The 54,739-nt window shown below is 62.5% G+C and carries 59 protein-coding genes (1 of these 59 cut by a window edge); 30 read left to right on the top strand and 29 right to left on the bottom strand.

The window, feature by feature from the left end; all coding sequences use genetic code 11:
• Together groL and ACVOKO_RS10675 are read right to left on the bottom strand one after the other, a co-directional pair.
• Nucleotides 1-1,098, bottom strand: partial view of a chaperonin GroEL gene (gene groL, locus ACVOKO_RS10680; protein WP_346498893.1) — the 5' portion only. The gene continues 549 nt to the left of window position 1, outside the view; 1,098 of the gene's 1,647 nt are visible here — the first part of the coding sequence; it begins with the start codon at nt 1,096-1,098; its stop codon lies off the left edge, out of view.
• Nucleotides 1,099-1,232: 134 nt separating this feature from the next.
• Nucleotides 1,233-1,520, bottom strand: coding sequence for a co-chaperone GroES (locus tag ACVOKO_RS10675; protein ID WP_057631623.1), 288 nt, complete (start codon nt 1,518-1,520; stop codon nt 1,233-1,235).
• Between the two features lie 550 nt (nt 1,521-2,070).
• Between ACVOKO_RS10675 and ACVOKO_RS10670 the strand changes: the two genes are divergently transcribed.
• Nucleotides 2,071-2,610: a hypothetical protein gene (locus ACVOKO_RS10670; RefSeq protein WP_346498892.1), complete on the top strand. Its 540-nt coding sequence runs from the start codon at nt 2,071-2,073 to the stop codon at nt 2,608-2,610.
• Nucleotides 2,611-2,832: 222 nt separating this feature from the next.
• Here the strand turns inward: ACVOKO_RS10670 and ACVOKO_RS10665 are convergent, their stop codons facing one another.
• The 13 genes from ACVOKO_RS10665 to ACVOKO_RS10605 all read right to left on the bottom strand — a co-directional run bounded on the left by ACVOKO_RS10665 (nt 2,833) and on the right by ACVOKO_RS10605 (nt 17,256).
• A complete protein-coding gene (locus ACVOKO_RS10665) occupies nt 2,833-3,036 on the bottom strand; it encodes an Imm5 family immunity protein (protein ID WP_430980760.1) in 204 nt (67 codons plus the stop codon).
• The gene (locus ACVOKO_RS10660) at nt 3,033-3,416 is read right to left on the bottom strand and encodes an Imm5 family immunity protein (RefSeq protein WP_430980759.1); all 384 of its coding nucleotides are present in this window, start codon (nt 3,414-3,416) and stop codon (nt 3,033-3,035) included. Before ACVOKO_RS10660 ends, ACVOKO_RS10665 begins: the two co-directional genes overlap by 4 nt.
• 575 nt (nt 3,417-3,991) lie before the next feature.
• On the bottom strand, nt 3,992-4,207 hold the full coding sequence (locus ACVOKO_RS10655; RefSeq protein ID WP_346498891.1) for a hypothetical protein: 216 nt from the start codon (nt 4,205-4,207) through the stop codon (nt 3,992-3,994).
• Between the two features lie 41 nt (nt 4,208-4,248).
• Entirely contained in the window at nt 4,249-4,560 is a 312-nt protein-coding gene (imm31, locus tag ACVOKO_RS10650; protein WP_346498890.1) for an Imm31 family immunity protein, read from the bottom strand.
• The gene (locus tag ACVOKO_RS10645) at nt 4,561-4,992 is read right to left on the bottom strand and encodes a hypothetical protein (protein ID WP_346498889.1); all 432 of its coding nucleotides are present in this window, start codon (nt 4,990-4,992) and stop codon (nt 4,561-4,563) included.
• Nucleotides 4,993-4,994: 2 nt separating this feature from the next.
• Nucleotides 4,995-9,794 carry a polymorphic toxin type 47 domain-containing protein gene (locus ACVOKO_RS10640; protein WP_346498888.1) on the bottom strand — a complete coding sequence of 1,600 codons (4,800 nt, stop codon included), beginning with the start codon at nt 9,792-9,794 and terminating at the stop codon, nt 4,995-4,997.
• 25 nt (nt 9,795-9,819) lie between these two features.
• On the bottom strand, nt 9,820-10,266 hold the full coding sequence (locus tag ACVOKO_RS10635; protein WP_346498887.1) for a DcrB-related protein: 447 nt from the start codon (nt 10,264-10,266) through the stop codon (nt 9,820-9,822).
• Nucleotides 10,267-10,271: 5 nt separating this feature from the next.
• Nucleotides 10,272-12,713, bottom strand: a complete 2,442-nt coding sequence (locus ACVOKO_RS10630; protein WP_346498886.1) for a type VI secretion system Vgr family protein — start codon at nt 12,711-12,713, stop codon at nt 10,272-10,274.
• A gap of 249 nt (nt 12,714-12,962) precedes the next feature.
• Nucleotides 12,963-15,221 carry a hypothetical protein gene (locus ACVOKO_RS10625; protein ID WP_346498885.1) on the bottom strand — a complete coding sequence of 753 codons (2,259 nt, stop codon included), beginning with the start codon at nt 15,219-15,221 and terminating at the stop codon, nt 12,963-12,965.
• Between the two features lie 20 nt (nt 15,222-15,241).
• The gene (locus ACVOKO_RS10620; RefSeq protein ID WP_346498884.1) at nt 15,242-15,946 is read right to left on the bottom strand and encodes a PilW family protein; all 705 of its coding nucleotides are present in this window, start codon (nt 15,944-15,946) and stop codon (nt 15,242-15,244) included.
• A gap of 2 nt (nt 15,947-15,948) precedes the next feature.
• Nucleotides 15,949-16,368: a type IV pilus modification PilV family protein gene (locus ACVOKO_RS10615; protein ID WP_346498883.1), complete on the bottom strand. Its 420-nt coding sequence runs from the start codon at nt 16,366-16,368 to the stop codon at nt 15,949-15,951.
• Nucleotides 16,352-16,852, bottom strand: a complete 501-nt coding sequence (locus ACVOKO_RS10610) for a pilus assembly FimT family protein (RefSeq protein ID WP_346498882.1) — start codon at nt 16,850-16,852, stop codon at nt 16,352-16,354. Before ACVOKO_RS10610 ends, ACVOKO_RS10615 begins: the two co-directional genes overlap by 17 nt.
• Entirely contained in the window at nt 16,849-17,256 is a 408-nt protein-coding gene (locus ACVOKO_RS10605; RefSeq protein ID WP_346498881.1) for a type IV pilin protein, read from the bottom strand. Before ACVOKO_RS10605 ends, ACVOKO_RS10610 begins: the two co-directional genes overlap by 4 nt.
• Before the next feature lie 179 nt (nt 17,257-17,435).
• Here ACVOKO_RS10605 and cutA point away from each other — a divergent pair, with 179 nt between their 5' ends.
• From cutA to ACVOKO_RS10590, 3 genes are read left to right on the top strand one after another with little or no spacing between them, the layout of a single operon-like run.
• On the top strand, nt 17,436-17,759 hold the full coding sequence (gene cutA / locus ACVOKO_RS10600) for a divalent-cation tolerance protein CutA (RefSeq protein WP_346498880.1): 324 nt from the start codon (nt 17,436-17,438) through the stop codon (nt 17,757-17,759).
• 3 nt (nt 17,760-17,762) lie between these two features.
• On the top strand, nt 17,763-20,123 hold the full coding sequence (locus ACVOKO_RS10595) for a protein-disulfide reductase DsbD family protein (protein ID WP_346498879.1): 2,361 nt from the start codon (nt 17,763-17,765) through the stop codon (nt 20,121-20,123).
• Nucleotides 20,123-20,713, top strand: a complete 591-nt coding sequence (locus tag ACVOKO_RS10590; protein WP_346498878.1) for a TlpA disulfide reductase family protein — start codon at nt 20,123-20,125, stop codon at nt 20,711-20,713. Before ACVOKO_RS10595 ends, ACVOKO_RS10590 begins: the two co-directional genes overlap by 1 nt.
• Nucleotides 20,714-20,857: 144 nt before the next feature.
• On the opposite strand, the gene ACVOKO_RS10585 is transcribed toward ACVOKO_RS10590, so the two are convergent.
• Both ACVOKO_RS10585 and ACVOKO_RS10580 read right to left on the bottom strand, forming a co-directional pair.
• Nucleotides 20,858-21,049, bottom strand: a complete 192-nt coding sequence (locus ACVOKO_RS10585; protein ID WP_057626798.1) for a hypothetical protein — start codon at nt 21,047-21,049, stop codon at nt 20,858-20,860.
• A gap of 2 nt (nt 21,050-21,051) precedes the next feature.
• On the bottom strand, nt 21,052-22,563 hold the full coding sequence (locus ACVOKO_RS10580) for an FAD-dependent oxidoreductase (protein WP_346498877.1): 1,512 nt from the start codon (nt 22,561-22,563) through the stop codon (nt 21,052-21,054).
• Nucleotides 22,564-22,672: 109 nt separating this feature from the next.
• On the opposite strand from ACVOKO_RS10580, the gene ACVOKO_RS10575 reads away from it, so the two are divergent.
• The 4 genes from ACVOKO_RS10575 to ACVOKO_RS10560 all read left to right on the top strand — a co-directional run bounded on the left by ACVOKO_RS10575 (nt 22,673) and on the right by ACVOKO_RS10560 (nt 25,913).
• Nucleotides 22,673-23,596 carry a LysR family transcriptional regulator gene (locus ACVOKO_RS10575; RefSeq protein ID WP_346498876.1) on the top strand — a complete coding sequence of 308 codons (924 nt, stop codon included), beginning with the start codon at nt 22,673-22,675 and terminating at the stop codon, nt 23,594-23,596.
• A gap of 294 nt (nt 23,597-23,890) precedes the next feature.
• Nucleotides 23,891-24,427: a hypothetical protein gene (locus ACVOKO_RS10570; RefSeq protein ID WP_346498875.1), complete on the top strand. Its 537-nt coding sequence runs from the start codon at nt 23,891-23,893 to the stop codon at nt 24,425-24,427.
• Nucleotides 24,428-24,490: 63 nt separating this feature from the next.
• Nucleotides 24,491-24,715: a hypothetical protein gene (locus ACVOKO_RS10565; RefSeq protein ID WP_346498874.1), complete on the top strand. Its 225-nt coding sequence runs from the start codon at nt 24,491-24,493 to the stop codon at nt 24,713-24,715.
• A gap of 853 nt (nt 24,716-25,568) precedes the next feature.
• Nucleotides 25,569-25,913: a GFA family protein gene (locus tag ACVOKO_RS10560; protein ID WP_346498873.1), complete on the top strand. Its 345-nt coding sequence runs from the start codon at nt 25,569-25,571 to the stop codon at nt 25,911-25,913.
• Nucleotides 25,914-27,043: 1,130 nt separating this feature from the next.
• On the opposite strand, the gene ACVOKO_RS10555 is transcribed toward ACVOKO_RS10560, so the two are convergent.
• Nucleotides 27,044-27,295, bottom strand: a complete 252-nt coding sequence (locus ACVOKO_RS10555; protein WP_346498872.1) for a hypothetical protein — start codon at nt 27,293-27,295, stop codon at nt 27,044-27,046.
• A 140-nt stretch (nt 27,296-27,435) separates the two neighbouring features.
• On the opposite strand from ACVOKO_RS10555, the gene ACVOKO_RS10550 reads away from it, so the two are divergent.
• From ACVOKO_RS10550 to ACVOKO_RS10475, 16 genes are all read left to right on the top strand, one after another.
• Nucleotides 27,436-27,798 carry a DUF1801 domain-containing protein gene (locus ACVOKO_RS10550; protein WP_346498871.1) on the top strand — a complete coding sequence of 121 codons (363 nt, stop codon included), beginning with the start codon at nt 27,436-27,438 and terminating at the stop codon, nt 27,796-27,798.
• Between the two features lie 284 nt (nt 27,799-28,082).
• Complete coding sequence (locus tag ACVOKO_RS10545) at nt 28,083-28,436, top strand: hypothetical protein (protein ID WP_346498870.1); 354 nt, start codon at nt 28,083-28,085, stop codon at nt 28,434-28,436.
• A 113-nt stretch (nt 28,437-28,549) separates the two neighbouring features.
• Nucleotides 28,550-28,792, top strand: a complete 243-nt coding sequence (locus tag ACVOKO_RS10540) for a hypothetical protein (RefSeq protein WP_346498869.1) — start codon at nt 28,550-28,552, stop codon at nt 28,790-28,792.
• A 293-nt stretch (nt 28,793-29,085) separates the two neighbouring features.
• Nucleotides 29,086-29,463, top strand: a complete 378-nt coding sequence (locus ACVOKO_RS10535) for a DUF4124 domain-containing protein (protein ID WP_346498868.1) — start codon at nt 29,086-29,088, stop codon at nt 29,461-29,463.
• Nucleotides 29,464-29,563: 100 nt separating this feature from the next.
• The gene (locus tag ACVOKO_RS10530) at nt 29,564-30,067 is read left to right on the top strand and encodes a hypothetical protein (protein ID WP_346498867.1); all 504 of its coding nucleotides are present in this window, start codon (nt 29,564-29,566) and stop codon (nt 30,065-30,067) included.
• A gap of 202 nt (nt 30,068-30,269) precedes the next feature.
• The gene (locus ACVOKO_RS10525; protein ID WP_346498866.1) at nt 30,270-30,776 is read left to right on the top strand and encodes a GNAT family N-acetyltransferase; all 507 of its coding nucleotides are present in this window, start codon (nt 30,270-30,272) and stop codon (nt 30,774-30,776) included.
• A gap of 46 nt (nt 30,777-30,822) precedes the next feature.
• Nucleotides 30,823-30,945, top strand: coding sequence for a hypothetical protein (locus tag ACVOKO_RS10520; RefSeq protein WP_346498865.1), 123 nt, complete (start codon nt 30,823-30,825; stop codon nt 30,943-30,945).
• 37 nt (nt 30,946-30,982) lie between these two features.
• Complete coding sequence (locus ACVOKO_RS10515) at nt 30,983-31,378, top strand: hypothetical protein (protein WP_346498864.1); 396 nt, start codon at nt 30,983-30,985, stop codon at nt 31,376-31,378.
• A gap of 58 nt (nt 31,379-31,436) precedes the next feature.
• Nucleotides 31,437-31,841, top strand: a complete 405-nt coding sequence (locus ACVOKO_RS10510) for a lysozyme inhibitor LprI family protein (RefSeq protein WP_346498863.1) — start codon at nt 31,437-31,439, stop codon at nt 31,839-31,841.
• A 311-nt stretch (nt 31,842-32,152) separates the two neighbouring features.
• Nucleotides 32,153-32,539: a YbjQ family protein gene (locus ACVOKO_RS10505; RefSeq protein ID WP_346498862.1), complete on the top strand. Its 387-nt coding sequence runs from the start codon at nt 32,153-32,155 to the stop codon at nt 32,537-32,539.
• 76 nt (nt 32,540-32,615) lie between these two features.
• Nucleotides 32,616-33,044, top strand: coding sequence for a hypothetical protein (locus tag ACVOKO_RS10500; RefSeq protein ID WP_346498861.1), 429 nt, complete (start codon nt 32,616-32,618; stop codon nt 33,042-33,044).
• A gap of 29 nt (nt 33,045-33,073) precedes the next feature.
• The gene (locus ACVOKO_RS10495) at nt 33,074-33,406 is read left to right on the top strand and encodes a low molecular weight protein tyrosine phosphatase family protein (protein ID WP_346498860.1); all 333 of its coding nucleotides are present in this window, start codon (nt 33,074-33,076) and stop codon (nt 33,404-33,406) included.
• A 398-nt stretch (nt 33,407-33,804) separates the two neighbouring features.
• Nucleotides 33,805-35,997: a TonB-dependent siderophore receptor gene (locus tag ACVOKO_RS10490; RefSeq protein WP_346498859.1), complete on the top strand. Its 2,193-nt coding sequence runs from the start codon at nt 33,805-33,807 to the stop codon at nt 35,995-35,997.
• A gap of 305 nt (nt 35,998-36,302) precedes the next feature.
• Complete coding sequence (locus ACVOKO_RS10485) at nt 36,303-36,620, top strand: iron uptake protein (RefSeq protein ID WP_346498858.1); 318 nt, start codon at nt 36,303-36,305, stop codon at nt 36,618-36,620.
• Nucleotides 36,621-36,632: 12 nt separating this feature from the next.
• On the top strand, nt 36,633-38,300 hold the full coding sequence (locus ACVOKO_RS10480) for a PepSY-associated TM helix domain-containing protein (protein WP_346498857.1): 1,668 nt from the start codon (nt 36,633-36,635) through the stop codon (nt 38,298-38,300).
• On the top strand, nt 38,293-38,616 hold the full coding sequence (locus ACVOKO_RS10475) for a DUF3325 domain-containing protein (protein ID WP_346498856.1): 324 nt from the start codon (nt 38,293-38,295) through the stop codon (nt 38,614-38,616). Before ACVOKO_RS10480 ends, ACVOKO_RS10475 begins: the two co-directional genes overlap by 8 nt.
• 50 nt (nt 38,617-38,666) lie before the next feature.
• On the opposite strand, the gene ACVOKO_RS10470 is transcribed toward ACVOKO_RS10475, so the two are convergent.
• On the bottom strand, nt 38,667-39,569 hold the full coding sequence (locus ACVOKO_RS10470) for a LysR substrate-binding domain-containing protein (RefSeq protein ID WP_346498855.1): 903 nt from the start codon (nt 39,567-39,569) through the stop codon (nt 38,667-38,669).
• A gap of 98 nt (nt 39,570-39,667) precedes the next feature.
• On the opposite strand from ACVOKO_RS10470, the gene ACVOKO_RS10465 reads away from it, so the two are divergent.
• Both ACVOKO_RS10465 and ACVOKO_RS10460 read left to right on the top strand, forming a co-directional pair.
• Complete coding sequence (locus ACVOKO_RS10465) at nt 39,668-39,877, top strand: hypothetical protein (protein ID WP_346498854.1); 210 nt, start codon at nt 39,668-39,670, stop codon at nt 39,875-39,877.
• A 407-nt stretch (nt 39,878-40,284) separates the two neighbouring features.
• The gene (locus ACVOKO_RS10460; RefSeq protein WP_346498853.1) at nt 40,285-40,611 is read left to right on the top strand and encodes a hypothetical protein; all 327 of its coding nucleotides are present in this window, start codon (nt 40,285-40,287) and stop codon (nt 40,609-40,611) included.
• A 224-nt stretch (nt 40,612-40,835) separates the two neighbouring features.
• On the opposite strand, the gene ACVOKO_RS10455 is transcribed toward ACVOKO_RS10460, so the two are convergent.
• Both ACVOKO_RS10455 and ACVOKO_RS10450 read right to left on the bottom strand, forming a co-directional pair.
• Nucleotides 40,836-41,549, bottom strand: coding sequence for a YceI family protein (locus ACVOKO_RS10455; RefSeq protein WP_346498852.1), 714 nt, complete (start codon nt 41,547-41,549; stop codon nt 40,836-40,838).
• Nucleotides 41,550-41,644: 95 nt separating this feature from the next.
• Complete coding sequence (locus ACVOKO_RS10450; protein WP_346498851.1) at nt 41,645-42,235, bottom strand: malonic semialdehyde reductase; 591 nt, start codon at nt 42,233-42,235, stop codon at nt 41,645-41,647.
• A gap of 130 nt (nt 42,236-42,365) precedes the next feature.
• On the opposite strand from ACVOKO_RS10450, the gene ACVOKO_RS10445 reads away from it, so the two are divergent.
• Together ACVOKO_RS10445 and ACVOKO_RS10440 are read left to right on the top strand one after the other, a co-directional pair.
• On the top strand, nt 42,366-43,337 hold the full coding sequence (locus tag ACVOKO_RS10445; protein ID WP_346498850.1) for a mitochondrial fission ELM1 family protein: 972 nt from the start codon (nt 42,366-42,368) through the stop codon (nt 43,335-43,337).
• A gap of 169 nt (nt 43,338-43,506) precedes the next feature.
• Nucleotides 43,507-43,992: a YajQ family cyclic di-GMP-binding protein gene (locus ACVOKO_RS10440; RefSeq protein WP_346498849.1), complete on the top strand. Its 486-nt coding sequence runs from the start codon at nt 43,507-43,509 to the stop codon at nt 43,990-43,992.
• Between the two features lie 24 nt (nt 43,993-44,016).
• On the opposite strand, the gene ACVOKO_RS10435 is transcribed toward ACVOKO_RS10440, so the two are convergent.
• From ACVOKO_RS10435 to ACVOKO_RS10425, 3 genes are all read right to left on the bottom strand, one after another.
• On the bottom strand, nt 44,017-45,117 hold the full coding sequence (locus tag ACVOKO_RS10435) for a helix-turn-helix domain-containing protein (RefSeq protein ID WP_346498848.1): 1,101 nt from the start codon (nt 45,115-45,117) through the stop codon (nt 44,017-44,019).
• Nucleotides 45,118-45,209: 92 nt separating this feature from the next.
• Nucleotides 45,210-46,334 carry an NAD(P)-dependent alcohol dehydrogenase gene (locus ACVOKO_RS10430; RefSeq protein ID WP_346498847.1) on the bottom strand — a complete coding sequence of 375 codons (1,125 nt, stop codon included), beginning with the start codon at nt 46,332-46,334 and terminating at the stop codon, nt 45,210-45,212.
• 13 nt (nt 46,335-46,347) lie between these two features.
• Nucleotides 46,348-47,811, bottom strand: a complete 1,464-nt coding sequence (locus ACVOKO_RS10425; protein WP_346498846.1) for a benzaldehyde dehydrogenase — start codon at nt 47,809-47,811, stop codon at nt 46,348-46,350.
• 221 nt (nt 47,812-48,032) lie between these two features.
• Here ACVOKO_RS10425 and ACVOKO_RS10420 point away from each other — a divergent pair, with 221 nt between their 5' ends.
• Nucleotides 48,033-48,596 carry a DUF1415 domain-containing protein gene (locus ACVOKO_RS10420; protein WP_346498845.1) on the top strand — a complete coding sequence of 188 codons (564 nt, stop codon included), beginning with the start codon at nt 48,033-48,035 and terminating at the stop codon, nt 48,594-48,596.
• 295 nt (nt 48,597-48,891) lie between these two features.
• Here the strand turns inward: ACVOKO_RS10420 and ACVOKO_RS10415 are convergent, their stop codons facing one another.
• From ACVOKO_RS10415 to ACVOKO_RS10395, 5 genes are all read right to left on the bottom strand, one after another.
• Nucleotides 48,892-49,569: an HAD family hydrolase gene (locus ACVOKO_RS10415; RefSeq protein WP_346498844.1), complete on the bottom strand. Its 678-nt coding sequence runs from the start codon at nt 49,567-49,569 to the stop codon at nt 48,892-48,894.
• Nucleotides 49,569-50,276, bottom strand: a complete 708-nt coding sequence (locus ACVOKO_RS10410; protein WP_346498843.1) for a pseudouridine synthase — start codon at nt 50,274-50,276, stop codon at nt 49,569-49,571. Before ACVOKO_RS10410 ends, ACVOKO_RS10415 begins: the two co-directional genes overlap by 1 nt.
• Nucleotides 50,273-51,331 carry a class I SAM-dependent methyltransferase gene (locus tag ACVOKO_RS10405; RefSeq protein WP_346498842.1) on the bottom strand — a complete coding sequence of 353 codons (1,059 nt, stop codon included), beginning with the start codon at nt 51,329-51,331 and terminating at the stop codon, nt 50,273-50,275. The genes ACVOKO_RS10410 and ACVOKO_RS10405 overlap by 4 nt, the downstream gene beginning before the upstream one ends.
• Before the next feature lie 94 nt (nt 51,332-51,425).
• Nucleotides 51,426-51,731 carry a DUF3247 family protein gene (locus ACVOKO_RS10400; RefSeq protein WP_346498841.1) on the bottom strand — a complete coding sequence of 102 codons (306 nt, stop codon included), beginning with the start codon at nt 51,729-51,731 and terminating at the stop codon, nt 51,426-51,428.
• Between the two features lie 52 nt (nt 51,732-51,783).
• Complete coding sequence (locus tag ACVOKO_RS10395; RefSeq protein ID WP_430980758.1) at nt 51,784-53,769, bottom strand: ATP-binding response regulator; 1,986 nt, start codon at nt 53,767-53,769, stop codon at nt 51,784-51,786.
• 217 nt (nt 53,770-53,986) lie between these two features.
• Here ACVOKO_RS10395 and ACVOKO_RS10390 point away from each other — a divergent pair, with 217 nt between their 5' ends.
• Nucleotides 53,987-54,556, top strand: coding sequence for a DUF3016 domain-containing protein (locus ACVOKO_RS10390; RefSeq protein WP_346498839.1), 570 nt, complete (start codon nt 53,987-53,989; stop codon nt 54,554-54,556).
• Nucleotides 54,557-54,739 lie beyond the last annotated feature (183 nt).

The following is a 54,739-nucleotide window of genomic DNA, read 5'->3' as shown; positions in this document are numbered from 1 at the left end:
CTGCAGCTTCTCGCGGTCGTAGTCCGAAGAGGTTTCTTCGATCTGGGCCTTGATCTGCTTGACGCGGGACTCGATGGCAGCGGTATCGCCGGCGCCGTCGATGACGGTGGTGTTTTCCTTGGAAACCTGCACCTTCTTGGCGCGGCCCAGGTCCTTGATGGTGGCCTTTTCCAGCGACAGGCCAACTTCTTCGGAGATCACGGTGCCGCCGGTCAGCACGGCCATGTCTTCCAGCATCGCCTTGCGACGGTCGCCGAAGCCCGGTGCCTTGACGGCCACGACCTTGACGATGCCACGGATGGTGTTGACCACCAGCGTAGCCAGCGCTTCGCCTTCGATGTCTTCAGCGATGATCAGCAACGGCTTGCCGGCCTTGGCGACGCCTTCCAGCACCGGCAGCAGCTCACGCACGTTGGAGATCTTCTTGTCGTGCAGCAGGATGTACGGGTCTTCCAGGTCAGCGGTCTGCGACTGCTGGTTGTTGATGAAGTACGGCGACAGGTAGCCGCGGTCGAACTGCATGCCCTCGACGACGTCCAGCTCGTTTTCCAGACCCGAACCTTCTTCAACCGTGATCACGCCTTCCTTGCCGACCTTCTGCATCGCTTCGGCAATGATGTTGCCGATCGACTCGTCCGAGTTGGCCGAGATGGTGCCGACCTGGGCAATTGCCTTGTCGTCGGTGGTGGGCTTGGAGATGTTCTTCAGCTCGGCGACGGCGGCGATGACAGCCTTGTCGATACCGCGCTTGAGGTCCATCGGGTTCATGCCGGCAGCAACGGCCTTGGCGCCTTCGCGGATCAGGGCCTGGGCCAGCACGGTGGCGGTGGTGGTGCCGTCGCCAGCGTCGTCATTGGTGCGCGAAGCAACTTCCTTCACCATCTGCGCGCCCATGTTCTCGAACTTGTCAGCCAGTTCGATTTCCTTGGCGACGGACACGCCGTCCTTGGTGATGGTCGGGGCGCCGAAGCTCTTCTCGAGCACGACATTGCGGCCCTTCGGGCCCAGGGTTGCCTTGACGGCATTGGCGAGAACATTGACGCCGCGCACCATGCGCGAACGAGCGTCTTCACCGAAACGAATATCCTTGGCAGCCATTGTCTTGAAACCTCGGGAATGGGGATTGGAAAATAGAAAAGGGGTAAATCAGCAGCGGTGCTTCGAGGACGGGGGGAAGGTCGGCGCAACGCGCCTTTGCCACTCCCAATCGCGAATCACCGCTGCAAAGGCAATCAGCCGATGATGGCCAGCACGTCGTCTTCGCGCAGCACCTTGTACTCGACGCCTTCGGCCTTGTAGGACGAACCGGCGTACTGGCCGTAGATGACCTTGTCGCCGACCTTCAGCGAGGGGGCACGCACCGAACCGTTGTCCAGCGGCTTGCCCGGGCCCACGGCCACGACTTCACCCTTGGTGGACTTTTCCTTGGCCGAATCCGGGATCAGGATGCCGCCGGCGGAGATTTCGTCGGCTTCGATCGGCTTGACCACAACGCGGTCGTGAAGCGGCTTGATGCTCATGAAAGACCTCTTAAGTAATTGATTGGCCTGAAATTCCGGCGACACCGGCGGTAAAACCAAGGGGATGCCGGCATCACGCGTAAAAAGACCCGTCGAACGGGCTTGTCTGGGAGATGGGGCTGGCTGGGGGCCTTTCAAGGGCCGGCCGGCAAATTGATTGGCACCGCTGGCCGGGCAGCCGCCAGCGGGCACCTCGCTCCCTGCCAGCCATCACCAGCCGCCAATCGCGTGATCCGGCACCGGCGGGTGATGCTGCTGCGCCCGCTGCAATCGACCGCCGTCCCACCGGCCACCGCCGCAGGGCGGATACCGGCGCCTTGCACGTCTCCGCCTGCTGATAGCGTTACTTCAAAGGCGTAGGTACGCAGATAGCGCTGATCAAGACGCCGCCCCGGTCTGTTTCGGCTTCTTCTGCCCGCCGCTCTCGGGCATAGACGACTTTCTCGCTCCCGCTCAAGCCCCAGGGCGATCTACAGCGACTGTAGCCATCATGACGCTATGATCCATGGCTTGTGTACGGATGCCACTATCAATGTCAAAGGAGAAATCAATGAAAGTGCTGTATCGATTTGCCCCGCTGTTGCTTGTTCTGCTCGCCGCCTGCAGCCAGTTGACCGGCCCGTCCGCCAGCGAATACATGGACAGCAACATCAGTACCTGGAACGGCCTGATTGAAAAGGTCAACCAATGGAGCGGCGGCAACGATGCCGAACGCCTGACCCAGGCCATGGCGGACCGCAAAGGCCTGTCCAACTTCAAGTCCCGCCTGGGCAATGCGCGCCAGGAAGCGGTGGACATGCGCGAGCGGATGAAGGCGCTGAAGACCCCGGACGATGCCACCGAGCTGCACGCCAAGTTGGTGACCTCGCTGGACGAGGCGGTGGTCTGGTACGACGCCATGCTCAAGCTGACCGACCTGCCGGATGGTTTCAGCGACGAACAGGCAGCACCGTTGCTTGAAGCAATGGATGCGACCGGCACCAAGTTCGACAAGCTCACCGATGAGCTGGACCAGATGCAGGATGCCTACGCCAGGAAGCACCGCATCAACCTGTCCCACGTCGAAGACCCGGCAGCAAGCGAGAGCTGATCGTCGCAGCATCTGCCAATGGCGCGCAGGACGCTGCTCTTTTTTTAGCAGCGCCTGCGCGTTACCCGCTTGGCCTGAGGCGAAGCGATAGTAAGACCTTCAATCTCCTCGTCATTGAGGATTGGACTCCAAGCAACTGTGTTACTCAATCTTGGGTGGACGTCGTTATCCCAGCGGACCGCGTGCACCAACCAGATTTCCGCGCTCGACCATGATGCGACGTCAGATCTCACTGGACATCACAGCGGGTACCGCTTCATCGAGGTACCACATCCAGAAGGAGCGCCGATCTTCCACTCTCGCCGCATGATCACCGTTGAGGCCGCCGGCGCAAGCCGATGCGCAAAGGTAGCTGGGCAAATAACTTTCAGGATCGAGGTCCTCATCCTCACTTTCCTCTGGCAGAGAGTCTTCGATGCTCCTCACCCAGCATGTGCGACGAACATCGCGGGAGCCTGATCAACCGAGTAGTCCCTGCCATCGATTGCATCGACATAAAAACTGTCCCGTAACCTCTGCGCCCGATCTAGAGACATGGCCTCATTAGCCACACTAAAGGCCGTCGAAAGCATCACCTCAGGACCATCATGTCCGGGAAAGTGTTCACTCCACACGCGCATAACATGTCGCACGCATAGAGCGTCCAGCAGTACGCGTCGCCTAAACCCAGTCTGCTCCAAATCAGGCGACCCGCCACTAGTACCAAGAGCCACTAAAACTTTCTTTCGAGTCGACAGAGAAAGTCTTCCGTCGACGCTGTGACTAACCTCGTGTTTAGAAGCGAGCAGAACGTCTTCGAGATTCATAGTTCAGTCAATTACCTACGGGCCAGAAGGGTGACTTTCCCAATGGGAGAGAATATCCACGTTCGGGTTGTCTGCATGGGCTGAGTGGTGGCGGATAGCCTGCAAGCCACCATTGGCCAAGTCATAGTCATATTCATAGCCCAACGTGGAGCTATCCGGACAATGGGATGTGTGCAGCCAGCCTGCGGCGTTGTGCTCGTAGCGGGTACGTACCCGCTGTAGTCGGTCTCAGCAACCAGCTGGCCAGCAGGGTCGTAGTGATAGTGCTAGCTTTAGCCGCTGCCGTGACGGAGACCAACCGGGTCAGCTTGTCGTAGCCCAACTGCAGGCCACCGCTTGGCGGATAGTACACGTGCTCCAGCAGATCAAGGGCACCGTACTGATAGTGCGAGATGCCGTTTCACCGCCGAAATAGAAATTGAGATCCAATCAACGGGGTCAGGTTCACTTGCCCATTGAGCCTGGCCGTTAAGATTAGCGCCCTTCTTAAACATACTCACCGCGCCGGCGATATCCAGCGGTCGAGGAGCAGCGTAACTTCAACATCGTTGTGAATCGAGTCCTCATCAGCCTTCTCACAAGCCAGCGATAAACGGATCTTCAGCTTCGACCGACCCATGACTGAGTGCACGGCCTTCAGGACTAAACCACTGATACCCAGCGGCGCGTGTAAAAATAAGAGTGCACTCTTGCTCACGCCAATCGCTATAGGTGACGCGCAGCTCATTTCCCGCTGCAATCACTTTTGAAATTCCAGCATAGTCAAAGCGATACTTCTCAAAAATGAACATCTGATGCACTTTCCCTGATGACTGAACTTACTGGCCTTTACCTACTCATCAGGCGAACGCTCCCCTCTCCATTTTCTATCAACTTCGACAGAGAGCACTTCGCCTCCGTAGAAGTCTTTTCGTTTCATAGTGCGGCCGGTCGCAACAAGCTCCGACTCCCCAATACTCCACGATTCGTCCAGATCAATAATATGAACCGCATAGGTCCATGACCCGTCTTCGGCTTGAGCCATGCCTAAGACTGCGCCGACTCGCCCATCAATGGCCTGCAGAACAGGGCGATCCGCCCCAACCTTGACTCTGACAACCGCATAAAAATCAAATCCAGAATTTCCCATGAGCTTGACGTGCATTCACCCCGTCGTCATATCACGAATTTCGATATCGCCAGCAAACTCAATTCCGTAGAAATTCACTGCAATCAGATAGCTCGCGCCTTCGTTAGAGATAAAATACTCCATACCGAAGCTGTGCTCTATTGCCAATGAAATCTCCGTGGCATTTTTAAAGACAACCAAATTGTTTCTATCCAAAATTCCCTGCTCAAAGAAGACACAACCCATTTCCTCTTTGAGTTGTTTCGAAAGCGCGTACTCGTTTCCTTCCGTAGGGACGGACATCGCGCCGCCACCGATCTGCAGGTGGCCACTGACTCTAAATGGCTTGAATTTTCCAAGCACCTTTCGAATATATTCGCCTGCGTAACCCGGCTCGGCCAATTCCGCATCCAAGCCAAGCTGTCTCGCGGAGTTGATCAACTCTCTTGCTTTACTGAATTTATGCATTGCTACCTCGTCGACGGAACGTCGTCTACGAAAATGTGCCCGACCAGCTTTGGCTTTCCCGGAGTCTGGTAGCCGATATGAGGCGCATGCGGCCCCATACCAAGCTCACCGTTCGTCTTCACATTATTCCATACTGGAATGTCCATGTTTACGCTAGCGCCGCCTGGACCACTCCATTCAACGGGAATAGTTTTCCCGTATTGATCCTTCCCCCAAGCAACTATCTCAAAGTCTTCCTTCGGCACCCCAGTGCGTTGAAATGCCTCATTTAGAGCATCTCTATACGTTTTCCCCGTCCCTCTCAGGTCTACATCCTTTGCGCTATCAAACTTCCAGCCGTTGCCGGTAAGCTCGCAACTATTCAACCCCAACGGATCAACATGCGTATTCGGGTTATCAACATACCCTTGCGGCCTGAATCCACCTTCTAAACCCAGCGGATCAGGCGACAAGTACTGCGCACTGTCCGGATCATAGTAGCGATGCCGGTTGTAGTGCAGTCCGCTCTCGGCGTCGTAATACTGGCCGGGGAAGCGGATCGGGCAGTCCACTGCATCGTCGTTGGCGGCTGCTCGGCTCCATACACGCTGCTGGCCCCAGGCCTTGGGGTTGTTGCTCCATGCCAACTCGCCGGTTTCGTCCAGAAGTTCGCGTGGCGTACCGACGTGGTCGGAGACGACATACCAGAGCTTGTCTGCCCGCTTCTGTGCGAGCGGGGTCAGGCCGCCGGGTGCGTAGGCCCATTGCGTGGCTTGGTCATAGGCGACGGTGCCGTCGGCGTAGATCGGCGCCGCTTCAATCAACTGGTCACGGCTCCACAAGTATTCCTCGCCCACTACAACGCGGCGCGTATGCGCGGATCGAACTGCTGCTGATCCACCGCCTCCGCCTGTTGCTTCGCCGCCGGCATGCGCCGAATCCCGCAGCCCGCCCGCAATCACTTTGAGCTTGCGGATACGCCGCCCAAGCCCATCGTAGGCATAGCGCCAGCGCTCGCCCTTGGGCGTGGTCAACTCGATCAACCGGTTGTCGGCATCCCAGCGGTAGCTCCAGTGTTGCGGTCGGAAGCCATTGGGTTGCTCGGCCTTCTCCTGCAGGCGGCCCTGCGCGTCGTAGCGATACGTAGTGCCACCTTGGCGGACCGTGCGGCCGGCACGCTGCTGCACGCTGTGGCGCTCTACCCCTGGCAGATTCGACAACGTGCGGCTGACCAGATTCAGGGCACCGTCGTAGTCGAAGCTTTCGTCCAGCGATGGCTGCTGCCCGCTGCCGTCCAGATGCTGGCCGATGATCTGGTTGTTGCCGTTGTAGCGGAAACGACTGCTACCCCAGCGCTGGTCGTCAATCTGCACGGGATTGAAGGCACGGTCGTACTGGTAGCCACGCTGCACCACTGTTGCCTGCGCGTGCAGCCCATAGGTTTGCGATGGGTACGACAAAGCATCCGCACTTGGCGTACTGCCGGCAGTTTGCTTGGTAAGCAGGCTCAGCGGATTGAACTGCTGCGCCAACTGAAAGCCTGCTGCGCTTTGCCACTGCACATCGCGGCCCAAGGCATCGCGCTGAATCTGCAGCGGTGCGTGGCCTTCGATGCCCAGCGTGCTCAGGGCGCCGTTGACGTCGTACGCCCACTGCACCTGATGGCCCGCGCTCAGTTCATTGGGAGCACCGGTGAGTTCGTCGTAGCTCCAGCGCACCTCGCGGCCGTTGCTGCGTTCGGCCAGTAGGCGGCCTACGGCATCGCGTTCGTATTCGAGCACGCTATCGCCATGGGTAACGCGGATCAGGCGGCCGTCATCGTCGTAGTCGAGTTCGGTATCGACGCTCGGGTTGTCTGCATTGGCCGAGCAACGGCGGATGGCAAGCAAGCGACCACTGGCCAGGTCGTAGTCGTAGCCCAGCGTGGAGCCATCCGGACGGTGGGTTGTATGCAACCAACCTGCGGCGTTGTGTTCGTAGCGGGTACGCGCGCCGCCGTAATCGGTCTCGGCAACCAGCCGCCCGGCAGCGTCGTACTGATAGCGATAGCTTTCGCCGGCGCCATTGGTCACGCAGACCAGCCGGGTGAGCTTGTCGTAGCCCAGCTGCAACCCGCCGCCCGCCGGATAGTGGACGCTCTCCAGCAGATCGAAGGCGCCGTACTGGTACTTGGTAGTGCGGCCTTCGCCGTCGCTATGACGGATGGGCAGGCGTTCGCTGTCGTAGCTGATCTGCTGCGTACTGCCGTCAGCCAGAGTCACCTTGCTTACCGAGCCACGCGGATTGGCATGACCGGCATGTTCATAGCGGGTCTGCTGGCCGAGTGCGTCCTGGCTCTCCACTACTCTGCCGAACAGATCCTTGTGCAGGGTGTGGTGGCTGCCGTCGGCACGGGTCAGCTTGTTGATCCGCTGGTAGCGGTCGTAGTCCAGGCGCAGCTGCGTGCCATCTGGATTCTCCTGCCGCAGCAGCTGTCCGTTCCCGCTTAGGCGATAGCTTATACGTCGACCGAGCGGATTGATCGCAGCAATCAGGTTTCCGCGCGCATCATGGCGGAACGTCCACTTAGTTCCTTCCGAACTGGCCGCTGACGTAATGGCACCAAGGCTGCTGTAGCCATAACGCTCCCATGACTCATCCGGATGGGTGACCTCGATCAGTTCGTCGAAATCGTTGTACTGGAAGCGGGTCACACGACCCAGCGGATCGGTTTGCGACAGTTTTCGGTTGTTCTCGTCCCATTCCGTCAGCCAGTGATGGCCCAGCGGATCGATCAGGCAGCTGATCAGGCCTTCTGCATTATGGAAGTACTGGCTGCAGCCGCCTTCGGCGTCGTAGTAGAGGGCACAGTTCTGCGCGTCGTCGTAGACGAAGCGGTCTTCATAGTGACCACTGTCGGTGCGCGTGCTGAGCACCCTTCCCTTGGCGTCGTACGTGACGTGTGCGCCGGTGAGTGCGGTATCGTGCCAGCGCAGCATGCGGCCGTCGCGATCATAGCCGTGGAACAGGGTTCCAAACTGATGGCTACGGCATTGCGCGAGGCGTCCATCAGCATCATAGGTGCAGCGCACCAGCTCCATGCCATCTTCTGCCCCGCCCTGCACCTGCACCGATGTGATTCGGCGACCCTGACACTGCACCAGCAAAGCGTAGCCGTCGCTGTGCTCAATGCGGGCGAGTGCGCCATTTTCGTATTGAAAACGGATGCGGTTGCCGTTGAGATCTTCGATGTCGCTCAGGTATCGCTGCCGGCCAGCTTCCTGACCAAAGCTGAGCACGGTACGGGTCCGGCGATCGAACAGCCGCAGCACCTTCGAGCGCTTGCCGAACAGGCAGTAACGGCGTTCGCGCAGATTGACTGCTTGGACCTCGTCATCCGGCGTATGGAATACGAGCGTCGCGCCGTGCGGCGTATGCAAGGTTGCGGTATCGGCGTCCAGCTCCAGCCGCTGGGACCATTCGTCCATCCATTTGTCGCCGAATGCACCACTGAAAGACGCCGTCGAGCGATAGCTGCGGGTGAGCTGTAGCGGTAGGGTTCCCGGCAGCGCCAGCGCCGGCCATTGCTGCAGAAAGTCGCCGGTGCCGATGTCTACAGGCTCACCTACCTTAGTACATTCCCCTGTATCGCAGCCTTTGCCTTTGGACGAGGTGGTAGCGGGTTTTGAATTATTGGGCGCAGGTGCGGGATCTTGCTTTGAAGCCGTTGTTTGACTCGGCTTCGACTCCTGCTGCGGCTTATGTTGCGGAGCAGGGTCTGGCTTCGGCTTTGTTTGCGACGCCGCGTCAGGCTTCGGTTTTTGTTGTGGCGGCGTGTCGGGTTTCGGCTTCGGCTTCGGCTGCTGTGGTGCTGCATCGGCGCCAGGCTTTGGCTTTCTTCCGCGTGGCAATGGCAGCAGATTCGCAATGATGTTAGCCCAGCGCAGCTCAGGTGAGCGGCTGTCTTTGACCTCATGGACCACGGCCGTTTCGATGGCTTCAACGATGGTCTTGCAGCCATCATTGACGTTGCCATCGCAGGTGCTGCGATGACCAACACGCACGATATTGCGGCCGTTGGCGTATACGGTTTTGGCGCCTTCGGCCAGCATGCTTGGCCCTGGATGTTCGGAGCAAACCACCAGATCGCCAACCCGTGCGACTGGTCTGCCCTCGAAGAACACATTTCCTGAGCCCTCAGCGATGACGCCCTTGTTGTCGCCGTACTGCCCAGCGGTTGATGCAAAGGTAGCGATACCGGCGCCGACAAAACCTGCAGTAGCAGCGGCCGCCGCGAGCACAAGCAGTCCGGCACCGCAGGTTGCCACGGTCACTGCGACGATGGCGATCGCAGCTGCCGCGCCAATGATCGCCCCCCACAGGGCTGCGTTTTTGTCGATGTGGGCGATGGGGTCGCCCATGCGCGCGGGGGTATCCCCTTCTGTGGCGACTTTTTTCTCGCCGCACAGCGTGCCGTAGTAGAAATCAGCCAGCCCGGTGCCAGCCATGCTGCCCAGGTAGCCGCCGGCCATGCCCGCACCTGCGGCGATGGCGAACGTTCCCAGCGAGGCTGCCGCAGCAACGCCCGCAGCGGTAACGCCAGCACTTGCTGCACCGGCCGCGGCCACGCCAGCAGAACCCAGCGCGGATGCCCCCATCAACCCGTAGTTGAATTCCTCGCTTTCGAGAACATCCAGAACGGTATTGTTACCCCGGTCAAAGTCGCTGACATCAGGGTTGGGGATGCTGTAACTCTCCTGCGCTGGCTGGCGCACCACATCCATGATCTCATTGCGCCGGGCACTGTTGGCCGCACCAACCGCAGCGCTTGTTTGCACCGTCATGGCTTGGTCTCTCCCTGAGAAAAACTTACTGCACTACGGCCGCATTCATGTCTTCGCTGGTGCGAAAGCGAAAGGTCTCCACCAAGGCAAGAATCTGCTGCTTCTGCTCCTGTGAAATAAGCCCCGGCATGCTGGCGGTGAAGATCAGTGCCCGCTGCTGTTCGGCAGTCAGCACCATGCATTGATGGATTGGCCCTTGCGCCGATGACCAGCTGAACTCGGACAACATCGCCTCACGGCCGTCTACCTGCATTGGCAGCAGTTCCAGCTGTTTGTGATCTTTCAGACTGCTGGCGATTGCCGCAATCTCCTTCTTCGCGAAGCTCTCAAACGCCATGCCCCATGGCAACGTGTCTCGGGAAATGGTGAAACTCAACCCGGTGCCATTGCCTTGCGCGGTGGTAAGCACGTTGATGCTTTCATCCTTCCACGCGGAGGGAATTCTGATCGTGCCTTCATTGATTGCGAACATACTTATCAGACCTTGTCTTTATTCAAATGAACTACCGGGCCATCGATGAAGATGCCTTTTTTGCTGATCACGATGCTGGATGGACCAAACGACAGCTTGATCATCTCCGTGGTCATGGTGATCCTGCCCTTGCCTACGACGTGCTCAATCTGATCGCTCGCCTCGTACAGCTGCGTACCTGGGCTATCGGTCTTGCCCTTGGTCTTGACCTGAACCGAATTAGCATCGGTAGACCGCTTCTTGGCGATGGTTTCGCTCAGCCCACCTTGGGCCAGCGTTTTCGACTCATCGCCAGTCTTCAACGTGACCGAGCGATTGCCCTTGTCCACCACGTGCGTTTCCGCATCCAGCACCGTGATGTTCATATCCTTCTGCGAATACAGATCAATCAGTTCCTTGCCGGCGGTATCGCGGATGGTCATGCGGCATTGGCCGCCACCACCGGGCGTGGAATTGCTGATGAAGCCCATCACGTTGCCGCCATCCGGGCCGTCGAACGGCATGGTCTGTTGGGCGTTGAACAGTCGTCCCGTGCAGACCGGGCGGTCCGGGTCGCCTTCGATGTAGTCGATCAGCACTTCCTGGCCGATGCGAGGAATCGATACCGTGCCCCAGCCGCGCCCGGCCCACGGCTGTGAAACACGTATCCAGCATGAGCTCGATTGATCGTGCTTGCCTTCCAGGTCCCACGGGAACTGCACCTTGATGCGGCCCAGCTTGTCGGTGTGGATCTCCTGCCCGGCCGGTCCAACCACCGTTGCGGTCTGCGGGCCTTTCATCGCGGGCTTGGCGTGATGACGCACCGGCCGGTAAGGAACCTTGCGGCGGATCAAGGTCAGGCTGTTTTCATATACATCCGCCTCATCTGCACTGTTGCCGTCCAGATTGAAGTTGTTGCGTGCGTCGATCTGCGCACCCACCACCAGGAAGTCGGCATCGGCCTCGCTTTCAAACCAATGGTGGCCACTCAACTGGAAGGTGTGGCCGGCCTCCATGCCACGGCATTGCGATTGCGCCATGAACAGCTTGGCCTGCCACTCGTAAGCCTCCATCAGGTGCTGGGCGTCGCGGCTGCCGGCTTTCTTGTCGGGGAAGGCGTAGGCCGGATTGCCGTGATAGACGGTCAACTTCGGCACCTCGCCCTGCTGGGCGACGGTGGGCTGCTCCACGTACTGCACCGCATACGGATCGGCGTACTTGAAGGTATTCAAGGCCACCGCGCTGGGCTGGAAGTTGCGGTAGGCCGCCAATGCGGTGAGCGTGTCCTGCGCATCCACATGATCGCCGGCGTTGTAGCGGACCACGGCGTGATTGCCCTGCGGTGGGCAGAACGTGCTGTCGGCCGAGTCATCACTGATGACCAGGCGATGGCCATCGGCGCGGTGTTCGAAGTAGTAGAACAGGCCGTGCCGCTCAAGCAGCCGGCTGACGAAATTCAGGTCGCTCTCGTCGTACTGGACGATATAGGTTTCCGCGCTTGGCCTGCGGTTGACCCGCACCTGATAGTCCGGCAGGCCGCCGTAGTCCTTGAACACAACGTCCAGCACATCCAATGCCGACATGTCCTGGAAGATGCGGCTGTTGATACGCGTGCCCAGGTACCACAGCCACGGCCGCAGCTCGGCGCTGTACACCGCAAGCCCACCATCGGTGCTGGCAAAGCCGAAGGAGGTGACGTAGCCATTGACCGGGTGCTCACTGCCATCGGCCAGCTTGATGCCGACGGTGAAGTTGTTGCCCATCACTTCCTGCAGATCGATGCCCGCGTTGCGCGACAGCAACTGCAGGCGATAGCAGTACAGGTCCGACAGCGCACTGCTGCCTGCCATCGACGATGCATAGAGCCGCTTGTCCCCGCTTAGCGGAGCATGCAGGCGCAGCAGGCGATCCTTGTCCTCGAGTACGCCACGCTCCTCGTCGAACGCGTCGCGCAGGCGTGTCATCGGCGGCGCGTAGAACTCGGGCTTGCGGATGAAATCCTGCACGGCCTGCCCGCCGAGCGGGTGCTCGTCGGGAATCAAGGTGGCGGGTACGAACGGCGGTGTCGCGAGTGCTGGCAGTTGCGTGGCAGCGACAAACGGCGGCGTGCCAAACGTTGGCAGACGTGGGGCGGCCACAAACGACTGTGCCAGGGCGGTCACGGCAGGCGCTGCGCCAGTCAGCGCTGAAAGCTCGGGAACAGCGATACCTGCCAGCGGCGCGCCGGCGGCAATCATCGCTGCGACGTTGTCACCTTGCAGCGCCTGTACCACGCCCACCGCAGAGGAAACCACCGCGACTGCCTTATGCGCCTTGGCGGCGATTTCACCATCAATGGATTGCAGCGCGGCGTCGGCGGCCTTCAAGGCGTTGGCTGGTGTCAGCACGTCGGCTGCGGTTTTCGTCGCCACAAACGTCGAAGTTCCGACGCCGTGTTTGGGCGGTGAACTCTTGAATTTTTCTGGCATGCAGCTTCCTGCCGCGCACGGCACAAGGCGAAGGGTTATTCCTTCGACTTTAGGCAGATTGCCGCCAGGATGATCCGGGATTCATCTGAAAGCGCAGCGCAAACAGTGGTTTCTTTCGTGCGCGCTCGAATTTTGGTTTCACGCTTTAAACCAACGCATAAAAAAATGGCGCGCCCCGGGGGATTACGGGACACGCCATGCCAAGAGAGAGTCGCCCAGACCGCAGGCTGAACTACTTTTTTTGGAATATCACAGGTACCGCGACCACTGCACCGACGCACTGGCAGGGCTGGCCGGCAGGCCGCCGCTACCACCACTGCATACGGGGATCAGATTCAAACCACCGCCACTGGGAACATCGACCGAGATGCCACCGGCGGAAATGGTGGTATCGGCGGTCTGGTTACTGCCTACGGTCAAGCTGCCGTGGATGGTGACGGTGGCACCGCTGGTGGCCAGCTGCTTGCCCAGCATCACGCTGCCACGCAGTTCCCAGCCGGCAATATCGGCGCCGCCTTCGGCGATGACGGCGGTGTTGGCAATCGGCAGGCCCTGGTAGGTCTGCGGCTTGCCATCGGCGCCCGGCCCTTCCCATTCAACGAACTGCGAACGGCTGGCGCACAGATTGCTCGGGTAGAACTCAGCTCCACAGACGCGCGCGGCGCCGGCAAAATTCGGCGCGATGAAATCGCGGTGACCGGACGAGGTGAAGGTGACATTGCCCCCGCAGGTCGTCTGGCTGGGATCATCACAACCGCGCACCACCACACTGTTGAGCATGTCGGTGCTGGTACCGTCGATTTTCACCGACTGATCGAACCACAACACCCCGGCCGGCATCTTGCCAACACCGTGCAGCAGCCAGCTGCCGTCGCGCTGCAGCACGTTCCGACAACCCTTGTCATTGCTGTTGTTGCAGGTCATCAGCTCCTGCAGGATCGCCAGCTGTGCGGCATTGGGATTCTGCAACGGGTAGACACCGTCGATGGACTCACCGTTGGCGCGTTTGACGTTGCGGATGGTCAGCTGCGCCACACCGCCAGCACTGCTGAAGGCATAGTTGGCCATGCCCAGGAAATTGTCGGCATCCACCGGCTTGACCCGCGCTTCGCAGTACGGGATGCCCGGCAGGCCCGGGCTGGTGCCAGCCTGGTTGGCCTGCACGTTGCTCAGGTTCTTGTTGAGGCTGCCGGCGATACGGCCCGAGCCACTGACCGCAACATCGTTGACGGTCATGTTGCCGCCGCCCAATAGATTCTTGACCGTACCCGACGTCATTGCGATGGCGCCGCTGGCCCATAGCGTCTCGTACTTGCCACTCCAACCGGTCACGTTGACGTTGTAGCCCCACAGCTGGCCGACGGTCAGCGTTGCCAGCCCTACCGTGCCGCCGGCGATGCGGGTGGAACGCAAGCTCAGTCCCTCCGGCAAGGCCACATCTTCCGCACCTTTGAGCCGCTCGGCGCTTGCCGTGCCGGTCACCAGGCCGGTGGCCGGATCAACCTTGAACATCGCCGCGCCGGCAGTGTCCTGTCTGCTGAAATCCAGCAGGAACTGGCTCTGGTCGGTCAGCGTGATCAGCACGTGGCCAGTGGCCAACGGCGCAACGGTGCCGGTCACCCACGGCGTTCCGCCGGTCACGGTGGAGGGAATCAAGCGGCCACCGACTTCTGCAGTGCCGATCATCTGGGTACCCGCGTAAACGGCAACCGCATAGGCACCGGCCTTGATCGCGTTGTAGTTGCCGCCGCTGACGCCATTGCCGATTTCGATATTGCGCGCCCACAGCGTGGTGCCGCTGGGGTTGCCCATGCCATGGATGCGGATATTGCCTTCCGAATACAGATGACCATTGTCGGTGATGCCACCGCCGGTCAAGGAAACATCTCCCTTTACGCAGCCGGAGATGCGCGCGGTGGAGCCGCCGCCGATGGTCAGGTTGCCTGCCACCACGATGTTCTCGTAGTTGACCGCATTGGTGACGTCGAGCTTGCCGCCGCTGTAATCCAGGTTGCCATTGAAGACCATCGGCGCCTTGGGCATGGACGCGCATACCGGCGGCAGACCCGGCGTGCCGCTGCCCGGCACCACGTCATAGACCACTTCCACCGTTGCCGTGGTCAATGCATTGCCAACGCCGGCGGTGCCGGTGACCTGTGCGCTCACCCGGTAGTGATCGCTGCCAGTTGCCTCCACCGAGGTCACCGTTGCGGCGCGAATTCCCAGCGCCTCCAGACCGGTGACCGGCTTGGCGTCGTTGCCTACCCAACCCGGCCAGACGCTGGTTTCCACCTGCAGCAGGTACAGGCGCAGGGCTTCCACGCCACGCCAGGCCGCTGCCTGCGCCGCCGTTGCCGAATGCGTGGTGAGCTGCTGCGATTGGGTGCCGCGCAGTGAATAGATGGTTGCAGCCACCGTGACCGATACCGCCAGGCCCACCATCAACACGATCAGCAGCGTGGCGACGCCGCGTTGTCGCTTCCAAGCCGAATAACGATTCCTGTCCATGCGCGCGTGCTCCTTGGTCATCAGCTGGTGGTTACCGCCAGGTTGGGCAGGCAGGCCATGAACAGATGGCTACTGCCGTCAGCGCGCTCCAATGCCAGTTGCTGCCCCACGGCGGCCGTGGGCGTGGCACTGAAGTCCTGCTGCATGTACGGCAGGCATTGGCGTTGGCCTTTGAGCAGGAACACATAGCCGGGCGCAAGCGTCATCGCGGCCAACTCCTGCTCGTCCGCGGCAAACGCGCTGCCGTCCTTCTGCAGCGGCGTGAAGAACGCAGCACTGCCGGCCAGCAGTTGCTGCTCGTTGCTGTTCCATGTCGCTACCGCAGCATCGCTGCAGGCCTTGGGGCTGAAGCGGTACAGGCCTTCACCATCAACCAGGCGCAATCCCGAGCAGAGGTGGCCGCTGTCAGCAAGCGTGGCCTTGTACCGCCACACCAGCTGCTTGCCTGCTTCGCTCACGAACAGCTTGCTGTTCAAGCTGTCGGCCGCGGGCACACCGAATCCCGCACTCTGCAGTTCCAGCTGTGCCGACAGCAATGCCGCCGATACCTGGCCATCGCGCAATGCCGAGCGCGAAGCGTTGCTGGAAACCTCTACCATGGTTTTGTACAGCGTCATCATCGCGGCGATGGTGATCAGGGAAATCACCAACCCCACCATCATGCTGATCAGGCTCTGCCCACGCTGTCGCGCGCGGCCAATTCCGGATGCGGAATGCAGGTGCATGCTCATTGCCTCGTGGACACCAGCAGATCGGGATCGTCTTCGCCAGCGCCCTTGTTGCCCAGGTCGGTGGCCGCTACTTTCAGATCCACTCGCTGCGGGGCTTCCACCGTGCGCGTCACGCCCGCCATTGCCAGGGTTGCCGTTGCCGGCTCGCAGCTGATGACCGCGTTCCGGGCCTCGCCATTGGGCAGGCTGATTTCCAGTGTGTCACTGCCGCACAGGCTCACGCCGTGGCCGTGCAGGCTGTCGCGCAGGCGCTCGACCATCAGGTTTTCCACCTTGGCGTCGCGCTGGCTGTTCATCACCTGGGCCATCACGTGAGCCAGGCCGGCGCCGATGATGCTGGTGATCAATACTCCGACCAGGGCCTCAAGCATCATGTCGCCGCGTTGCCGGCGGCGGGAATCAAAGCAGATCGACATAGAGCGGATCCTGGCTGTTCATGCCGATGGCAATACGCGAATGGGTGGCGCCGCTGCTGCAGCTGGCAGCGGCGGGCAGGCGTTGGCCGCGGTTGTCGAAGGCCACGCAGGAAAGCAGGTTGGCCGAGGCCTGCAGCGCATCGGCATCGGCGTAGTCATCCGCGCCGGCCAAGCGGTAGTCGCCACCGCGCGGCAGTTCGCCCTGCCACAGCACTTCATTACCGGCGCCGCGCAACACCCGCAAGCTGCGGTCCTGTTGCTGCAGCCGCGCCGCGATGGCGCTGCCGGTGACATGCTCGGGGTTGCGCAATGCCAGCGCGCGGGTCTGCGAAACCGCTTCCCACAGCAGGTTGCGGGCCTGCATCTGGCGGTTGCTGTCGACCCACTGCAGCGCGAACGGCATGCTCGCCAGCGCCAATATCGCCATCACTGCCAGGGTCACCATCAATTCGATCAGTGAAAAACCCATGGCACGCCGGCTCATGGCCAGTCACTCACGCCAGCACAGTTGCCGGAGACCGTGCGGCCATTGCCCTGATCCAGCATCAGCGTGCAGCCGCTGGCCTTGCCCAGCGCATCGCCGGCAATCGCCTTGAGTTCGTAGCCAGCACTGGTGGCGGTATAGGTGTAGCTGAACTGGCCGGCCTTGGTGGCCGCGCTCCAACCCTTCTTGGCCGCCGCATCGCTGCCCGGATAACCCAGCGTGCGTTGGCGGAAATTCTCGACCGTGCTCGACAGCGCCATCAAATCGCTTTGCGCCGTGCGGATCTTGCTACGCAGCACGTAGTCCGCGTACAGCGGCATGGCGATGGCCGCCAGGATGGCAATGATGGCCACGACGATCATCAGCTCGATAAGCGTGAAACCCTGACTGTTGCGTTGTGGCATGCGCCCCCCTGTTGAGCTTTGCGAACACGTCGTCGAACGGCACCTTGCAAGATTTGGCCGTCCCCTCTGATCGGGTGACGAACAGGTGAAACTGTGACCGGGCGCAATATACAATCGATGACAACGATGTCAATACTTCCAACTGAAAGTGCTACAAGCGCTTCTGCGACAATGACCGGATGGACGTAAGACTGGTCTTTTGCACTTGCCCCGACGCTCAAACCGCGCAGGCGTTGGCGCTTCACCTGGTGGAGCAGCGGTTGGCTGCCTGTGTGAACTTGTTGCCTGCCATGCGGTCTGTGTACCGCTGGCAGGGACAGATTGAACAAGCTGAAGAGATTCAGCTTGTTATCAAAACCTGCGCTGATCGGCTGGATGCCTTGAGCGCCGCGATCAAGCTGCACCACCCCTATGAATTGCCGGAGATCGTGGCGATCTCCCCCAGCGCCGGCCTGCCGGCGTATCTGGACTGGATCCGGGCGCAGACCCGGGAGGAAACGTAATTAATGATGCTGTTGCGACAAATTGCCGCCTTCTGCCTGCTTTCGCTCAGCGCCCTGCCGGCGCTGGCCATCAGTGAAAAAGACCTGCTTCCGGTTGACCAGGCCTTCGCCCTGCGCGTTGAGGCCCCGAGCCGCGATCGCATCGAGCTGCGCTGGGACATCGCCCCGGGTTATTACCTTTACCACCACCGCACCAGCGTCAAGACTGGCCCGGGCTTCACCGCCGGCGCCCTGCAGATGCCGCCGGGCGAGAAAAAACACGACGAATTTTTCGGCGACGTGGAGACCTACCACCGCCAACTGCGTTCGGTATTGCCGGGCACCGCCGATGCCGGCGCCACCAGCGTCACCCTCGAAGTCCGCTACCAGGGCTGTGCCGATGCCGGCGTGTGCTATCCGCCGCAGAAACGCACCGTTGAAGTAAGACTGCCCGCCGCCGGTGCCAACGCGGCCCCGGCTGCAGCGGCCGCTCCGGCGGCAGCGCCGATGTTCAACCCCTTGGCCGGCAACGCCGGTGGCGGCCTCAACCTGCCTGGTACGGCCGCCGTGCAAGGCCTGCCGCTGCCGTCGGAAAAGGCATTCGGCTTCGAGGCCATTGTCGACAATGGCAACCGCCTGCTGCTGCGGTTCTCGCCGGCGCCGGGTTATTACCTGTACCGCGACCGCACCTCGCTGGCGCTGGAAGGCGCCGACGGCGTGCGTGCTGGCCGCCCGCAATGGCCGGCCGGCAAGCCCTACCGCGACGAACACTTCGGCAACGTGGTGGTCTACTTCGACCAGGTCGACGTGCCGCTGCCGCTGCGCCGCGACAAGCCCGAGGCCACGCCGGCCACCCTGGTGGTCACCTTCCAGGGCTGCCAGACCGACGGCATCTGCTATCCGCCAATGACCCGCCGGGTACGCTTGTCGTTGCCCGCCGGCAAGGTTTCGCAGAAGGAAAAGGAAGAACTGGCGGTCGCCCCGTTGGTGATTCCGCCGCTGCCAGCTGGCAAGAAGGGCGAAGTCACGCCGATGCCGCTGATCGACCCGGCCAACCCACCGGCACCGCAGCCGTTGGTTGTTCGCCCGGCTGCCGAGGCTGCCAGCCTGGCTGAAGCCGCGCCGGATGCATCGGCCGACAACACCCGCCGCAGCCAGCCGCCGGCAGACACCGCGGGCAGTGGCTCGCTGCTGTGGATCCTGCTGCTGGCCCTGGCCGGCGGCCTGATCCTGAACCTGATGCCCTGCGTCCTGCCGGTGCTGTCACTGAAGGTGCTGGGCGTGGCACAGAGCGGCGAAAGCCGCCAGCACGCGCGCAGCCATGCGCTCTGGTACACGGCCGGGGTGCTGGTCGCATTCACCATGATCGGTGGCCTGGTGCTGGCGCTGCGCGCCGCCGGCCACGCGGCCGGTTGGGGATTCCAGCTGCAGCACCCGTGGTTCATCGCCGCGCTGGTGTATCTGATGTTCGTGGTGGGCCTGAGCCTGTCCGGGCTGTTCACCCTGGGGGGCAACGCCGGCCAGCTCGGCCAGAAACTCGCCAGCCGCAGCGGCCCCAGCGGTGATTTCTTCACCGGCGTGCTTGCCTGCGTAGTGGCCAGCCCCTGCATCGCACCGTTCATGGGCCCGGCCCTGGCCTATGCCTTCACCGCGCCGCCGGCGCTGGCGATGCTGGTGTTCCTGGCACTGGGCCTGGGCCTGGCCTTGCCGTTCCTGCTCATCGGCTTTGTGCCGGCGCTGGCCAAGCGCCTGCCCAAGCCGGGTGCATGGATGGAAACCTTCAAGCACGTAATGGCCTTCCCGATGTACCTCACCGCCATCTGGCTGTTGTGGGTGCTGGGCAAGCAGCGTGGCATCGATGCGATGGGTTTGATGCTGGTCGGCATGACGATGCTGGCGCTGGGCCTGTGGTGGTTCGAGCGCAGCCGCTGGCACAGCCGCACGCTCGGCATGGTGCTGGGCGCGGTGATCGCGCTGCTGGCGCTGGTGCCGGTGTGGGGCGTGACCCGCCTGGCGCCGCCGGGTGCCGCCGTTGCCAGCGAAGGCAGCGTGGCCTACTCGCCGCAGATGCTGGACCGCCTGCGCGCCGACAACCGCGTGGTATTCGTCAACATGACCGCCGACTGGTGCGTCACCTGCAAGGCCAACGAGCGCAACGTGCTGGACCGCGACAAGTTCCGCGACACGCTCAAGCGGGTCAACGCGGTGTACATGCGCGGTGACTGGACCAATGTCGATCCGCAGATCAGCGCCTTCCTGGACCAGCACAAAGCCGTGGGCGTGCCGTTGTACGTGGTCTACGGCCCAGGTGCACCGCCACGCGTGCTGCCGACCGTGCTGACCCAGTCCGTCGCTGAAGACGCGCTGTTGCGCGCGGCACGCTGATGCGTCGCGCCGTGTGGTGGGTGGCGGGTATTGCCGCAGCGGCCGGATTGTCGGCTGGCGCTTGGCTGACCCGCCCCACCTCACCGCCGCTTCCTTCAATGAACGCACCTGCCGCGCCACTTGAATCGGCAACGCCGGTGCAGGGCGTACGGGTCGGCGAGTTGCTGCCGTCCTTCACTCTGCCCGACCTGGATGGGATGCCGGTGCAGTTCCCGGATCGCTTCAAGGGCAAGCCGCTGCTGATCAATGTGTGGGCGAGCTGGTGCGCGCCCTGCATCGAGGAAATGCCGGAGCTGGCGCGCTTTGCCGCGCGTCATGCCGATGATGGCCCGCAGGTGGTTGGCATTGCTCTGGATACGCCAGGGGCGGTGCTGGATTTTCTCGGCAACGTGCCGGTGTATTACCCGATCGTGATCGAGACACCGGGGCCGAATGACGCCAGCGTCAAGCTCGGCAATTCGCAGGGTTTGCTGCCTTACAGCGTGCTGCTTGATGCGCACGGACGCGTGCTCAAGCAGAAGCTGGGGCCGTTCAAAGCAGGCGAGATTGATGCCTGGGTGGCGGATGTGGGGCCAGCCGCAGCGGAGTGAATTCCTGCACTCTGGATGGGCCGTCAAGGTACGGCGCTTCTTGCTTCTTGCTTCTCGCTTCGCGCCTTACCCTCTCCCCAACCCCTCTCCCGGTGGGAGAGGGGCTTCGAGCCGCGGCCGGCGCGCTGCACGGCCCCGCTTGGCTTATTTCTTGAACAACAGCGCCAACACGCTCGGGCGCAGCGCCAGCTTCATCATCTGCCGGAACTCGGCCGGCGTCAGGCTGGTCTTGCACGGCAACATGCCGGCCACGCCGTCCATCACCAGCAAGCCATCCTCGGCCTTCACGTCATTGATGCGCACGTCCAGCTTCATGGCGGGGGTTGCAACCTTCATGCTCAGCCCTCCCAGTTGCCAAGGCCAACGATTTCACGGCCTGCAGCGCGACCGGAAATCATCGCCTCGGTCAGGTACGAACCGTTCTGGTACAGATCGGAGAACATCGAGCCCATCTCACCGGCTTCATACAAGCGCGGAATGTGCTTGCCATCGTGGTCCAGTACTTCGGACTTGATGTTGCGGCGCGCACCACCGCCGGTGCAGACGATCACCGGGTCCACGCGCATGCCATAGAACGGCGCCTGCGCGATCGGGAACAAGGTGTCCGGGTTGCGGCCGAAGTCCGCATCGTTCTTTGCTGCACACGCCGCGTTGTAACGTTCCACTTCAGCGCGCAGCTTGGCCGGGTCGCGGTTGATCTTCACTGCCAGCTCTTCCAGCGTGTCGGCCTTCTGGATCCAGCCCTTCTCCACTTCCACCGAGTTGTCCTCGGACCACTTGTAGCCGCGCACCACCGGGTTCCAGCTCATTACCTCCACCACCAGCTTGTTGTACTGGCAGGTGATGGCGTCAAAGATCATGTGCACCGGCTGCGCACGGTAATGCGGGGTGTCCACCCAATGGCCGTGCTTCTTTTCCTTGTAATGGGTGAGCTGCAACTCGGCGGTTTCGTTGTAGAAACGCTCGGTGTTTGCATCCACTTCAATCCAGCTGAAGCTCTGCCAGAAGAAGTTGCGCAGGAAGCCGTTGACGAAACCTTCCGGTTTGAAGCCCGGCCAGATGCCGCCCGACTGGCCCTGGTTGCGCATATGCCACAAATCGGCGCCGGCTTTCTGCAGGATCTTGATGCCGTCGCCGGTGTTGTGCGGCGTACCCAGCGGTGCCGGGTTGGCAAGACCGAAATAGTTGCGCTGCATGTCCAGGTTGGCTTCAAAGCCACCGGTGGCCATCACCACGCCCTTGTTGGCACGGATGGCCACGCGCTGGCCGTTCTGCTCGGCGATGACGCCGAACACTTCCAGCGTGTCCGGGTCCTGCACCAGATCCTTGAGCGGCGATTCATAGGCAATCTGGATGCGCGGGCGCAGGCGGATGTTCTCGCGGAACGCCAGGTACACACCGGACGGAATCGGCAGGATGGTGGCGGTGCAATGCACGGCTTCGCGCGCGCCGAACTCCGGGAACTCCAGCACCGCATCGCGCTCGGAGAAACCGGTGCCATGAATGAACTGGGCGCCGGCCTGGGCCGCACGTTCCTGGATCCACGGTTCCAGCGCTTCCATCGCCTCGGACCACGGCACCAGCATGTCTTCCGGGATCGGGTTGGCCACGCTCATCTTGCGCTGGTATTCGGCCAGCACCTTGGCGTTCTTGGTGATCAGCAGCGACTGGCCAGCCACGCGGCTGTTGCCGCCGGTCTCGGCCTCATTGGCCTTTTCCAGGATGAGGATGGACAGGTTCGGGTCCAGATCGTGCGCCTCGATGGCGGCACACATCGACGCCAGGCCAAAGCCGGCGATGACGAGGTCGTACTGCTGGTCCCACTGTTTGACGGCGTTGCGACTGGCCATGGTTCCCCTCCCGGGAGATTGCGATCAGCCGACTATCAGCGCCCGGCCCCGGCAACCGCCAACCAATTCGCGTACGATCCACAACCATTGGTTGTTACCGCGTGCCGCCATGGATCTCCGCCAGCTCCGCTATTTCCTGTCCGTGGTTGAACACGGCAGTTTCACCCGCGCTGCTGGGGCGACCGGCCGCACCCAGCAGGCGCTGAGCAAGGGCATCCAGGCGCTGGAACAGCAGCTGGGCGCGCGCCTGTTCGAGCGCGGCAGCCGCGAAGCCCGGCTTACCGATGTCGGCCGCCTGCTGATGGAACACGCCCAGCCCGCCCATGACGCCGTGCGCCGCTTCGAGGACCGCCTGCAGGAGCTGCAGACCGGCGCCGAGGGCCAGGTCCGCATCGGCACCGGCCCGAGCACGGCCGGCTCGCTGGTCGCCCCGGCGGTGCTGGCGCTGCGCCGGCACTGGCCGAAAATCGGCATCCACGTCAGTGGCGGCATCCTGCCCGAGCTGTTACCCAACCTGCTGGCGCGCGAACTGGATGCGGTGGTCACCCTGCACACCTTTGGCGACGGCGACCCGGACCCGCGCATCAAGAGCGAAGTGCTGATGCACGACGAGTACCGCGTACTGGCCAGCGTGCGCCACCCGCTGGCGCGGCAACGCGATATCAGCCCGGCACAACTACTGGAACAGGCCTGGATCTTCGGCCGGCGCTTGGGCGCGGTGGAAGCCGCGTTCCGCCAACGCTTCCATGAGGCCGGCCTGGAACCACCGCTCAACACCATGGAAAGCGGCTCGCCGGAATTCATGCGCGCGATGATCCGCGACGGCGGCTACCTCACCTTGTTGCCCAGCCGTTTGGCACAGGCCGAGTTGCTTGCCGGGCATTGGGTAAAACTGGACGCGCCGGGGTTTGCCTGGCAGCGACCAGTGATGGTTTACACCCGTGATGGCGAACCGCAGAGCGCGCCGCTCGCACGTTTTCTGCAGGCATTGAGGAATGCGGCGGAGTTGGCGCGGACGCGGGAAGTGGAATAGGCGTCAGCGTCAAACCTGACGGAAAGTCCCAGTAGCTCAGGTGGGCTATTCAAACTTGGGCACTGGGCGAATGGCTCCGATCAAAGCGCCGAAGATGCCATTACCCCGTTAGCGCATGAGTGTATTCACTATCACCGATTGGAACTGCTGTTTGCTAGCCACTCTCTGACTCGGCTTATGCAATGCCACAGAACATTGATCGCGCAGGTACATCTCCTTGTTCAAAACAACAGAAAGATGCGCAATACTCAGCATTACACCGCTCCCGCGCGGTCTACATAAGAGTTAGCGTCTATGCCAGACATAACGTGGACGTCGATACTGACAAGCAGCGTCATTGCGGCTGTGATTGGCGGCCTGCTAGGCGGCTTGGTCACGCTGCGCGTCGCGCGCAACCAGTACATCAACGACTACTACAAGCTTGTCGTCAAAAAGCGAATCGACGCATATGAGCACGTTGAAGATCTGATCACGCAGTTAAAGACCAGCCTAGCTGACGATCAGGACCGCAAGGTCTATCACTTTCTCTTTGCGGAGGGGGATGTCAGCCGGGCGCATAAAGCCCTCTTCCTTATCTCTGCCCAGTCAATGTGGCTCACTGACGAACTTGTAGACGAAACCGTGAAGCTCAATCGGCTTCTCTATCAATGCCCATCCCACCCGGCGGCAGCCATTGCGTTCGCCAAGGAACACTACCAGACTATCGCGGAAGCTCGCACACGCTTGGAAAGGCTGCACGCAAGAGATTTTGTCGTGCTTCACGAGGTCCGGCGGTTTCTCAAAACGAAACGACCAAGCGACTCATATGGCGCTCTTCCGGATAGGCGCTAATTACTCGTCCAAGCCGACGTCGCTCCGCGGCGCGGCTTAATTCAGGTGTTAGGTGCAACACGGATGCTTAGCCAAATTTCTGATACCTGGCAGTTCAATTTCTGGCTAGGTCTCGCCAGTCTTTGCGCTGGTTTAGTGGTCATTTCGCCCTGCCTGTTGTTCCCCACTTTGCGTCGCCGGATACTGCAGGCCGAGCTGGATATCGAGGGCGTGGGATTGATCGCACTGGCAGTCGCTATCGTTGCCATTGGATGCTACAACTACTTCAGTGGCACTGGTGGCGCCTAACAGTTCATTCCGCCTAGTCCGCTTCGCGGCGCGGCTTAAATATCCAGAACTAGGTGCCATGTCAAAATTAATCCTGATAATTGGACTAGTTATTTTGACGGCATGTAGTGAATCACCAAGTTCGGAGAGTCACAAAAATTCGCGCGGCGAGGCGCTTCCGGCGGCTCCTCCAGGCCCAGACTTCCGGGACTTGCTGGACGGAAAATGCCTTGCCAATAACATCAATCCTGTCGCGCTCAATGACTATGAGAGCTGCTTTGTCACCGAGCTATCCAAACAATGCAGCCCAGCGAACGATTGTCTCATAAGCTGCCTGGTTTCGGGTCAAGCGCGTCAGATCGGCGGCGGCTGTTGGCATGCGTGTTTCCAGGGAATCGTCAGCTACAACGCATATCATGAGCCGGCTCAGGCTGCCCGGTGCAGATTGCTGGATCCATATCAAACACCGCACAATTCATTCAAACCGAGACCGTTGCTCGGCTCGCCCTAATGCGGGCGTCAGGCATCAGAGGACAAATCTATGCGGGTTGACCTAGCCCTCTTTGACGGTGACGAAATGCTGACCCGAGGCACGTTCCGCATCGGCGCCGCCGAACTCGTAGATTCGCTCCCTGTGTTCAACATCACTCACAGGCTCGGGCCCGAGGTAGCGGACATTGTTCTTTCGGAGTTTCCTCCACATGTTGACCTCAAAACAATCACCCTTAAGATGCCAATCCATGAGTCCTCTGATTGGGAGTCAATCGACATGGGCAGGTACTCACTGGCGTTTTGGTGTCGACTGATGCCTGATGATTCCTTCAAGCCAACGCCGCCTCGCGGCAAGGCTCAACTCACGCCTTAGGAGACACACATGCAATCGGGAAGCTGTCATTGCGGAGCAGTGAAGTTCACCGCTCAAGGTGAGATTGACCAAGCCATTGAATGCAACTGCTCACATTGCAGCATCAAGGGACTCTTGTTCTGGTTCGTGCCGCGCGAAGCGTTTGCGGTCACATCAGGAGCAGACAAACTCACGACCTACACATTCAATACGCACAACATCCTCCACCAGTTCTGCTCGGTTTGTGGCTGCCAGGCCTTCGGCCTTGGGACCAAGCCTGACGGAACCAAGATGGCTGCAATCAATGTTCGCTGCGTGGATGGAATCGACCTGACGGAGCTCAAGCGCGTCCCGGTAAATGGCAAGGAGTTCTAGTGCGCAACAGCTGACATTTCGCTCATGTCGAACCCGCCGCAAGCTGCGGCTTGATTCCAGAGCTGGAACCAACACACACCTCATCGTTCAAGGAAGATAGATACGTGCGGATTTTTCCCTTTGCGCTCTTTTTCGCCATCGCTGGTATTGCTGGCTGCAACCGTCCCGTGAGTCCTGCTGAATTGAACGAGACCTGTGTTAGACGCCTCGGCGACCGGGCCAGCGTGACACCGGAGCGCGCAAGCAGATTTTGCTCGTGCTTTCTTGAGGCATCCCTAAAGAAAGTATCCGCAAAAACCCTTGCGCATGAATTCGAAACGGGAAGTAGCGAAATCTTCAAGAAGACCTTGCGTCCAGAGTTTGAGCAGTGCAAATCAGCCATGAGCGGTGGGTCCTGACAATACGTTCAGGCCGACGCCACGCCCCGAAGCCACACAGTGCCATTCCCTAGCACTTTCCGCCGCACCAGCACCCAATCGCCCCGCTACGAATTTGGCTCAGCTTGGGCATCAGGTGGTTCAATCAAATTTTTACAAAGGACGTAATTCCCATGATTGAAAAGCGCATTTACAAGTTATTGTCATTGGCATTTCTTCTGCTATGCATGGGCGCCTGGTCTTACAGAACATCACTATTTGAGATATATGACGCCGCTGCGGAAAGGAACGTGCAGCTCGACGCAGCGCATTCGGCCAAGACGTAAGTTATTGAAGATTTTGGCACCGCTCGACAGGTCGATCCAACCGAACATGCCGTGCGGTTCGGCTGGATCTAGACACCAACAAGCACAGCAAGCTGCCTGCGATATGGTAATGCGAGAGCAGCGACTCGGCAGCGGCGCGTACGCTCCACCCTTCGAGCATTCTGCAACCCACTGATGGCGATCATTTCAACAGATGCAAGCACGAGAAAGGCCACAGGCGTGAGCCTCGGCGATCGGCTATGTTACGAACCCTTTCCCTACTTGCTTTCAAGCGCCGACGCATGCAAGCGACTTCGATGATTGTTCGGAACCGGCGGTGGTTCAACTGCATCGCGTTGTCCGTCGCGCTATTGAGCGCGGGATGCATGGGTAAGAACGTCCCGGCGAAAGATCTGGCCCATAGTGACGGAATCGCATCGTCCTCTGGTCAAATTGGGATTCCGAGCTCAGCATCGGCTACTTCTGGAACATCGTCAGCGGCAACCGCCTGAAGAGCCTCTACTACGCGCATCATGGCGGTGTTCCCCGCTCGCAGTGCTACATCTACATCATGCCGAAATATGATCTTGGCATCTTCGTCATCACCAACCAGAGTGGCGACCAGACCGCACATGCCATGGAAGCAGCTATCGATGCGCTGGTAGAGAGAATCGCCACGCGGGAGAAGCTTTCTGCTCATGGGCTGCCCCGATAGCGTCTACCAGCGTTGGCCTGCTCGCCGTTCGGCGCTGTCCTTCATGCGTAAGCGCGCCACCCAACAATCACTTAAGCCGGGCTGCTTCATCGGCGGGCTCAGTTCCTGCATTGGATACCAACGTCATGGCTAAAAAATCCATTCAAGACCTTCTGGATGACGTCCGCCTGCTTGGCGAGGAGCAATTCTCTTTGCTCGAATCTGTCCGCGCGCTTGTAAAGAAAGCCATCCCGGCAGTGACCGAGGAGGTCAAGTACGGCGGCATTATCTTCAGCTCAGGGCAGTCGTTCTGTGGGGTCTTTGCCTATAAGCACCACGTCTCGGTCGAGTTCGGCAGCGGCGCCAGGATCCCGGACACGCTAGGCCACCTTGAAGGTGCAGGCAAAGGCCGGCGGCACATCAAGCTGCATTCGGCAAAGGACATCAACACCAAACAGCTGGCTCACTACCTTCCGCTGGCCCTGGAGGCAGCAAGAGGTGCGGCCTGACCATGCTAAAGCAATCCGCAGATTGCGATCTGGCCCAGCGCCAACCCTGGAGGGCGCATGGCAAGCACTCGTCATCTGAAAGGCATCTCCCGCTCACTCGGCGAAACCTTCATCAGCCGCAACAATGACCTTGCCGGCTATTGCGCACCGCATGACCCAAACATCGAGAGCCGAAGCACTCGGGCCAACGCTCTCCCACGCCGCGGTGTCTTGGCAGATGAGATCAACACAGCGGGACAGTAAACTTGCTACACCCACATCAAACCCCAATAGAAGAGTCATCCATGAAAGGAATCATCACCACCACCCTCGTCGCAGCGTCCCTGCTTGCGCTGCCCGGCATGGCTGCGCAGAGCAATCTGATTGAACGCAGCTGGGTGAAGGTCGACGAGAACCATGCGGAACTGGAGCACGCCGGTCGCGGCTATGCGCTGGATACCTACATCGTGATGTTTCAGCAGCCGTACTACATCCATGTCCGCAGCAAGGACAAGCAACCGCTTGAGGCCGCCGAGTTGGTGGAGATGGCCAGCGAGTACATCAAGCCGCGCGGTTGCACGCAGCCGTTGGAGCGGCGCAGCGATCTGGATCGAAGCAGCGCCGACAACTCCGAGCTTGTGCTCGGCTTCCAGTGCTGAGCAGGTCCTGCAGCCCGCCACTCAATCATCAGATACAAGCCTGCCGCTGACCTCGGTCAGCGGCACTCCGTTGGCGGTATACATCGCCCAACCTCGACGCTTCGGTGCCTTGCATGTTTGAACTCTTCGCCGTCCCCATCCTGATGACGCTGCTGGTGCTGCTCGCAGCCATTGCGCTGTTCAAGTTTCGGGCGCGCTTTGCGAATTGGCCGATCCTGTATCGCGTGGTGCTTTCGGCACTGATCGCGTCGTTTGCCCCCACCTTTTTGGTGGCCGGCCACGGCGGGGTTCCGCTTCCCACCATCACCGGGCTCGTTCTCACGCTCATGCAGATGGAGTGGCTGGGTGACGTTTGACTATCGATCATGGGGGTTGGGTCGAACAACATGGGAATCTACCTTCCTCCTTTCCTCGTCTGCTTCGCGTTTAGCCTGCTCCTGGCCTGCAGCACATTCCGCAATCGCGTGCCCGCCATAAAGCCTTCGCAGCCCTGGTGAGCTGCCCTGGGCTTCCCTGAGCCCATCACCGAAACCACGATCTGGCCGGGCGCAGCCTTTGCCCTGAAACGCTGTGCCCGTTCCGGATTCGCGCTTCCGAAGCCGCCATAATCAGCCCCCTCTTTCGCCTATTCATATTTATGGGAGCTTCGATGACAAAGGCCTGTCTGCTCGCGCTGGCAACCACGCTTGCCTGTTTTGCTCTGCCCTCGGCGCAGGCCCAGGCTGTGTACAAGTGCACCGGCCCCAAGGGTGAGACCAGCTACCAGTCCATCCCCTGCAGCGAAGGCGAAACCTCGTTGCGCCGTTACGCGACACCCTCGGCCTCCAACCCGACCCAGGCTATCTCCGCCGCCCCGGCCGGCCCGGGCCAGCAGCGTGTGCAGGTGCGTTACACCACCACTGCGGCCAACGAGAAGTGCGATAGCGCCAAGGCCCTGCGCACTGCAGCGCTGGGAGCGGCCGGCGCGCAGGCAAGCGCCGAAATGCGCGGCAACCTGGACCAGCAGGTCGACGCCGCCTGCCGTTGATGTACGCTGGCGCCGCGTGGTTCGCGGCCTGACCGAAGCCGTTGAGCCAGCAACCGCTCCCGATGTCGCCGCTGCCTTGCCTACCCGTGCAGGAGAGTCCGTGAGCCACTCCTTCAAGAGAACACTGATCCTCGCGCTGCTCCTGCCCTTCTGCGCCGTCGCCCAGGGCGAGCCCGCGCTGAAGGTCGACAGCGCTCAGGTCGTCGGCCTGACCGCCTTGCTGGAAGCACAGCCAAGGCATCCGGAGGCAACCAGCATCCGCGCCTTGCTGCTTGAGTGGGAGGACAGCACCAACGACGCAGTGGATTACGTCTGCCCGGATGTGTTGGCACCGGTACCTGGCAAGGGCATAGCAAATGGCCCCGAGCTGTTGGCGCAGTTCATTTTTGGCAGTGCGGCCTTCCAGGTGGCCAATCCATCGCAGAAGGGCGCGCTGCAGCCCTCCCAGCTCGCCGGCATGCGCAGCATGCTCAAGGCCTACAAGGTCTTGCTCGCCGCCGACGCCAATGCCCGCATTCCCCGCTTTGATGCGCTGGCGGCGATGGATGCGCAAGGCACGCTGCCGGCATACCTTGAGCCGATAGTGACGTTGAGTTGCAGATGATGCTTTCGCTGCGTTCAAACGCGCAGCGTACGTTCGTGACCAAACCCGCTGACACAACGTCAATCCTATCCGCACGCTCTTCCTTCATCGCCGTGCACGCTTTCAAGCTTCGTTCGCGCATCGATCTTGATCTCACAACTAATTTCGAGCCGTGACCGCACTGCGTGCATCATTCGCTCACAACCACCCAAGCCAGACAAGCATGAACCTGCAGATCCGCCATGAAACAGCCAATGACAGCGCCGCCATTGAAGCGGTGACCATCGCCGCGTTCGCACACGCCGCGTACAGCAGCCATACCGAGCAGTTCATCGTGGCCGCGCTGCGCCGCGAAGGGCAACTCAGCGTTTCCCTGGTTGCCGAAAGCGCCGGTGTCGTTGTTGGCCATGTCGCTGCATCGCCGGTCACCATCAACGATGCCCACGTTGGCTGGTATGGCTTGGGCCCGGTTTCGGTAATTCCGTCACTGCAGGGCCAAGGCATTGGCACGCAGCTGGTGGATTCCGCGCTTGATCTGCTTCGTCGGCACGGCGCGTCAGGCTGCGTGGTGTTGGGGGAGCCCGCTTATTACCGACGGTTTGGTTTCGAAGCGACGCCTTCGCTGGTGCTGCCGGACGTACCCGCCGAGTATTTCCAGGCCCTTTCGTTTGACGGCACGCTGCCACAGGGAATGGTTGCCTATCACGCCGCGTTCTCCGCGCAGGAATAAGCTGCGTATTGCGCCGGCCAGCGGTTGCGAATAAAGGAAAACGCTCGTGACCGAAGGCTCTCACCTGACCCGCAACTCGGCCGGCACTTCCGGACTGCGCCTGCTTGCCGGCGGTCGTATTCGTTGGCAGAGTGATGCCGCTTCACTCATCCGATCAGCGCAGATCTGACGGACTTGCTCCCCACGCTCACAGGAAGGATCCCAGGATGCGCAGCACTCGCTCACACATCACCGCCAGCAGCAACGTGCCGCAACCCTCGCAGTTGCGGCGCGGCGTACCTGCGCTGCTCGGCATACTGCTCGCCTGCCTGCTGGTGGCCTGCGGCAAGCCGGTGCCTGCAGACAAACAGGCCTATATCGGCAGCTGGGAATCTGAAACCACCTCGCTGCTTATCGACGCCAGCGGCCGTGTGGTCTACGAACACCAGCCCAGCCCGTCGACAAGCAAGTCTCTGGATGCGCCCATCAAGGCCTATGAAGGCAACGATTTCATCGCCGGGGTTGGCCCATTGACCACGCGCTTCGTGGTGTCGGTGCCGCCGCACCAGGTTGACGGCAGCTGGAAAATGACCGTCGATGGTCAGGAACTCACGCGTCGTTGAGCCCGCAGGCTGACGATCATCACGGCAGCGTCGCTGCCCTCCTGACATCAAGGTTCACATGATCCGCTCGTTGACTATCGCCCTGCTGCTTTCACCCGCCATCGTCTGGGCAGCGCCGCAAGCGCGGCCGGATCATCAGCAGGTCTACAACGACTGCCTTGCAGAAGCCGGCGGCATCAACAACGGCACAGTTGATGCGTGCTCCAGCGCTGCCTCCGACAGCGCCAAGGCGGAGATGACCCGCTTGTACCGCACGCTTTACAGCCGGCTGCTGGCCGAGAACGCGGAGGATGCCGCACAACTGGAGCGGGCACAGAAGGCCTGGCTGGTATACCGCGACCTGCACTGCCAGCTTGCCGGTTCCTACGTGGGTTCACCGATGTATTCGTTCTGCCCGATGCAGTTGAACATCAGCCGGGTAAGCGAACTGCGTGAACTGGTTGGGGAGTCTCCGTCTCCATAGTCGCGCGGTAGAGACGTTTGATAGCCCTGCCGAGCATGGCTCGGCACTACATGTTGGTTCTTTGGGCTTGGCAGATCGCATCACCGTAGCCCGGGTAAGCGCAGCGCACCCGGGAAGCAGCTGGCCGATGATGTTACCGAATGCGTGCCAACAACCCCGGGTGCGCTGCGCTTACCCGGGCTACCTTTTGTTCGGCTTTTCACTCAGCCCTTTCAGGGCAGGTCTGGACGCAGGACGCTACCGAGGCACCTGCGTAAAAGCATTGCGCCATACTCCGCTTTCATCACTCCACCATCCGCCAAGGCCAGCCCATGTCCGACCCGTACAACTCGTCCTCACCACGCTCGGCGGCAGCCGCTGTTCTCAACGATTCGATGATCACCACTGCGCTGGAACTGCCGGGTTATCGCGCCGTGCGCAACCTCGGCCTGGTGCGCGGCATCACCGTGCGTTCGCGTTCCATCGTGGGCAACTTCCTGGGTGGGCTGCAGACCATTTTTGGCGGCAACATCACCATCTATACGGAGCTGTGCGAGCAGGCCCGTGATGAGACCTACCGCGACATGGTGACCCACGCCCGCCAGCTGGGCGCCAACGCGATCATCGGCGTGCGCTACGACGCCACCGAGTTGATGACCGGGCTCACCGAGGTGCTTTGCTATGGCACCGCCGTGGTTGTCGAGCCGCAGCCGCGCTGAGCACAGCGATGGAGCGCGCTGTCCCCCTGCCGATGATGCCCACAGAAACGTCGCTGGCAGCAGCGCCTGCTCGCGCATGAGCAATCAGATGCGAGCCTGCGTGCTGGCGCAGCTTGTTGGCATCGGCGTAATTGTGCCCACCATGCTGGTGGCGCTGTTCTACAGCGTGCCCGGTGTGATGTTTGCACTGGAGTCACTCCAGGCTGGTGAGCATGTGGCTGACGCCGTCCAGCTTTTGCTGTGCATTGCCGGCGGCTGGCTGGGCATCGTCGCGTTATGGCGCGCATATGCAGTGCTGAGCAGCGATCAATTGGTCTTCAACAAGACCTTGGTCTGGATCGGCTTCAGCTGTGGCTGCCTGGTGTCGCTGCTGCTGATCGGGAATACAAACGGATCGCTGCTTTTCCGGATTCTGTTTTTCGGCTGGCCACTGCTTGGCGTCGCCGTGTTCACTCCGCTGCTGACGCGTTGCCGCCAAGGCGAGCGCTCAGCGCCGCATGCCTGATCAATCGCCCAACCCGAGCCAGCGTCACCATGCCACGCAACGTGCTTTTCATCTGCAGCCAGAATCGCCTGCGCAGCCCAACCGGCGAGCAGGTGTTCGCCGACTGGCCCGGCATCGAGACGCAATCGGCCGGGCTGGGCAACGATGCCAACACGCCGGTATCGCCCGAACTGCTGCACTGGGCAGACCTGATCTTCGTGATGGGAAAAGCGCATCGCAACAAGCTGTCGAAGAAGTTCCGGGCGCACCTGGATGGCAAGCGCGTGATCTGCCTGGATATCCCGGATGACTACGACTATATGGACCCGGTCTTGGTGCGGCTGCTCAAGCACAAGGTGACCCGCTTCCTGCCTGTGGCTTGAGCAGGGCATATCGCGCGGGGTACTCGGGCCAGGCGGAATACCTGCGGCAGCCAGCAACGCTGATCTCGCCGCCCTCTCCCCAACCCCTCTCCCGTGAAGGGAGAGGGGCTTTGGTTCCACGGGCGCTGACAATGCGCTGCAGACGCCTGGATCGCCCCAGCGAAGGGTCCGGGACGGTCCTTCGCTGAGAAAATCGCGCCAGTCACAGCCTGCCGGAACCGTGCGAAACGCACCCTGCAGCGCTAGCTGACTCAGGGAACAGTTGCAAAATGCAAATCATTCGCATTTAATTTCGCACTAACATTGCCGCCCGCCTGAGCGCAGTCATGCCCCGCACCGGAAGCGGGCAACGCCCCGCACGTGGCTAATCCCCTGCTTTCTTCCGTTCAGGCCCACTCATGCACCGCAACCGCACCTCCCTCCGCCCGGCCATTGCCGCAGGCGTTTCGTTCCCGTCCCGGCTCACCCGCCGCCGCCTGCAAGCGGCCATCTGCCTGGCTCTGTTCAGCAGCTGCGGTGCCGTGCTGGCGGCGCCACAGGCCGCCACTGGCAGCGCTTCCGGCGTGGAAAATGACACCGCTACCCAACTGGATACGGTGCGGGTGGTGTCCCAGCGTGCCAACCGGGTCAGCAATGGCGCCACCAACCTGGACCTGGACATCAAGGAAACCCCGCAGTCGATCAGCGTGGTCAGCGGCGAGCAGATGCAGCAGTTCGGCATCGACAACCTCAACGATGCGCTGCGCCTGGCCACCGGCATCCAGGTGGAGGAGTGGGAAACCAACCGCACCAACTACGTGGCGCGCGGCTTCGACATCAAGAACACCCAGATTGACGGCGTCGGCCTGCCCAACGACTGGGGCATCGTCACCGGTGCGATGGACGCCTACGGCTACGAGAAGCTGGAAGTCATCCGCGGCGCCAATGGCCTGCTCACCGGCGTGGGCAACGCCTCGGGCACCATCAACTATGTGCGCAAGCGCCCCACCAACGAGGCCAAGGGCCAGCTGGGCGTTAGCGTGGGTTCCTGGGGCAAGCGCCGCATTGAGGTGGATTACGCCACCCCGTTCACCGACGACGGCCGCTGGGCCGGGCGGGTGGTGGCCGCGCACGAAGACGGCGACTCCTATCTGCGCGGCTTCAACACCGACCGCAACTTCCTGTACGGCGTGGTCGATGGCCAGATAGGTGACAACGGCACCTTGACCCTTGGCTATTCGTGGCAGAAGGCCAACAGCGACCAGAACATGTGGGGCGCGCTGACCTTCGTCAACGCCGACGGCAGCCAGGCCTCCTGGCGACGCAGCGCGTCCACCACCCAGGATTGGACGTATTGGGATACCAAGACCGAAACCGCGTTCGCCGAATACACCCATCAGCTCGGTGCGGATTGGCAGGTCAAGGCCTCGTACAACTACCGCAAGATCGGCAGCGATGACCAGCTGTTCTTCGCCTACACCACCACCGGCCTGGATCCGCTTACCGGCGAAGGACTGGTGGGTTGGTCGTACAAGGGCATCGACGAAGGCAGCTCGCATCTGGGCGACATCACCGTAAATGGCCGCTTCCAGTTGTTCGGGCGCGAGCAGGAAGCCATGTTCGGTTTCAGCATCGCCAAGAGCGCGGAGACCACCTGGGATCACCCGGTGGATGGCAGCGATCCCTCGTTCGGTGCGTTGCCGGCATTCCCGTATGCAGGCAACGTCATCGCCGAACCGCAATGGGGCGCGCGCACCAAGGCCAGCTGGACCAACCAGCGCCTGAAGCGCGGCTACGGCGCCACCCGCTTGAGCTTTACCGATCGGCTCAAGGCCGTGGTCGGCGTCAACTGGGCCGAGTATCACCGCGACGGCAACAACGGTGTGACCTTCAGCCAGACAGAGGACAACGTCAGCCCGTACGCCGGCCTGACCTGGGACTTCAACGACAGCGTGCTGGGTTATGTCAGTTACTCCGACATCTACCAGCCGCAGGATCAGTACGACATCAAGCACGTCTACCTGGATCCGACCAAGGGCGTGAACTACGAAGTCGGCGTCAAGGCCGAATGGCTGGACCGGCGCCTGCTGACCACGCTGGCCTTGTTCAAGGCAAAGCAGGAAAACCTGTCCACCTATGGCGGCTATGACTTCGCTACAGCCAACTACTGGTATTACGGCGTGGACGTGGAGTCCAAGGGTGTCGAGTTCGAAGCCACCGGCAAGCTCAGCGACAACACCAACCTTGTACTTGGTTACACGCAGTTGAAGATGAGCAACCAGGACGGCGGCAGCACCTATACCTGGGTACCGCGCCGCACTGCCAACCTGATGCTGACCTCACGCCTGCCAGGTTATGAGGCGCTGTCATTCGGTCTGGGCGGGCGCTGGCAGAGCGATACCTCCACCAAGGAGAGCTACACCAACATGGTGGTCCGCCAGGGCAGCTACGCGGTGCTCAACGCCTTCGTAGCATGGGACGTAATGCCCAATGCCACGGTGCGCGCCAACATCAACAACCTTGCCGATCAGAAGTACATCAACAGCCTGTATCAGATTGGTTATTACGGCGCGCCGCGCAACTACCAGTTGAGTTTTGACTGGCGGTTCTGAGTGCGGCTGATGGCAATACGGCCGTAGGTTGGCTTTTGCTTTTTGGCTTTTGCTTTTTGGCTTTTGCTTTTTGGCTTTTGCTTTTTGGCTTTTGCTTTTTGGCTTTTGCTTTTGAGCTTTTGGCTTTTGCTCCATCCCCTCTCCCCTTGCGGGAGAGGGTGCCCAACGGGCGGGAGAGGGGTAGCACTTCACGGCCAACCTTGCCCACTCCCTGAGCCTCCCCCTCTCACCAACCCCTCTCCCGCAGGGAGAGGGGCTGCAAACACCGCTTCACCCTTCATCGATACCTGAGACCACCCCACGCCATGTCCCAACCCTCCACCCTCGCTGCTCCATCCCGCTCACGCCGCCGGCAGATCGTGCTGCGCGTGCTGATGGCCATGCTCGGCGGCTACGTCTTTGCCTGGGGCACGGTGGCGCTGGCAACCTGCCTGTTGTTCGCGGCCAAGCTGGACTTCCACGATGCCGAGTTCCTCGGCGCCTTCATCGGCCTGCTCGCCTATGTGCTGGTGTTCCTGTGGAGCATCGCAAGCAGACAACTGCTGCGGGTGGGCATCGTATTGCTTGGTGGCGGCCTGCTGATGGCGGGGCTGGCCTCGCTCGTGCAAACCCTGTTGGTGTGAACGGAGAACCCCATGTTCAATAGTTTCCGGCAAGCCATGGCGTGGCTGCATACCTGGTTCGGCCTGGTGCTCGGCTTCGTGCTGATGGCAGCGTTCTTCTTCGGCGCGCTGTCCGTGTTCGATCGGGAAATCGATCGCTGGGCCATTCCCGCCACGCGCATCCAGCCGCAGGCCATGCCCTCTTTCGAAAAAGTGCTGCAACCGGCCTTCGAGCGCATGCAGCCGAACAAGGAAGCCATCGAGGCGATGCGCCCACGCGTCAACGGGCCAATGCCGACACACTTCGACAAGGTCGCCAGCTGGAGTGCCTACACCACCCACCGCGATCCTGTCCTGGCCTTGTATGCCGGCTACCAGGTGCCCAACGCCAAGGACCCGGAAGAACTCATCTGGGCCTACGCCACCATCGATCCACGCGATGGCAGCGTGCTGCCCGATGACCGTCTGAAGATCGGCAGCGGCTTTTTCTTCCCGCTGCACTATGGACTGACCCTGGACTGGAAAAACCTGGGCATCTGGATCGTCGGCTTCTCCGCGTTGGTCATGCTGGCCGCGCTGATCAGCGGCGTGGTGATGCACCGCAAGCTGTTCCGCGAGTTTTTCACCTTCCGCCCTGGCAAGGCGCGGCTGCGCAGCGTGCTGGACCTGCACAACCTCACCGGCGTGGTGGCATTGCCGTTCCACTTCTTCTTCGCGCTCACCGGCCTGCTGATCTTTGCCGGCACCTATTATTTCCCGGTCGGCCACACCCAGCTGCACGATCTGCATGACCTGCACGAACGCACCGAGGCGCAGGAAACCGGCCTGCCACACCAGCGCGCCGGGGTTGCCGCAGGGCTGGCATCGGTCGATGCGATGGTCGCGCAGGCACAACAGCGCTGGCAGGCCAACGACAAGGCCGGTGATGTCGGCTTCCTGGTGCTGCAACACGTGGGCGATGCCAACGGTTACGTCAGTGTCTATCGTGCCGGCACCGACCGCATCGCACTGGTCGGCGACGGCATCCACTTCAATGCGGCCAACGGCAAGTTGATCCGTGAGGACCCGGCCGCAACGCCGGTGGCACGCATGAGCGAGTTCCTCACCGGCCTGCACCTGCAGCACTTCCGCCATTGGCTGCTGCGCTGGCTGTACGTGCTCGGCGGCCTGGCCGGGGCGGTGTGCATTGCTACCGGCTTTGTCTTCTTCGTCGAGAAGCGCAAGCGCCAGCACGCGCTGCAAGGCAGCCAGGGCGCGCGCATCGTGGATGCGTTGGCGGTGACCACGGTAACCGGCATGGTGCTGGCCACGCTCGGCATCCTGATTGCCAACCGCCTGCTACCCGACGCCCTGCCCGGCCGGGGTGATTGGGAACGTTATGCGTTCTGGGCAGTGTGGGCGCTGGCGCTGGTGCATGCCGGCATACGCGGCGCACCTGTGGCGCGTGGGCTGACCAACCCGGCATGGCGCGAGCAGACCTGGGCCATCGCGGTATTGGCCGTGGTGGCGGTTGCACTGAACTGGATCACCACCGGCGACCACCTGCTGCGCACCTTGTCGCAAGGCTACTGGCCTGTAGCCGGCATCGACCTGTTCCTGCTCGGCACTGCAGCCGTGGCGATGATTACCGCGCGCAAGCTCGGCCAGCGCGCGCATGCCAAGCAGCTGAGCCACAGCCAGAATGAGAACGCCCATGCATGACTCACTCTCCGCCAACCTGATGCTCACAGGCGCGCTGTTGCTCGGCTTCTGCGGCATGGCCTGGCTGGCGTTGTCGATGCAGGCACATGCCCAGCAGGTGTGGCAACGCCAACCCTCGCCCGCGGTCCTGCGCCTGCTGCGTATCCTGGGCGGCTGCAGCATCGGCGCCGCGCTGGTGCTGTGCCTGAGCGTGGACCACGCAACCATGGCGGTGCTGGTATGGGTCATGGCCTTGAGCGGTGGCGCGTTGTTGGTGGCGTTCACCTTGTCGTCGCGGCCACAGCGCCTGCGTGTTCTGGCACCGTGGATCAGCTAGGCGTGCGAGTCGCTCACGGCATGCTGCGATTGCAGGCTCCGACGCGCGGCTCACTGTTGGTGTTGTTCACCCATCAGGACTCGATACTCGGCGGCTTCCGCATGCAGCCATTGCCGGAATGCCTGAAAGCCACCATGGCTCTTCGATCGTTCGGGATAGACAAGCCAGTGCGACCACGCCGTCTTCAGACGGTGATCGGACAGCAACCGCAACTGGCCTGACTGCAGCAGCAGTTGTGCACGCGTCACCCGCCCGAGTGCCACGCCCACGCCTTCCAAGGCCGCACGATGGTGCGATTCGGAATCATCGAAGATCGCGACATAGCGCTTGGGCGCGTTTGCCCCGGTCAATGCGAACCAGCGGTCCCATTCGCCATCCGGGTCACCCAGCAGCGGCCAGTCCGCCAGCGGCTTCGCACCGATGCCGCCCATGCGCTCCACCAGTGCCGGGCTGGCCATCGGTACCAGCCACTCATCGATCAAGGGTTCTGCGATCACTCCCGGCCAGCGACCATCGCCGATACGCATCGCCCCATCAAACTGCAGCTGCCGTTCGAAATCGATCAACAACTGGTTGGATTGCAGATTGATCTCAATCTGTGGATGCGCCGCCACGAAGCGACCCAGTCGCGGCACCAGCCATGCCGAGGCCATGGTCGGCACCGCACTGATCGACAACACGCAATCGCGCCGCGCCTGGAAGGGGCGGAAGGCCTCGTTGATGGCATCCAGGTGCGGCCCGACCTGATCGAGCAGGCGCCGCCCTTCCGGCGTGACTTCGACGCCACGCGCCTGCCGCAGCAGCAGCGGGTAGCCAAGCCGCTGTTCCAGCTGCCGCATCTGATGGCTGAGCGCGCTGACGGTGACATTCATCGCCTCGGCGGCACGCGACATGTTGCCCATGCGCGCGGCAAGCACGAAGCCGCGCAGGAACTGGAGTGGTGGCCCGCTCATATGCCTTTAGTAATTCTCAACCCTTGCTTGAGGAATGCTCGCTTTTACGGACTATAGCGCGGAACTAACCTCAACCTCTCTCAAGACGGAGCAGGAAAATGAACATCTATACCGATCTGTTGTTCATGCATGGCCACATCACCAATGTGGCGCTGGCCAGGGAGTTGGCCGGAGACGCTGCCGCGCCCCCCGCCCGCGAGGACACCGCTACTGCGGGCAAGCCACTGCGTGATGGGCGTGAGCGCAGGCAAGCTGACGAACCGACGCGGAAGTTGCCCCGAGCAATCGATGCCTGCTCGAATCGGTGAACCGGCAATGGCCCCGCTTTGGTAGCCCGGGTAAGCACAGCGCACCCGGGGCATTTCTCGCAGAGCCACACTACTCACCGATCAGAGTTCCCCGGGTGCGCTGCACTTACCCGGGCTACTGCCCTTGTGGGAGCGGTGTAAACCGCGAAGCTAATGTTGCGGGAGCCATTGGAACCCGTGCCAGCTGACGATGTATCTGCTTCGCGGCTTACGCCGCTCCCACAAGAACCATCAGGCCATTTCACCAGAACGCTGGATGTCGTAAGCCTGGGAGGCGCAGCTCATTGGGGGCTTTTTCAGCACAGCCGCAATCCTGCCGAGCATCGTTCCCCGAGTGCGCTGCGCTTACCCGGGCTACCGCTCTGCATTGAAACGCACTGTGTTCAAACGGCGCTTATGATGCCCGCATGAAAACCCGCAACTGGCGCGGCCGCGCGGCGGCCTTGCTTACCACCGTCGTGATTCTGTGCATTGTCTCCAACCCCGAGCTGGCTACGCTGGTTCCTGTGCTGGATGCCTTGGGGCTGGAAGTGCTGCTCGCGCTTTTTTCCGCGCAACTGATGGTGATCTTTTCGGATGTGCTGCTGCCATACGCGCGGCATGGCCATCAGCGTTGGGGCAGGCACGTGCTGAAGCCGGTTGGTGCTGCGCTGCTGTGCTTTGCCGGCGGCTATCTGCGGCAGCTGAGCGGGCATGTGCGGCTTGCCGGGATGCCTGCGCGCTCGTTTTTGTAGGAGCGGCGTAAGCCGCGAAGCTGAGGTTGCTGTAGGAGCGGCGTAAGCCGCGAAGCTGAGGCAGCTGAAAGCATTGGCATCTGTGCGAGTTGATGATGTGCCAGCTTCGCGGCTTACGCCGCTCCCACAAAGAGCCACAAAGAGCCGGAACACCGGAACGACAAAGGCCCGCCAATGGCGGGCCTTTGTGCTTGTTGCCTGCTACGAAGAAACCGCGGCTGCGATTACTTGGCGGCAGCTTCCTCGGCCTTCGGGATCGAGGCTTCGGTGGTGATGCGGATCTTGACGTCGTCGCTCACGGCCGGGGCATAGGCGCCGATGCCGAAGTCGCTGCGCTTGATGGTGGTGGTGGCATCAAAGCCCACCGACGGCACCTTCATCATCGGGTGCTCGCCGGCGCCGTTGACGGTCACGTCCAGCACCACCGGCTTGGTCACGCCCTTGACGGTCAGGTCACCGGTCACGCTCAGCTTGTTGGTACCGGCGGCTTCCACCTTGGTGCTCTTGAAGGTGGCGGTGGGGAACTTGGCGGCGTCGAAGAAATCGGCGCTGCGCAGGTGCTCGTCGAACTTGGCGGTGAAGCTGTTCAGGCCCGACAGCGGCAGGGTCACTTCCACGCTGGACTTGCCGACATCGGCCGCGTCGTACACCAGGGTGCCGTCAGCATTGCCGAAGTGCGCGGTCGGGTTGGAGAAACCCATGTGGTTCCACTGCACCAGCACGTCGGTGTGGCTCGGGTCGAGCTTGTAGGTACCGGCCGCGATCTGGATTGCAGCGGCTTCCGGGGCAGCCGGCGCGGCAGCAGCAGCGGCATCGGCCGGAGCAGCGGCGGTTTCGGCCGGGGCGGCAGCCGGGGCAGCGGTGTCGGCCGGCTTGGAGCAGGCGGTGATGGCAGCGGCAAGGGCCAGCGGGAGCAGCAGCTTGGACAGGGTGGACATGGGTCTCTCCTTGGAGGTGATAGACGGAATGCAATCAGTTTCAACAAGCACGGCGTCAGCCGATGTGACGGACGCCGCGTGGAACGCTTTGGTACTCAGGCAATACGCGCGGCTTCATCGAAGGACAGCCGCGGCAGCCGCGGGAAGATGCCGGACGAGTCGCCATAGCCCAGATTGACGAGGAAATTGGACTTGATGGCGGTGCCGGCAAAAAACGCTTCATCCACCTTGGCCGGGTCGAAGCCCGACATCGGGCCGGCATCCAGTCCCAGCGCACGTGCGGCCAGGATCAGATAGGCGCCCTGCAGGCTGCTGTTGCGGAACGCGGCCTCGTGGCGGCCTTCGCGCGGGCCGTCAAACCAGGCCTTGGCGTCGGCGTGCGGGAACAGGTAAGGCAGCTTTTCGTGGAAATCCAGATCAAACCCAATGATCGCGGTGACCGGTGCCGCCATGGTCTTGGCCAGGTTGCCCTCGGACAGCGCCGGCGCCAGCTTCTGCTTGGCCTCTGCCGATTTGACGAACACGAAGCGCGCCGGACTGGTGTTGGCGGACGTGGGCGCCCACTTCAACAGGTCGTACAGGGCACGCAGCTGGCTGTCCTCGACCGGACGGTCCTGGAACGCATTCTGGGTACGGGCAGTGCGGAACAGCTGGTCAAGCGCGGCATCGTTGAAGATGTCGGACATGGAAACTCCGTGATGAATTGGCTACGGTCGTGACATTGCCCCGGAAAGCCCCGGACAATGACCCCCGATCAGAGGGCTCAGTGTAGAGCCCTCTGGCTGTTGCAACACCCAGCCTTATTGAAACGAATTAATGCCATACGCGAAACGATCGACGCTCCCCTGGACGATCACCGACGGCCGCGCCGGCAACGTGCGCCAGGCCGTGGCGCTGGCGTCTGCGCTGGGCCTGGGCGGCCAGCAGCGCCTGCAGCTGCGGCCGCAGGCGCCGTGGCGCTGGCTGGCGCCGCGCTTGTTGCCGGGCGCAGCGCGGGGCTTTGGCCCACAGTTCGCCCAGTTGGCCGGCAACCCGCCGGAACTGGCGATCGGCTGTGGCCGGCAGGCCGCAGGCGCACTGCGGGTGCTGGGCCAACGCGCCACCCGCACCGTGCAGATCCTCGACCCGCGCATCGCACCGCGCCACTGGGACCTGCTGGTCGTCCCCGAACACGATCGCCTGCGCGCAGGCAATGTGCTCACCCTGCTGGGCAGCCTCAACCCGGTCAGCGATGACTGGCTGGCCTGGGGCCGCGCCGCGTTCTCCAGCTTCGAACAGCTGCCCGGGCCACGCACCGCGCTGCTGGTCGGCGGCCCCACCGATCACGCGCCGTGGCAGGACAGCGAGATCCAACCCCTGTTCCAGCAGCTGGCCGCGCGCATCCGTGCCGAAGGCGGCAGCGTGCTGGCCACCACCTCGCGGCGCACTCCGCGCGCGGCGACGGCCGCCCTGCTGCGTGCCTTCGACGACGTGCCCGGGGTGATCTGGGCCGACGGCGGCGACGGCTCCAATCCCTATGCAGGGCTGCTGGGCTGGGCCGATCGTATTGTCTGCACGCCGGACTCGGTCAACCTGTTGTCGGAGGCCTGCGCCACCCGCGTGCCGGTCAGCGTGCTGCTGGGCGAGCGTGCGCAGGAGCGCATGGCGCACTTCCAGCGCGCCCTGCGTGAGCGCGGGAGGTTGCTGGATGGGCTGGCGGCATTTGATGCTGATCTGAGTCTGGCGGTTGCGCCCCTGCGCGAAACCACCCGGATCGCCGCCGAAGTGAAACTGCGCCTGGGCATGTGAGCGGGCGCGCGGATCGCAGCGGCGCCTGCCCCTTCCAGCCGCGTCTCCCATCTGGAATCCGCGACGCAAAGACAACAGCGGCCCCTGGCTTCAGCACCGTAGCCGCCTGCAGCATGCCCTTGCCGCCAATCGCCTAGAATGGCCGCTGTTTTCTGATTGGAGCAGGCCCATGCCTTCCTTTGACGTCGTATCCGAAGTTGACAAGCACGAGCTGACCAACGCCATCGACCAGGCCAACCGCGAGCTGTCCACGCGCTTCGATTTCAAGGGTGTGGCTGCCAGTTTCGAGCAGGACGGCGAGAAGCTGATCAAGCTCATCGCGCCCACCGATTTCCAGCTCAAGCAGATGGCCGACATCCTCAAGCAGCGCCTGGCTGCACGCAGCATCGATTTCCGCTGCATGGAATTTGGCGACATCGAAACCAACCTGGGTGGCGCGCGCCAGCAGGTGACGGTCAAGCAAGGCATCGAGCAGAAGCTGGCCAAGCAGATCGCCGCCAAGATCAAGGAATCCAAGATCAAGGTCGACACCCAGATCAACGGCGACAAGCTGCGCGTCAACGGCAAGAAGCGTGATGACCTGCAGGAAGTGATGGCGCTGCTGAAGAAGGATGACTTCGAACAGCCGCTGCAGTTCGACAACTTCCGCGATTGATGCAGCCCCGCTGCTGCAGCAGGCTCAACCGGCCTGCTGCAGTTTGCGGTACAGCGTGGTGCGCGAGATGCCCAGTTGCCGCGCCGCCGCGCTGAGGTTGCCAGCATGCGCCGCAACCGCCTGGCGTACCACCTGCGTGCCCTGCGCCCGCAATGAACCCGTCTCCTTGATCACCGCCGGCTTGGCGGTACTGGCACGTGCGCGCACCGGCCCGCGCAGGTATTGCAGCTGCAAGGCACTATCGGCGTGCAGCTGCACCCGATGCACCGGACCGGCCTGCAGCAGGCGGCGGCGCTGGTGCACGCTGGCATCGGCAAACAGGCTGTCCAGGCTGGTCAACGGCAACGCGCCACTGCGCGGCAGGCCGAGGATGCGCCGCGCCACGCTGTTGGCTGCATGCAGCTGGCCGTCTTCGCGCACCGCCAGCACACCCTGCAATGGCGTCCCCAACCAGCGCGCGTCATGTTGCAGCGCCAGCAAGTGGCAGTTGCGCTGCTGCTGGATCAACTGATTTTCGATGGACAGCGCCGCCTGCCGGAAATACCCGCGCAGCAACTCGCTGTCACGTTCGCCGATGCCGGTGATGTCCAGCGCGCCCAGCACTTCACCGTCCACCCCGCGCAACGGCACGCTCAGGCAATAGACGCGGGAAAACTCATCCAGGTAGTGCTCGTTGCCACGCACCAGTACCGCGGCGTCCTCGGCCAGCGCACAGGACGGCGCGGTGGTGCCGATCTCGATCTCGCGTACCCGCCGCCCGATCTGGATAGGCCGCAGGATCGCTTCATCGGCAAGACCATGTTCGCGCTGGGCGATGATCAGGCCCTCGCGGTTGACGCACAGCAAGGTCCAGCGGCGGCCGCCAAAGGCCGCCCATAGATCGTCCATGTCCTGCCGCACGCAACGCGCCAACAGGCGGTCGGATGGATCGTCCAGGCGCAGCCGCCGTTGCCCCAGCGGTGCGTATTGCGGCGCATGCTGCGGGCGGACGCCAGCCTGCCGCGACCGTTCCCAGGAGCGCAGCAGCGCCGGTGCCAGCAACTGCGCGGGCAGGCGCCCGCCTTCGGCAAAACGGTGCCGCGCGGCAGCCAGACGTTGCTGCTGTTGCACGAGCGTGGTGGCCATGGGAATCCTCCAGACAACTGGCCCCAGCCTACACCGCGCCCGCTGACTGGTTCACCATCGCGGGCCGGCATGACCCGCGATGGTTTGTTCCATCAGCCGATCTTGAGAATCGGCTTCAAGGTGATGCCCTTGGTGCTGTCTTCGGCGGCCTGGTTGATCTGCTCCAATGGATAGAACTTGACCAGTTTGTCGAACGGAAAGCGGCCTTGCTGGTACAGCTGTACCAGCTGCGGGATGAACACCTTCGGCACGCTGTCACCTTCGACGATGCCGCGGATGCTGCGCCCGCCCAGCAGCAGGTCGTTGATGTCGAACTCGGCCTTGGTGCCGAGCTTGGGCGCGCCTACCACGCCGATCACACCCAGCCCGGCCAGCGCGGCGATGCCCTGTTCCAGCACTTCCGGACGCCCGGTGGACTCCAACGCGTACTCGACGCCGCCACCGGTGATCCCGCGCACCGCTTCGATCACATCCACCTCGCGGCTGTTGATCACATGGGTGGCGCCCAGTTCGGTGGCCAGCGCCAGGCGCGACGGCACCACGTCGATGGCGATGATGGTGGTGGCACCGGCCACGCGCGCGGCCATCACCGCGCTCAGGCCCACCGCACCTGCGCCATAGGACGCAAAGCTGCTGCCAACGCCGACCTTGAGCGAATTGATCACCGCACCGGCGCCGGTCTGGATGCCGCAGCCCAGCGGCCCGAGCAGTTCGATCGGCGCATCCTTGGGCACCTTGATCGCATTGTTCTCGCGGCTCAACGCATAGGTGGCAAACGAGGACTGGGCGAAGAAATGATCATGCAGCGGCTGGCCGTGCGGGTCCTGGATGGCGGTACTGCCGTCCAGCTCACCGCCACCGAAGTTCAGCCCATAGAAGTCCTTGCAGTACGCACCGTGGCCGCCACTACAGGGATTGCAGTGACCGCAGGCACCGTAGGTGAGCACCACATGGTCGCCCACCCGCAGGTCCTTGACCGCAGGGCCTACCGCCTCGATCACACCGGCACCCTCATGGCCGAGCACCGCCGGCAACGGCACCGGGTAATACTGGTCACGCACGATCAGATCGGTATGGCATAGCCCGGTGGCGACCACCCGCACCAGCACCTCGTCATCCTTGGGCCCGCGGATGCGCGCCTGTTCGATGCTGAAAGGCTTCTCCTTCTCACGCACCACCGCCACGGTGATGTCACGCAGTTCTGCAGATGCACTCATGGGTTTCTCCTGTTCACAGCGGATAGGCGGGGGCTTCGCCCTTGATGGTCAGCCATTGCCATTGGGTGAATTCCTCGATGTTGGCCGGGCCACCAATACTGCTGCCATTGCCCGAGGCACCGACGCCGCCAAAGGGATTGATGACCTCGTCGTTCACGGTCTGGTCGTTGATGTGCAGGATGCCGGTACGCAGCTGTTCGCCCAGTTTCAAGGCACGGCCGACGTTGCTGGAGACGATGGCCATCGACAGGCCGTACTCGCTGTCGTTGGCCAGCGCGGCGGCGTCCGCATCGCTGTCGAACGGCACCACTACCGCCACCGGCGCGAAGATCTCCTCATGGAAGGCCGGGTTGCTCGGGCTCACATCGCTGAGCACGGTCGGCTCGAAGAACAGATCCTGATAGGTGCCGCCGGTTTCCAGCGTTGCGCCGGCAGCCGCGGCCTCGGCGACCACGCGCGCGGCATGGTCACGCTGCTGGGCGTTGATCAACGGGCCCAAGGCGACATCGGCAACGGCCGGGTCACCGACAGTAAGCGATTGCGCCTTGGCGATGAGCTTCTCCAGGAAGCGGTCATAGATGCCGCGCTGGACCAGCACGCGGCCGGTCGCCATGCAGATCTGTCCTTGGTGCAGGTAGACGCCCCAGGTGGTGTTGGCGATGGCCAGGTCGATGTCGGCATCGTCGAGCACGATCAGTGCGTTCTTGCCGCCCAGCTCCAGCGACACCTTCTTCAGATGCCGGCCTGCGGCCTCGCCAACCTTGCGCCCGGCAGCGGTGGAACCGGTGAACTGGATCATGGCGATGTTGGGGTCGCTGGTCAGCGCCGCACCGGCAGCGCCATCACCCGGCAGCACATGCAGCACCCCGGCCGGCAACCCCGCCAGCTCGAACAGGCGGGCAATGACGAAGCCACCGCATACCGCCGTGCGCGGGTCGGGTTTGAGCACCACCGCATTGCCCAGCGCCAACGCCGGCGCAACCGCGCGCATCGCCAGATACAAGGGGAAGTTGAACGGCGAAATCACCCCCACCACGCCCAGCGGGCGGCGGCGTGCAAGATTGAGCCGCCCCGGCACCGACGGCAGCAGCTCGCCCACGCTGCGCGAGGGCAGCGCTGCGGCCTCGTGCAGGGCCTTGGTGCTCACCTTGTTCTCGAAGCCGGCCTTGAGCCGGGTAGAGCCGGACTCGCGCACGATCCATTCGATGATGTCGGCTGCGTATTCATCGGCCAGCTGCGCGGCGCGGCGCAGCACCTGCGCGCGGGTTTCATAGGGCGCGTTGGCCCAGTCGCGCTGCGCTGCTGCCGCGGCGGCGGCCGAGCGTGCGATCTGCGCCGGGTCCGCCAGCCCGATGTTGCCCAGGGTCTTGCCGGTGGCCGGCTCGATCACATCCTGCAGCGTGCTGCCGCGCTGCCATTGACCATCAAATTGCTTGCCCACCCACAACTCCGGGGGAAGAAACGCCTCTTTTGCCATTGCCGTACTCCTTGCGTGGTCGGTGCCGACATTGAATACCTGCACCCGGCAGCTGCCTATTAGCCATCGGCGAGATCAGCACAAGCCGCTGAAACCATGGGGTTTTCAACAATGCGCTGTGTCCAGTTTGTGGACAGTGAACACCCGCGCGATGACAGTCCCGCGGCAGCAGGCCCGGTTGCCCACTACAATCGCCTGCCCTGCCAGCGCGAGCGCCAGCCATGAACGAACACACCGCCACCGATCCCATCGCCGTCACCCGCAACTGGGTGGAAAAGGCGGTGATCGGATTGAACCTGTGCCCGTTTGCGAAGGCGGTCTACGTCAAGCAGCAGGTGCGTTTCGTGCTCAGCGATGCCAGCACGCCGGAGGCGCTGCTGGAGCAGTTGGCGGAAGAGCTGCTGCTGTTGCGCGACACCCCCGCCGAGCAGATCGACACCACGCTGATCATCCACCCGCAGGTGCTGGAGGATTTCCTGGACTACAACGATTTCCTCGAAAACGCCGATGCCGCGGTGGAAGCGCTGGATCTGCAGGGCATCCTGCAGGTGGCCAGCTTCCACCCGCAGTACCAGTTCGCCGGCGCGGCCGTTGACGACGTGAGCAATTACACCAACCGCTCGCCCTACCCCACCCTGCACCTGCTGCGCGAAGACAGCGTGGAGCGCGCAGTAGCCGCGTTCCCGGACCCGGACGTGATTGTCGAACGCAATATCGCCACGCTGGACCAGCTCGGCGTGGAAGGCTGGCACCGCGTGCTCGGCGGTGGTGAAGGCAATACCTGAGAGATGACCGGTAGTGCCGAGCCATGCTCGGCCCGGCTGCACCTGTAGTGCGGAGCCATGCTCGGCCCGGCCGCACCTGTAGTGCCGAGCCATGCTCGGCAGAAGCGTTACCGGTAATGCCTCATGCCGAGCATGGCTCGGCACTACATTGGCTTTGCTGGTAAGGCCTCTGCCGAGCATGGCTCGGCACTACATTGGCATTGCTGGTAATACCTCATGCCGAGCATGGCTCGGCACTACATTGGCATTGCTGGCACGGCCTCTGCCGAGCATGGCTCGGCACTACAGGTGAAGCCTACGCTGCGCCTACCGGTAACCATTGCTGCAGCATTTCGCGCACGTCATGCAGCGAGGCGGTGATGTGGTGACCGTAGCCACGCACTTCTTCGTCCGGTTCCAGCAGGTCGGGAATCTGGATCGTGGTCATGCCGGCGGCCAGTGCCGCGCGCACGCCGGTGGGTGAGTCTTCCAACGCCAGACAATGCGCCGGTGCGATGCCAAGCCCGTGCGCGGCATGCAGGTAGATGTCCGGCGCCGGCTTGGAATGGGCTACATCGCTGCTGGTGGCAACAAACTGGAAGTACGGCAGCAGACCCGCCGCCGCCAGCTTGCGCTGCGCCAGCGGTGAACGCGTGGCGGTGGCGACCGCACGCGGGATGTCGTGCTCGCGCAACAACTCCAGCAACTCGATGATGCCCGGCCGCAGCGGCACCCCGGCATCGACGATGCCGGCATAACGCGCGTAGGAATCGGCCAGCAGCGCATCGGTGCGCTTCAGCCCCAGCACATCGGCAAGCTTCTGCCGGGTGGTGGCATCGGAGGAACCAATCAACGACAACAACAGGCTGCGCGGCAGCACATGGCCCTGCGCCTGCCCAACCTGCTCCAGGCAGCCCATCAGCGCGCGCTCGCTGTCCAGCATCAGGCCGTCCATGTCGAACACCACCGCCTGCGGGCGGGCCAGCAACTCCATCAGGCCTGTTCTCCAAACAGTACGGTCAGATCAGCGGCATCCAACTGCCGCCATTGGCCTTCGCCCAGGTCATCCAGACCCAGGCCGCCAATACGCGAGCGGTGCAGTGCCTGCACGTGGTTGCCCACCGCAGCGAACATGCGCCGCACCTGGTGATAACGCCCTTCATGCAGGGTCAGCCGCGCCGCGCGCGGGCCAAGCACCTCAAGTTCGGCCGGCAACAAGGGCTTGTCGTCCGATTCCAGCAACAGCGTGCCACTGGCGAACTGCACCGCTTCGCGGCCGCTTAGATCTTCCGCCAGCTGCGCTTCGTAAACCTTGTCCAGCTTCGACTTGGGCGACACGATGCGGTGCAGCAGCTGGCCGTCATCGGTCATCAGCAACATGCCCGAGGTATCGCGATCGAGCCGACCAACGCTGGACAGCACCGGGTCGCGGTCGCGGAAGCGATCCGGCAGCAGCTCATAGATCAAGCGGCCATGGTCCTTGGTGGAACAGGTGTAGCCGGCTGGCTTGTGCAGCATCAGGATCAGACCCGGCGGCGGGTCCAGCACCTCGTCATCGATGCGGATGTTGTCGTGCTCGACCTTGTCATCGGCATACAGCACCTCGCCCGCAGCATCCGTGACGCGGCCTTCGCGGAACAGCTGCTGCACCTGCTTGCGGCTACCGTAGCCCAGGTTGGCGATGTGCTTGACCAGCTTCATGCACGGCCCCGGGTGCCGACGATGACCTTGAAGCCATCGCGCTCGGCAGCCACACGCACCTGGCCGAAGCTCTCGGTGAGGATCTGCTCATACGGCAGGTGGCGGTTGGCCACCATGAACAACTGCCCGCCCGGACGCAGCGACTGCGCGGCCATGGCAATGAAGCGGCGGCCGATGTCCGGCCGGTCTTCGCGCGCCGGAGTGTGGAACGGCGGGTTGGACACGATGAAATCGTAGCGGGCATCAATGCCGGTGGTGACGTCATGCCAGCGGAAGTCCAGCTTCGCCTGGGTACCGGTCTCGGCCAGGTTGTGGCGGGCCAAGGCCAGCGCGCGCGCCTCGGCTTCGTACAGATCCAGCGCGGTGACCTTGGGGCAACGCGCCAGCACCTCCGACGACAGATAACCCCAACCGGCACCCAGATCGGCGCCACGGCCAGCCAGATCGGCCGGCAGCTGCTCCACCAGCAGGGCCGAAGCCGGATCGATGCGGTCCCAGGCAAACACGCCGGGGCGGCTCAGGAAGCGCCCGTCGACAATCTTGCGCGGCGCATCCAGCGCGGCCCAGCGCTTGTGCAGCGCCTCGTCATGCTTGCCCTCGGCCGGTACCGACCAATAGGCGCGGCAGTGATTCTTGGTCAGCGTGCCGCCCAGACCGGCCAGCTGCTTCAGGTCGCCTTCGCCGGAGCGCGCGCCTTCATTGTTGGACTGGCAGGCGACGATGATGCCGCCCGGGGCCAGCTTGCTCAGCGCCTGCGCAAACAGCGCACGGGCTTCGTCGCGCTGCCGCGGTGGCAGCACCAGCACCAGCGCGTAGCGCTCGTCTGACTGCTCCAGCGCCTGCTCATCGCGCACTTCCCAGCCGCTGCGCTGCAGGGCATCGGCAAACGGGCGGAAGCTCTGCGCGCAGACCAGCTGGGCACTGTCGGCATGCTCGCGCAGCGGCCAACCGTCCTGCGCGCGCAGGAACAATACCGGCCCCTGCGGCCAGCGCAGGCCAGCCTTGGTGAACGGAAGGAACAGGGTTTCCAACGGAGCGTCGTGCGGAGCAGGCATGCCGGTAATTCGTCTAGCAGGGCCGCCCATTCTACCGGGCCGGCCGCTGCCACCGGCCGCGCGCAGCTGAATGGCCTGCCCGAACCGGGTTGGATCAGGGTTCGGCAGCCGGCAGGTGAAGTACCTGCAGCACGCTGTCCAGCCAGATCACATGCTGCTGGCAGGCCCGCAGCAGGTCTTCCAGGCGCACGGTCGCGTTCACCCCGGGCTGCTCGTTGTGGTCGGCAAAATGCTGCAGTGCCGGCTGCGTGGTGACCGTCCCGGCCACCCGGCTGCCGTCCTTGAGTACCAGCATTACCCGCGCCTGCTCAGGCAACTGGCCGAGCAAGGCCTCCAGCGAAGCGATCAGCGTCGGGTCGGAATAAACATGGGGCGCGTACAAGGGCATGGCAGCGTCCATGGGTGAACGCCGTCACATTACCGTTTTTCCGCGTGAAACCCACGCAAAGAAATCAACGCGGCAGGCGCGCGTCGCGGATGGCCGAAATCAGCTGCGCCACGCTATACGGCTTGGCCACGTGCGCCTGGAAGCCGGAGGAGAACGCGCGGCGGCGGTCGTCAGCCCGCGCCAGCGCGGTCACCGCCACCGCCGGCAGCTCTTCAGCGCCGACGCCCAGGGTCTGCCGCAGGGTATGGATCAGGCCGTAACCATCCATGCCCGGCATGCCGATATCGCTGATCAATACGTCAAACGCGGTATGCCCGCGCAGGTCCAGCAGCTCCAGTGCCTCGGCGGCGGTGCTGGCGGTTACCACCGACGCGCCCTGTTCCTCCAGCAGACGCCGGATGTAACCCAGCATGTCGACCTGGTCTTCCACCGCCAGCACCCGCACGCCCTGCAGGGCATGGGGCACAAGCACCTGTTCGCCGATGCGCCCGCGCTGTACCCGCCGGCGCGGGTGGCTCAGCGCCTTCTGCGGCTGGAACTCCGGCAGCCGCACGCGGAACGTGGCGCCCTGCCCGGGCCCGGCACTGACGGCAGAGACGGTGCCGCCATGCAGCTCGGTCAACTGCTGGACGATGGCAAGGCCGAGCCCCAAGCCGCCATGGCGACGGGTGGTGGTGCTGTCGGCCTGGCTGAAGCGGCTGAACAGGTGCTCCAGAAATTCCGCTGCGATGCCATCACCGTCGTCCTTGATCTGCACCACCAGGTGGCCGCTTTCATGCAGCAGGCTGATTTCGATCCGCCCTTCCACCGGAGTGAACTTGATTGCATTGGACAGCAGATTGCCCAGGATCTGCTGCAGGCGGGTGGCATCACCCAGCACCGGCTGCGGCAGCTCCGGCAACAGCACCTGCAGCGTCTGCGCCTTGCCTTCGATAACCAGCTCCTGCGCGCGCACTGCTTCGCGCACCTGCTCGGCCAGATCCACCACTTCCACTTCCAGCTGCACCTTGCCCAGCAGCATGCTGCTCAGATCGAGCATGTCCGACATCAGGTTTTTCTGGGTCATCGCACTGCTGGCGATTACTTCCATGCCGCGCCGCATCGGGTGATCGGGCTCCATGCGCTGCAGCAGCAGCTCGCTCCAACCCAGCACCGTGGTCAACGGCGTACGCAGCTCGTGCGACAGCGTGGCGAGGAATTCATCCTTCATCCGCGCCATGCCCTCGGCGGTGTTGCGGGCCACGCGTTCGGCGGTGAGCAGGTCCTCACGGGCCATTTCAATCTCGCGCCGCTCGGTGATATCCGGGCTGTTGCCGGCCAGGCCGATGAAGCGCCCATCGGCAGAAAAACGTGGCACCGCATTCATTTCCAACCAACGCCATTGCCCGTCGTGACGGCGCACGCGGGTGCTGGTGTGCAGCTCGGTGCGCCCGCTCAACGCTGCCTGCAACTGGAATCCGAACGATGCCTGTTCGTCCGGATGCAGCAGCCGCCGCCACGGATCCGGGCCGAGGTCCTGATCGGCATGCAGCCCGAAGAACGTAAGAAACGCGGTATTGACGAAACGCAGCTGGCCAATGTCATCCACCACCCACACTGGCATCGGCAGGCCGTCGGCCAGGGCGCTGAAGCGCGCCTCGCTCTCGGCCAGCTCGGTTTCAATACGCTTGCGTGCCGAGATGTCAAAAAGAAACACCGCCACCCGGTGCTTGTCCGGCTCACCGATGCGCACCGCCTCAACCGAATACCAGCGTGCCGGCTCGGACATCTCGCGCTCGAACTGGCTGATGCCGCCATCGCTGAGCACCCGGCCGAAGGCCGCGAACCAGTCCGCGCCCATCGCCGGCACCACATCACTGGCGCGGCGGCCGACGACATCGCTCTGGCCGGTGACCTTCTGGAAACCGGCATTGACCTTGTGGTAGATGAAATCCACCGCGACACCCTCTTCCAGCACCAGCTCGATCACGCACAGGCCGCTGCCCACCGCATTGAACACCTCCCGATAAAGACCGGAGTTTTCCAGATCCTCATCGTCCAGGGACATCATTGACAGGGCGGATTCCAGGTTGGGAGCAGGCATTGTCTGTAGGGAGGGGGGCACGGCAGGAAGGGGCGGGAGTGAGCCACAAGTGTGGGCGAGGGCCGATCCACAGACCGTGATGATGAACCATCGCGCAATCCACTGCAGAATACCGGCTCGGGCGCATTGAAGCCCCTGTTTATCAGTCGCACACTTCAGTCATCAAAGTCCCCAGGAGTACGTCATGAAAACCCTGACCATCACCGGACTTGCCTTGGCCTGCCTGCTGGCCGTTGGCGGCGCCGACGCCAAATCGCGCACGGTGGCTGACCCCGAAGCCCCGCGTGCGCTGAACGTAGAGGGCCCGGTGCAGGTGCAATGGACAGATCCGGCACAGTTCACCGAACTGCGCCACAGCCGCAACCGTTGGGATGCCCAGCGCGGCGACTGGGTGGAAACCCTGGCCGAACACCTGCGCAAGCAGGCCAGCAAAATGCTGCCGGAAGGGCAGAAGCTGGACGTGACCATCACCGACATCAAACGTGCCGGTGACTACGAGCCGTGGCATGGCCCACGCCTGGACGACGTGCGCATCATGCGCGACATCTACCCGCCGCGAATCTCGCTGCAGTTCACCCTGACCGACGCCAACGGCCAGATCATCAGCCAGGGCGAGCGCAAGCTGTCCGATACCGGCTATCTGCTCAACAGCAGCCTGCCCAGCAACACCGACCCGCTGCGCTACGAGAAGCGCATGCTCGACGATTGGCTGCGCCGCGAGCTGCGCAACGACGGCACCACCGCCGGGCTGTAACCGGCCGCAGCAGGAATGAAAAGGGCCGCAACGCGGCCCTTTTTTGCGGCACCTGTAGTGCCGAGCCATGCTCGGCATTGATGCGTCACCTGTAGTGCCGAGCCATGCTCGGCATTGCGCGTTACCTGTAGTGCCGAGCCATGCTCGGCATTGGGCATTGCTGGTAAAGCTTCTGCCGAGCAT

This window comes from Stenotrophomonas sp. STEN240 (genome assembly GCF_056756175.1).
This window is presented reverse-complemented; position numbering and strand designations above follow the sequence as displayed.

Coding starts and splice junctions, on each gene's coding strand:
- ACVOKO_RS10490 (WP_346498859.1), top strand. CDS start 33,805: ATGCACCGCAACCGCACCTCCCTCCGCCCGGCCATTGCCGCAGGCGTT.
- ACVOKO_RS10505 (WP_346498862.1), top strand. CDS start 32,153: ATGTCCGACCCGTACAACTCGTCCTCACCACGCTCGGCGGCAGCCGCT.
- ACVOKO_RS10415 (WP_346498844.1), bottom strand. CDS start 49,569: ATGGAGTTGCTGGCCCGCCCGCAGGCGGTGGTGTTCGACATGGACGGC.
- ACVOKO_RS10400 (WP_346498841.1), bottom strand. CDS start 51,731: ATGGACGCTGCCATGCCCTTGTACGCGCCCCATGTTTATTCCGACCCG.
- cutA (WP_346498880.1), top strand. CDS start 17,436: ATGGACGTAAGACTGGTCTTTTGCACTTGCCCCGACGCTCAAACCGCG.
- ACVOKO_RS10670 (WP_346498892.1), top strand. CDS start 2,071: ATGAAAGTGCTGTATCGATTTGCCCCGCTGTTGCTTGTTCTGCTCGCC.
- ACVOKO_RS10475 (WP_346498856.1), top strand. CDS start 38,293: ATGCATGACTCACTCTCCGCCAACCTGATGCTCACAGGCGCGCTGTTG.
- ACVOKO_RS10580 (WP_346498877.1), bottom strand. CDS start 22,563: ATGGCCAGTCGCAACGCCGTCAAACAGTGGGACCAGCAGTACGACCTC.
- ACVOKO_RS10620 (WP_346498884.1), bottom strand. CDS start 15,946: ATGCACCTGCATTCCGCATCCGGAATTGGCCGCGCGCGACAGCGTGGG.
- ACVOKO_RS10500 (WP_346498861.1), top strand. CDS start 32,616: ATGAGCAATCAGATGCGAGCCTGCGTGCTGGCGCAGCTTGTTGGCATC.
- ACVOKO_RS10395 (WP_430980758.1), bottom strand. CDS start 53,769: ATGATGTCCCTGGACGATGAGGATCTGGAAAACTCCGGTCTTTATCGG.
- ACVOKO_RS10455 (WP_346498852.1), bottom strand. CDS start 41,549: ATGTCCACCCTGTCCAAGCTGCTGCTCCCGCTGGCCCTTGCCGCTGCC.
- ACVOKO_RS10410 (WP_346498843.1), bottom strand. CDS start 50,276: ATGAAGCTGGTCAAGCACATCGCCAACCTGGGCTACGGTAGCCGCAAG.
- ACVOKO_RS10390 (WP_346498839.1), top strand. CDS start 53,987: ATGAAAACCCTGACCATCACCGGACTTGCCTTGGCCTGCCTGCTGGCC.
- ACVOKO_RS10595 (WP_346498879.1), top strand. CDS start 17,763: ATGATGCTGTTGCGACAAATTGCCGCCTTCTGCCTGCTTTCGCTCAGC.
- ACVOKO_RS10465 (WP_346498854.1), top strand. CDS start 39,668: ATGAACATCTATACCGATCTGTTGTTCATGCATGGCCACATCACCAAT.
- ACVOKO_RS10635 (WP_346498887.1), bottom strand. CDS start 10,266: ATGTTCGCAATCAATGAAGGCACGATCAGAATTCCCTCCGCGTGGAAG.
- ACVOKO_RS10470 (WP_346498855.1), bottom strand. CDS start 39,569: ATGAGCGGGCCACCACTCCAGTTCCTGCGCGGCTTCGTGCTTGCCGCG.
- ACVOKO_RS10555 (WP_346498872.1), bottom strand. CDS start 27,295: ATGAGCAGAAAGCTTCTCCCGCGTGGCGATTCTCTCTACCAGCGCATC.
- ACVOKO_RS10425 (WP_346498846.1), bottom strand. CDS start 47,811: ATGGCAAAAGAGGCGTTTCTTCCCCCGGAGTTGTGGGTGGGCAAGCAA.
- ACVOKO_RS10640 (WP_346498888.1), bottom strand. CDS start 9,794: ATGACGGTGCAAACAAGCGCTGCGGTTGGTGCGGCCAACAGTGCCCGG.
- ACVOKO_RS10660 (WP_430980759.1), bottom strand. CDS start 3,416: ATGAATCTCGAAGACGTTCTGCTCGCTTCTAAACACGAGGTTAGTCAC.
- ACVOKO_RS10645 (WP_346498889.1), bottom strand. CDS start 4,992: ATGCATAAATTCAGTAAAGCAAGAGAGTTGATCAACTCCGCGAGACAG.
- imm31 (WP_346498890.1), bottom strand. CDS start 4,560: ATGCACGTCAAGCTCATGGGAAATTCTGGATTTGATTTTTATGCGGTT.
- ACVOKO_RS10565 (WP_346498874.1), top strand. CDS start 24,491: ATGCTTAGCCAAATTTCTGATACCTGGCAGTTCAATTTCTGGCTAGGT.
- ACVOKO_RS10450 (WP_346498851.1), bottom strand. CDS start 42,235: ATGTCCGACATCTTCAACGATGCCGCGCTTGACCAGCTGTTCCGCACT.
- ACVOKO_RS10545 (WP_346498870.1), top strand. CDS start 28,083: ATGAAAGGAATCATCACCACCACCCTCGTCGCAGCGTCCCTGCTTGCG.
- ACVOKO_RS10575 (WP_346498876.1), top strand. CDS start 22,673: ATGGATCTCCGCCAGCTCCGCTATTTCCTGTCCGTGGTTGAACACGGC.
- ACVOKO_RS10615 (WP_346498883.1), bottom strand. CDS start 16,368: ATGTCGATCTGCTTTGATTCCCGCCGCCGGCAACGCGGCGACATGATG.
- ACVOKO_RS10435 (WP_346498848.1), bottom strand. CDS start 45,117: ATGGCCACCACGCTCGTGCAACAGCAGCAACGTCTGGCTGCCGCGCGG.
- ACVOKO_RS10630 (WP_346498886.1), bottom strand. CDS start 12,713: ATGCCAGAAAAATTCAAGAGTTCACCGCCCAAACACGGCGTCGGAACT.
- ACVOKO_RS10610 (WP_346498882.1), bottom strand. CDS start 16,852: ATGAGCCGGCGTGCCATGGGTTTTTCACTGATCGAATTGATGGTGACC.
- ACVOKO_RS10430 (WP_346498847.1), bottom strand. CDS start 46,334: ATGAGTGCATCTGCAGAACTGCGTGACATCACCGTGGCGGTGGTGCGT.
- ACVOKO_RS10550 (WP_346498871.1), top strand. CDS start 27,436: ATGGCTAAAAAATCCATTCAAGACCTTCTGGATGACGTCCGCCTGCTT.
- ACVOKO_RS10585 (WP_057626798.1), bottom strand. CDS start 21,049: ATGAAGGTTGCAACCCCCGCCATGAAGCTGGACGTGCGCATCAATGAC.
- ACVOKO_RS10445 (WP_346498850.1), top strand. CDS start 42,366: ATGCCATACGCGAAACGATCGACGCTCCCCTGGACGATCACCGACGGC.
- ACVOKO_RS10675 (WP_057631623.1), bottom strand. CDS start 1,520: ATGAGCATCAAGCCGCTTCACGACCGCGTTGTGGTCAAGCCGATCGAA.
- ACVOKO_RS10535 (WP_346498868.1), top strand. CDS start 29,086: ATGACAAAGGCCTGTCTGCTCGCGCTGGCAACCACGCTTGCCTGTTTT.
- ACVOKO_RS10525 (WP_346498866.1), top strand. CDS start 30,270: ATGAACCTGCAGATCCGCCATGAAACAGCCAATGACAGCGCCGCCATT.
- ACVOKO_RS10515 (WP_346498864.1), top strand. CDS start 30,983: ATGCGCAGCACTCGCTCACACATCACCGCCAGCAGCAACGTGCCGCAA.
- ACVOKO_RS10405 (WP_346498842.1), bottom strand. CDS start 51,331: ATGCCTGCTCCGCACGACGCTCCGTTGGAAACCCTGTTCCTTCCGTTC.
- ACVOKO_RS10440 (WP_346498849.1), top strand. CDS start 43,507: ATGCCTTCCTTTGACGTCGTATCCGAAGTTGACAAGCACGAGCTGACC.
- ACVOKO_RS10590 (WP_346498878.1), top strand. CDS start 20,123: ATGCGTCGCGCCGTGTGGTGGGTGGCGGGTATTGCCGCAGCGGCCGGA.
- ACVOKO_RS10605 (WP_346498881.1), bottom strand. CDS start 17,256: ATGCCACAACGCAACAGTCAGGGTTTCACGCTTATCGAGCTGATGATC.
- ACVOKO_RS10510 (WP_346498863.1), top strand. CDS start 31,437: ATGATCCGCTCGTTGACTATCGCCCTGCTGCTTTCACCCGCCATCGTC.
- ACVOKO_RS10420 (WP_346498845.1), top strand. CDS start 48,033: ATGAACGAACACACCGCCACCGATCCCATCGCCGTCACCCGCAACTGG.
- ACVOKO_RS10625 (WP_346498885.1), bottom strand. CDS start 15,221: ATGGACAGGAATCGTTATTCGGCTTGGAAGCGACAACGCGGCGTCGCC.
- ACVOKO_RS10560 (WP_346498873.1), top strand. CDS start 25,569: ATGCAATCGGGAAGCTGTCATTGCGGAGCAGTGAAGTTCACCGCTCAA.
- ACVOKO_RS10460 (WP_346498853.1), top strand. CDS start 40,285: ATGAAAACCCGCAACTGGCGCGGCCGCGCGGCGGCCTTGCTTACCACC.
- ACVOKO_RS10570 (WP_346498875.1), top strand. CDS start 23,891: ATGCCAGACATAACGTGGACGTCGATACTGACAAGCAGCGTCATTGCG.
- ACVOKO_RS10655 (WP_346498891.1), bottom strand. CDS start 4,207: ATGTTCATTTTTGAGAAGTATCGCTTTGACTATGCTGGAATTTCAAAA.
- ACVOKO_RS10540 (WP_346498869.1), top strand. CDS start 28,550: ATGTTTGAACTCTTCGCCGTCCCCATCCTGATGACGCTGCTGGTGCTG.
- ACVOKO_RS10480 (WP_346498857.1), top strand. CDS start 36,633: ATGTTCAATAGTTTCCGGCAAGCCATGGCGTGGCTGCATACCTGGTTC.
- ACVOKO_RS10495 (WP_346498860.1), top strand. CDS start 33,074: ATGCCACGCAACGTGCTTTTCATCTGCAGCCAGAATCGCCTGCGCAGC.
- ACVOKO_RS10485 (WP_346498858.1), top strand. CDS start 36,303: ATGTCCCAACCCTCCACCCTCGCTGCTCCATCCCGCTCACGCCGCCGG.